Annotated in this window: 40 protein-coding genes, 1 tRNA gene and 1 pseudogene (1 of these 42 running past the window's edge); 20 read left to right on the top strand and 22 right to left on the bottom strand. The window is 60.8% G+C overall.

Going from position 1 to position 41,023, the window contains the following annotated elements; all coding sequences use genetic code 11:
* From ACN0SW_RS14465 to ybgC, 4 genes and pseudogenes are all read right to left on the bottom strand, one after another.
* A pseudogene (locus ACN0SW_RS14465) lies at positions 1–328 on the bottom strand (energy transducer TonB); the annotation flags it as partial.
* Positions 329–339: 11 nt separating this feature from the next.
* On the bottom strand, positions 340–813 hold the full coding sequence (gene tolR / locus ACN0SW_RS14460) for a protein TolR (RefSeq protein WP_417728628.1): 474 nt from the start codon (positions 811–813) through the stop codon (positions 340–342).
* 3 nt (positions 814–816) lie between these two features.
* Entirely contained in the window at positions 817–1,512 is a 696-nt protein-coding gene (tolQ, locus tag ACN0SW_RS14455; protein WP_417728627.1) for a protein TolQ, read from the bottom strand.
* A 151-nt stretch (positions 1,513–1,663) separates the two neighbouring features.
* On the bottom strand, positions 1,664–2,101 hold the full coding sequence (gene ybgC / locus ACN0SW_RS14450) for a tol-pal system-associated acyl-CoA thioesterase (protein WP_417728626.1): 438 nt from the start codon (positions 2,099–2,101) through the stop codon (positions 1,664–1,666).
* Between the two features lie 175 nt (positions 2,102–2,276).
* On the opposite strand from ybgC, the gene ACN0SW_RS14445 reads away from it, so the two are divergent.
* From ACN0SW_RS14445 to ACN0SW_RS14420, 6 genes are read left to right on the top strand one after another with little or no spacing between them, the layout of a single operon-like run.
* Positions 2,277–5,150 carry a monovalent cation/H+ antiporter subunit A gene (locus tag ACN0SW_RS14445; protein ID WP_417728636.1) on the top strand — a complete coding sequence of 958 codons (2,874 nt, stop codon included), beginning with the start codon at positions 2,277–2,279 and terminating at the stop codon, positions 5,148–5,150.
* Position 5,151: 1 nt separating this feature from the next.
* Positions 5,152–5,505 carry a Na+/H+ antiporter subunit C gene (locus ACN0SW_RS14440; protein WP_417728625.1) on the top strand — a complete coding sequence of 118 codons (354 nt, stop codon included), beginning with the start codon at positions 5,152–5,154 and terminating at the stop codon, positions 5,503–5,505.
* Positions 5,502–7,013 (top strand): monovalent cation/H+ antiporter subunit D, encoded by a 1,512-nt coding sequence (locus ACN0SW_RS14435; RefSeq protein ID WP_417728624.1) that lies wholly within the window; start codon positions 5,502–5,504, stop codon positions 7,011–7,013. Before ACN0SW_RS14440 ends, ACN0SW_RS14435 begins: the two co-directional genes overlap by 4 nt.
* A gap of 13 nt (positions 7,014–7,026) precedes the next feature.
* Complete coding sequence (locus ACN0SW_RS14430; protein ID WP_417728623.1) at positions 7,027–7,518, top strand: Na+/H+ antiporter subunit E; 492 nt, start codon at positions 7,027–7,029, stop codon at positions 7,516–7,518.
* On the top strand, positions 7,515–7,784 hold the full coding sequence (locus tag ACN0SW_RS14425) for a K+/H+ antiporter subunit F (RefSeq protein ID WP_417728622.1): 270 nt from the start codon (positions 7,515–7,517) through the stop codon (positions 7,782–7,784). Before ACN0SW_RS14430 ends, ACN0SW_RS14425 begins: the two co-directional genes overlap by 4 nt.
* Before the next feature lie 10 nt (positions 7,785–7,794).
* The gene (locus ACN0SW_RS14420; protein WP_417728621.1) at positions 7,795–8,193 is read left to right on the top strand and encodes a Na+/H+ antiporter subunit G; all 399 of its coding nucleotides are present in this window, start codon (positions 7,795–7,797) and stop codon (positions 8,191–8,193) included.
* 84 nt (positions 8,194–8,277) lie between these two features.
* Here the strand turns inward: ACN0SW_RS14420 and ACN0SW_RS14415 are convergent, their stop codons facing one another.
* The 8 genes from ACN0SW_RS14415 to bhcA form a co-directional block, all read right to left on the bottom strand.
* Positions 8,278–9,327 carry an ABC transporter ATP-binding protein gene (locus tag ACN0SW_RS14415; protein WP_417728620.1) on the bottom strand — a complete coding sequence of 350 codons (1,050 nt, stop codon included), beginning with the start codon at positions 9,325–9,327 and terminating at the stop codon, positions 8,278–8,280.
* Positions 9,328–9,332: 5 nt separating this feature from the next.
* Positions 9,333–10,169: a sn-glycerol-3-phosphate ABC transporter permease UgpE gene (gene ugpE / locus ACN0SW_RS14410; protein WP_417728635.1), complete on the bottom strand. Its 837-nt coding sequence runs from the start codon at positions 10,167–10,169 to the stop codon at positions 9,333–9,335.
* A 20-nt stretch (positions 10,170–10,189) separates the two neighbouring features.
* A complete protein-coding gene (gene ugpA / locus ACN0SW_RS14405) occupies positions 10,190–11,071 on the bottom strand; it encodes a sn-glycerol-3-phosphate ABC transporter permease UgpA (protein ID WP_417728619.1) in 882 nt (293 codons plus the stop codon).
* A gap of 39 nt (positions 11,072–11,110) precedes the next feature.
* Positions 11,111–12,424, bottom strand: a complete 1,314-nt coding sequence (gene ugpB, locus ACN0SW_RS14400; RefSeq protein WP_417728618.1) for a sn-glycerol-3-phosphate ABC transporter substrate-binding protein UgpB — start codon at positions 12,422–12,424, stop codon at positions 11,111–11,113.
* Positions 12,425–12,564: 140 nt separating this feature from the next.
* On the bottom strand, positions 12,565–13,569 hold the full coding sequence (gene bhcD, locus ACN0SW_RS14395; protein WP_417728617.1) for an iminosuccinate reductase BhcD: 1,005 nt from the start codon (positions 13,567–13,569) through the stop codon (positions 12,565–12,567).
* A gap of 8 nt (positions 13,570–13,577) precedes the next feature.
* Positions 13,578–14,741 (bottom strand): 3-hydroxy-D-aspartate aldolase BhcC, encoded by a 1,164-nt coding sequence (gene bhcC / locus ACN0SW_RS14390; protein ID WP_417728616.1) that lies wholly within the window; start codon positions 14,739–14,741, stop codon positions 13,578–13,580.
* Between the two features lie 68 nt (positions 14,742–14,809).
* Entirely contained in the window at positions 14,810–15,778 is a 969-nt protein-coding gene (gene bhcB / locus ACN0SW_RS14385; RefSeq protein WP_417728615.1) for a beta-hydroxyaspartate dehydratase BhcB, read from the bottom strand.
* 12 nt (positions 15,779–15,790) lie between these two features.
* The gene (bhcA, locus tag ACN0SW_RS14380) at positions 15,791–16,984 is read right to left on the bottom strand and encodes an L-aspartate--glyoxylate aminotransferase BhcA (protein WP_417728614.1); all 1,194 of its coding nucleotides are present in this window, start codon (positions 16,982–16,984) and stop codon (positions 15,791–15,793) included.
* Between the two features lie 214 nt (positions 16,985–17,198).
* On the opposite strand from bhcA, the gene bhcR reads away from it, so the two are divergent.
* Complete coding sequence (gene bhcR, locus ACN0SW_RS14375; protein ID WP_417728613.1) at positions 17,199–18,041, top strand: HTH-type transcriptional regulator BhcR; 843 nt, start codon at positions 17,199–17,201, stop codon at positions 18,039–18,041.
* Here the strand turns inward: bhcR and ACN0SW_RS14370 are convergent.
* Positions 18,013–18,879: a MurR/RpiR family transcriptional regulator gene (locus ACN0SW_RS14370; RefSeq protein ID WP_417728612.1), complete on the bottom strand. Its 867-nt coding sequence runs from the start codon at positions 18,877–18,879 to the stop codon at positions 18,013–18,015. The genes bhcR and ACN0SW_RS14370 overlap by 29 nt on opposite strands.
* Before the next feature lie 127 nt (positions 18,880–19,006).
* On the opposite strand from ACN0SW_RS14370, the gene ACN0SW_RS14365 reads away from it, so the two are divergent.
* The 7 genes from ACN0SW_RS14365 to ACN0SW_RS14335 all read left to right on the top strand — a co-directional run bounded on the left by ACN0SW_RS14365 (position 19,007) and on the right by ACN0SW_RS14335 (position 26,846).
* Positions 19,007–19,798, top strand: a complete 792-nt coding sequence (locus ACN0SW_RS14365; protein WP_417728611.1) for an N-formylglutamate amidohydrolase — start codon at positions 19,007–19,009, stop codon at positions 19,796–19,798.
* On the top strand, positions 19,791–20,387 hold the full coding sequence (locus tag ACN0SW_RS14360; protein WP_417728610.1) for a TRAP transporter small permease subunit: 597 nt from the start codon (positions 19,791–19,793) through the stop codon (positions 20,385–20,387). Before ACN0SW_RS14365 ends, ACN0SW_RS14360 begins: the two co-directional genes overlap by 8 nt.
* Positions 20,387–21,709, top strand: coding sequence for a TRAP transporter large permease (locus ACN0SW_RS14355; protein ID WP_417728634.1), 1,323 nt, complete (start codon positions 20,387–20,389; stop codon positions 21,707–21,709). The genes ACN0SW_RS14360 and ACN0SW_RS14355 overlap by 1 nt, the downstream gene beginning before the upstream one ends.
* Before the next feature lie 53 nt (positions 21,710–21,762).
* On the top strand, positions 21,763–22,797 hold the full coding sequence (locus ACN0SW_RS14350; protein WP_417728609.1) for a TRAP transporter substrate-binding protein: 1,035 nt from the start codon (positions 21,763–21,765) through the stop codon (positions 22,795–22,797).
* Between the two features lie 95 nt (positions 22,798–22,892).
* Entirely contained in the window at positions 22,893–24,248 is a 1,356-nt protein-coding gene (locus ACN0SW_RS14345) for a glutamine synthetase family protein (RefSeq protein WP_417728608.1), read from the top strand.
* Positions 24,249–24,324: 76 nt separating this feature from the next.
* The gene (locus ACN0SW_RS14340; RefSeq protein ID WP_417728633.1) at positions 24,325–25,704 is read left to right on the top strand and encodes an aldehyde dehydrogenase family protein; all 1,380 of its coding nucleotides are present in this window, start codon (positions 24,325–24,327) and stop codon (positions 25,702–25,704) included.
* On the top strand, positions 25,701–26,846 hold the full coding sequence (locus tag ACN0SW_RS14335; RefSeq protein WP_417728607.1) for an iron-containing alcohol dehydrogenase: 1,146 nt from the start codon (positions 25,701–25,703) through the stop codon (positions 26,844–26,846). The genes ACN0SW_RS14340 and ACN0SW_RS14335 overlap by 4 nt, the downstream gene beginning before the upstream one ends.
* Before the next feature lie 77 nt (positions 26,847–26,923).
* Here the strand turns inward: ACN0SW_RS14335 and ACN0SW_RS14330 are convergent, their stop codons facing one another.
* Positions 26,924–28,084 carry a geranylgeranyl reductase family protein gene (locus ACN0SW_RS14330; protein WP_417728606.1) on the bottom strand — a complete coding sequence of 387 codons (1,161 nt, stop codon included), beginning with the start codon at positions 28,082–28,084 and terminating at the stop codon, positions 26,924–26,926.
* 3 nt (positions 28,085–28,087) lie between these two features.
* Entirely contained in the window at positions 28,088–28,543 is a 456-nt protein-coding gene (locus ACN0SW_RS14325; RefSeq protein ID WP_417728605.1) for an Lrp/AsnC family transcriptional regulator, read from the bottom strand.
* A 119-nt stretch (positions 28,544–28,662) separates the two neighbouring features.
* On the opposite strand from ACN0SW_RS14325, the gene ACN0SW_RS14320 reads away from it, so the two are divergent.
* From ACN0SW_RS14320 to ACN0SW_RS14310, 3 genes are all read left to right on the top strand, one after another.
* Complete coding sequence (locus ACN0SW_RS14320) at positions 28,663–29,709, top strand: Glu/Leu/Phe/Val family dehydrogenase (protein WP_417728604.1); 1,047 nt, start codon at positions 28,663–28,665, stop codon at positions 29,707–29,709.
* Positions 29,710–29,777: 68 nt separating this feature from the next.
* On the top strand, positions 29,778–30,701 hold the full coding sequence (locus ACN0SW_RS14315) for an orotidine 5-phosphate decarboxylase (protein WP_417728603.1): 924 nt from the start codon (positions 29,778–29,780) through the stop codon (positions 30,699–30,701).
* 79 nt (positions 30,702–30,780) lie between these two features.
* A tRNA-Gly gene (locus ACN0SW_RS14310) sits at positions 30,781–30,854 on the top strand.
* A gap of 17 nt (positions 30,855–30,871) precedes the next feature.
* On the opposite strand, the gene pyrF is transcribed toward ACN0SW_RS14310, so the two are convergent.
* Together pyrF and ACN0SW_RS14300 are read right to left on the bottom strand one after the other, a co-directional pair.
* Positions 30,872–31,564 carry an orotidine-5'-phosphate decarboxylase gene (gene pyrF / locus ACN0SW_RS14305; protein WP_417728602.1) on the bottom strand — a complete coding sequence of 231 codons (693 nt, stop codon included), beginning with the start codon at positions 31,562–31,564 and terminating at the stop codon, positions 30,872–30,874.
* A gap of 56 nt (positions 31,565–31,620) precedes the next feature.
* Positions 31,621–31,875 (bottom strand): hypothetical protein, encoded by a 255-nt coding sequence (locus ACN0SW_RS14300; RefSeq protein WP_417728601.1) that lies wholly within the window; start codon positions 31,873–31,875, stop codon positions 31,621–31,623.
* 365 nt (positions 31,876–32,240) lie between these two features.
* On the opposite strand from ACN0SW_RS14300, the gene clpB reads away from it, so the two are divergent.
* On the top strand, positions 32,241–34,859 hold the full coding sequence (gene clpB, locus ACN0SW_RS14295) for an ATP-dependent chaperone ClpB (protein WP_417728600.1): 2,619 nt from the start codon (positions 32,241–32,243) through the stop codon (positions 34,857–34,859).
* A gap of 62 nt (positions 34,860–34,921) precedes the next feature.
* Here the strand turns inward: clpB and sthA are convergent, their stop codons facing one another.
* The 4 genes from sthA to mbfA form a co-directional block, all read right to left on the bottom strand.
* Complete coding sequence (gene sthA, locus ACN0SW_RS14290) at positions 34,922–36,358, bottom strand: Si-specific NAD(P)(+) transhydrogenase (RefSeq protein ID WP_417728599.1); 1,437 nt, start codon at positions 36,356–36,358, stop codon at positions 34,922–34,924.
* Positions 36,359–36,361: 3 nt separating this feature from the next.
* Positions 36,362–37,195 carry an S-formylglutathione hydrolase gene (gene fghA, locus ACN0SW_RS14285; RefSeq protein WP_417728598.1) on the bottom strand — a complete coding sequence of 278 codons (834 nt, stop codon included), beginning with the start codon at positions 37,193–37,195 and terminating at the stop codon, positions 36,362–36,364.
* Between the two features lie 30 nt (positions 37,196–37,225).
* Positions 37,226–38,158 (bottom strand): AEC family transporter, encoded by a 933-nt coding sequence (locus tag ACN0SW_RS14280; RefSeq protein WP_417728632.1) that lies wholly within the window; start codon positions 38,156–38,158, stop codon positions 37,226–37,228.
* Positions 38,159–38,793: 635 nt separating this feature from the next.
* Positions 38,794–39,771 carry an iron exporter MbfA gene (gene mbfA / locus ACN0SW_RS14275; protein ID WP_417728597.1) on the bottom strand — a complete coding sequence of 326 codons (978 nt, stop codon included), beginning with the start codon at positions 39,769–39,771 and terminating at the stop codon, positions 38,794–38,796.
* A 171-nt stretch (positions 39,772–39,942) separates the two neighbouring features.
* Here mbfA and ACN0SW_RS14270 point away from each other — a divergent pair, with 171 nt between their 5' ends.
* Complete coding sequence (locus ACN0SW_RS14270; protein WP_417728596.1) at positions 39,943–40,101, top strand: hypothetical protein; 159 nt, start codon at positions 39,943–39,945, stop codon at positions 40,099–40,101.
* 107 nt (positions 40,102–40,208) lie between these two features.
* Positions 40,209–40,826, top strand: coding sequence for a TetR/AcrR family transcriptional regulator (locus ACN0SW_RS14265; protein ID WP_417728595.1), 618 nt, complete (start codon positions 40,209–40,211; stop codon positions 40,824–40,826).
* Here the strand turns inward: ACN0SW_RS14265 and ACN0SW_RS14260 are convergent.
* Positions 40,814–41,023: the 3' end of a GMC family oxidoreductase gene (locus tag ACN0SW_RS14260; RefSeq protein WP_417728594.1), read on the bottom strand. 1,413 nt of this gene lie beyond the right edge of the window; 210 of the gene's 1,623 nt are visible here — the last part of the coding sequence; its start codon lies off the right edge, out of view; its stop codon occupies positions 40,814–40,816. The genes ACN0SW_RS14265 and ACN0SW_RS14260 overlap by 13 nt on opposite strands.

The raw sequence follows: 41,023 nt of genomic DNA, 5'->3' as shown, positions 1-41,023 counted from the left end.
CGGGCGGGGCGATTTCAGCCACGCCGGGCGCGGGATCGGGCGGCGCGGTTTCCTGCGCCTCGGGCGGCGTGCTCTCGGGGGGCGTGTCCGGCGTAGAGGCGAGCGGCGGCGCGGCATCGCCCGGCGCGGGCGGCTCTGGTGTGTCAACATTGGCCACCGCCTCGGGGGCGCTCTGGCGCGCGATCAGGGCGGCGTAATCCTCGGTGGAAATGGTTGTGGCCTCCACCACCTCGAAGGGCGGCGGATCAGAGCGGAAAGCGCCCCCGAACAGGGCCCAGCCGATCAATGCCAGATGGCCCGCGCCTGATATGATCTGTCCGGTATTCACCAGATACGCCCCTAGCCGCCCTGCCCGTCAAGCGCCGGGCCACCGGCATCCGTTACCAGCCCGATGTTGCCAAAGCCGCCGCGATTGAGCGCCCCCATGATCTGCATCACCTCAGAATAGGGCACCGCCCCATCGGCCCGCAGAAAAATCCGGGTGCTGTCGCGTTCGGTGGCGATGGCACGCAGGCGCGCCACCAGATCGGCACGCGGCACCTCTGTGGTCTGGATCGTCACGACACCGTCGGCGGTGACGGTGACGGTCAGCGGTTCTTCTTCCTCGCTCGGCAGAGAGTTGGCGGCGGTTTTCGGCAATTCCACCGGCACGCCCACGACCATAAGCGGGGCCGCGACCATGAAGATGATCAAAAGCACCAGCATCACGTCCACGAAGGGCGTGACGTTGATCTCGGCCATCGGGCGCGAGCGGCCACGCCCGCGCCTGCGACGCCCTGAATCGCCCGATTTCTGAACGACACCCGCGCCCATGATCTAGCTGTCCAACTGACGGCTGAGAATCGTGGCGAATTCGTCGGCAAAGGCCTCGTAGCCCGCAACGATGCGGTCGGAATCGGCGCTCAGCTTGTTGTAGAAAATCACCGCCGGGATGGCCGCGATCAGGCCAAGGCCAGTGGCCAGAAGTGCCTCGGCGATGCCGGGGGCGACGACGGCGAGGTTGGTATTCTGCTGTTCCGCGATCTGGATAAAGGCATGCATGATCCCCCAGACCGTGCCGAAGAGTCCGATGAACGGCGCGGTCGATCCGACCGTTGCCAGCACCTGAAGCCCGCTTTGCAGGTCTTCGGATTCCTTGGCGATGGCCACGTCCATGCTGCGGTCGATGCGGGCGGTGGCCCCGGCAATAAGGTTGCCGTCGTTGCGGTGACTGCGCCGCCATTCCATCATGCCCGCCGCGAAGATCCTCTCGGATTGGCCGGCTGGCTCTGGTCCGATCTCATCGAAGAGACCGTCGAGCGGCTCGCCGGACCAAAAGCGACGATCAAAGATTTCGGCCTCGCGCCGCGCTTTGCGATAGATGATGATCTTTTGAACGATGATCGACCAAGCCCAGAACGAGGCCACGATCAACATGAACATCACCAGTTTGACGATAAGGGTGGCGCGCGCAAAGAGCGCCCACATGGAGAAATCCATCTCCTGTGCCAATGCCAGGGTTTCTGCTTCCATTTGCCTGCTCTTTATATGTCTGGCCGTTTTCCGGCCTTATTGCGGGGCAAACTATCCTATTTAAAAGGGGAAAGCCAACACCATCCGTGGGCTCACGCAGGTTTGAGGCGCATTTTGCGCAAGGATCAGGCGGATAATTGCCGGGGGCGGCTCAGTCTTGCGCCGAACGCAGGCGCGCGGGCAGCTTTACAGGCTTGCCCGCGCGCGTGAGACAGGCAACCGTGACCTGAGCCGTAAAGATCACATCCGCCCCACGCAGGACCCTTTGTTCCATCACAAGCCTCGCCCCGGTTTGGGTGAGGGTGCGGGTTTCGACCTCAAGCACATCATCGAGGCGGGCGGGACCAAGGTAATCGGCCTCGATGCGGCGCACTGCAAAGATGAGACCGTCGCGGTCACGCATGGCGTTCTGGTCGATGCCAAGATCGCGGACCCATGCGCTGCGCGCGCGTTCGATGAATTTCAGGTAATTGGCGTGATAGACGATCCCGCCCATATCCGTATCCTCATAATAGACGGTCACGGGAAAGACATGGGGGGCGCTGGTCACGGGGGAAGTCCTATAGATGCTGCATATGCAGCAAATCATCGACGGCCACCGCATGCAAGACTTCGAATTTCACGAGGTGGAAAATCGTCACATGCTGGGTTGTGGCGCGCAGATGCCGCCGTATATTACGCTGGATCAACTGAACGGCCCAAAAATTGCACCCGCGACGTGGTGCCTGGCCGAGGCAGAACACAGGGAGAGGGGCAGAACACGGATGGACACCGCCGCAGGATTTTTGCCGATCATCGCGGCGCTGCCGTTTCTGGGTGCCTTGTTTCCGGGGCTGATGATTCAGGCCGGGCGCAACACCTGCGCCGCCTTTACAGCCGCCCCGACGATCCTTGCGCTCACGCTCTTGTTGATCTGCGCACCTGCGGTGCTGCGCGGCGAAGTGCTGACATTTGGTATAGAGTGGTTGCCCTCGCTGGGGCTCAACGTGAATTTCATGCTGGATGGGTTGGGGCTGTTGTTTGCCGGGCTGATTCTCGGGATTGGTCTGCTGATCATTCTTTATGCGCGGTTTTACCTGTCACGCGAAGATCCGATGGGGCAGTTTTACACCTATCTGCTGCTGTTTCAGGGCGCGATGGTGGGGATTGTCCTGAGCGACAATATCCTGCTGCTGCTGGTCTTTTGGGAACTGACCTCACTGTCGTCCTTTTTGCTGATCGGGTATTGGAAGCATCTGCCCGAAGGGCGGCAGGGTGCGCGGATGGCGCTGACGGTCACGGGTCTGGGCGGGCTTGCGATGATCGCGGGCATGTTGATCCTTGGCAATATCGTCGGAAGCTATGACCTGAGCGTGATCCTGACGCAAAAGGATGCCATTCAGGCCAGTCCGATGTATCTGCCCGCTCTCATCCTGATCCTGCTCGGGTGTTTCACCAAATCGGCGCAGTTTCCATTTCATTTCTGGCTGCCGCATGCGATGGCCGCGCCCACGCCGGTTTCGGCCTATCTGCATTCGGCCACGATGGTAAAGGCGGGGCTGTTTCTCATGGCGCGGATGTGGCCGGTTCTGGCCGGCACGCCGGAATGGTTCTGGATCGTGGCCTCTACCGGGCTAATCACCATGGTGATGGCGGCCAAGATTGCCCTGTTCAAAGATGATCTGAAGGCGCTCTTGGCGTTCTCAACGGTCAGCCACTTGGGGCTGATCACCCTGCTTCTGGGACTTGGCACCAAGGCGGCGGCGGTCGTCGCGGTGTTTCACATCATCAATCACGCCACCTTCAAGGCCGCGCTCTTTATGACTGCGGGGATCGTGGATCACGAGGCGCATACCCGCGATATCAAGCGCCTTGGCGGTCTGCGGCATCTGATGCCCATCACCTTTACCATTGCCACGATTGCGGCGCTGTCGATGGCGGGGATTCCGCCGCTCAACGGCTTTCTATCCAAGGAAATGATGCTGGAAGAGGTGGCGCATACCCAATGGATAGGTCCGCATTGGATGATGGGAGCGGTGGCGACATTGGGCGCGCTGTTTTCGGTGGCCTATTCGTTCCGCTATATCGTGCATGTGTTCCTCGGACCCAAGCGCAACGATTATCCCGCCAAACCGCATGATCCGGGTTTCGGCATGTGGGCCGCGCCTGCGTTCCTGACGGTGCTGGTGATCCTGATCGGGCTGATGCCGATGACCGTTGCCGGGGATCTGGTCAAGGCGGCGGCACAGGCGGTGACGCAATCTGATCCGCATGTGAAAATCGCCCACTGGCACGGGTTGGTACCGGCCCTCTGGATGTCGGTGATCGCGGTCATCGGCGGTGCGGTGCTGTTACGCCTGCATGCGCCGCTGATGGCGATGTGGAACGCCACGCCGCGCCCCGAAGCCAAGGTGATGTTCGATGCGGTGACACGGGCGGCAACAGCGCTGAGCACTGCGCTGACTGATGGCATTCACAATGGCGCGCTGACCCGCAACGGGGCGGTGTTTGCGGTGACGGTGATCGCTGCGGGTGTTCTGGCCTATGGTGGCGGCAGCATGGCCGCGCCCACGCGCGAGACGCTGCCGATTACGGTACTGCCTGCGATTGGCTGGCTCTTGCTGGTGCTGGCGACGATCTGTCTAGTGGCCTTTCATCGCAACCGGTTCCTTGCGCTGGTGCTGATGGGGATCGTGGGCCTGATCGTGTCGATGGGCTTTGTCTATCTCTCGGCGCCGGATCTTGCGCTCACGCAGATCTCGGTCGAGGTGGTGACGATCATTCTGCTGCTTCTGGCGCTGAATTTCCTGCCACGAGAGACACCAATCGAGAGCACCGTCGCACGGCGGATGCGTGATGCGGCAATTGCGGTGGTGGGCGGCGTTGCCGTTACCGGCCTGACCTACGCCATTCTGGTGCGCGATTTCGCCGCCGAGAGCATCTCGGTCTTTCATCTGGCCAATTCCTACAAAGGCGGCGGCGGCAACAATGTGGTCAACGTGATTCTCGTGGATTTCCGGGGCTTTGATACCTATGGCGAGATCATCGTTCTGGGGATCGCAGCGCTGGTAATCTTTGCGCTGACGGAGACGGTGCTCAAGGGGCCCGGCGGCCGATGGCTGTCGAGTTGGCAAGCGGAACGCTATGCCGAGGCGGGCGACCGTCACCCGCTGATGATGGTGGTCGCCACCCGCGTGATGATGCCCATCGCGCTGATGGTCGGGGCCTATATTTTCCTGCGGGGCCATAATGCGCCGGGTGGCGGGTTTATCGCCGGTCTCATCGTGGCGATTGCGTTTCTCATGCAATACATGGCCTCTGGCTTTGCTTGGGCGGAGGCGCGGCAGCGTGTAACCTATCACGCGACCATCGGCGTGGGTGTGCTGATCGCCTCGGTTACGGGGCTGGGCGCTTGGCTGGCGGGGCGGCCGTTCCTGACGTCGGATTACGGGTATCTGTATTTCCCGCCCATCGAGAAATTCGAATGGGCCACCGCCATGGCGTTTGATACGGGCGTGTTCCTGACTGTGGTGGGGGCGGTGATGCTCGCGCTCAACAGCCTGTCGAGCATGGCGCGGCGGTCGGGTGAGACGGTCAATGTCTTCCCGATGGACATCAACCCGGCACGCAACGACGCGCCCGACGAGAAGGAGTCCTGAGATGGAACTTCTGTTTGCAAGCGCGATCGGCCTCTTGACCGCTGGCGGGATCTATCTGGTGCTGCGACTGCGCAGTTTTCCGGTGATCATCGGGATTTCCCTGCTCAGCTATGCGGTCAACCTGTTTTTGTTCGGCACCGGGCGGTTGGTGGTGAACATGCCCCCCATCTTTGACAAGAACGTGGACACCTACACCGATCCTCTGCCACAGGCGCTGGTGCTGACGGCGATCGTGATTTCCTTTGGCATGACAGCGGTGGTGGTGATGATGGCCCTGGGATCGTTTCTTTCGTCGCGCGATGACACCGTGAATATCGGCCCCGAGACGCCGCCCGAGCAGGAGAGTGAGGCATGAGCCACTGGATTATTGCACCGATCGTGCTGCCGGCGGTGCTGGCCGCGATCCTGACGTTGACGATGCGCTATCATCCGGCCTTGCAGCGGGTGTTTTCCATCGGCGGGGTTGCGACGGTGCTGGCGGTGGCGATTGGCCTGACGGCTCAGGCAGCCACGGGTGCCATCGAGGTTTATGAGCTGGGCAATTGGCCCGCGCCTTTTGGCATCGTGCTGGTGCTGGACCGATTGTCGGCATTGATGGTGCTGGTGACGGCGGTGCTGGCGCTCATTGTGCTGCTCTATGCGGTGGGCGCCGGATGGGATCAGCGCGGCAATAATTTCCACGCGCTCTATCAGTTTCAGTTGATGGGGATCTTTGGCGCGTTTCTGACCGGCGATGCCTTTAACCTGTTCGTCTTTTTCGAAGTGCTGCTGATTGCCTCTTATGGCCTGATGATCCACGGCGGCGGGCGCCGCAGGCTCAAGGCCGGTGTGCAATATGTGATCTACAACCTGCTTGGCTCGACCCTGTTTCTCTTTGCGCTTGGCACGCTCTATGCGGTGACGGGCACGCTCAACATGGCCGATCTGGCGGTGCGGGCGGCGGAAATTCCGGTCGAGGATGGGGCGCTGTTGCGCGTGGGTGCCGTTTTGTTGCTCTTGGTCTTTGCGATCAAGGCCGCGCTTTTGCCGCTGCATTTCTGGCTGCCGGAAACCTATGCCGAGGCCCCGGCCCCGGTGGCGGCACTCTTTGCGATCATGACCAAAGTGGGTGCCTATGCGATCCTGCGGATGTATACGCTGGTCTTTGGTCCCGATCTGGGGGCGACCGCTGATCTGATTGATCAGCTGTTGATTTATGCGGCATTGATCACGCTGGTGGCAGGGATGGTTGGCATTCTGGGTGCCAAGCGTCTTGGGCGTCTGGCAGCCTTTGCCGCCATCGGGTCGATGGGCACGCTGCTGATTGCGCTGTCCGGGTTCCGGCCCGAGACGACGGCGGCGGCGCTTTATTACATGATCCATTCGACGCTGGCCGGGGCGCTGTTGTTCCTTGTGGTCGATCTGGTGCGCGAGCGGCGCGGACCGATGGGTGGCGCGATGCAGCCCGGACCGCGTCTGGCGCAGCATGGGATGATTGCCGCGCTCTTCTTTGGGTCGGCGATCGCCACGGCAGGGATGCCGCCGCTGTCGGGATTTGTCGGCAAGCTGCTTATTCTCGACGCGGTGCGCAGCATGGACGAGGTCTGGCTGATCTGGGCAGTCATCCTTGGCACCTCTTTGGTGGCAATTATAGGAATGGCACAGGCGGGCAGCGTCGTGTTCTGGAAACTCGCCCCCGAAACCGGCGAGGAACCGGCCCCCGCACCGCAGCCCGCGCTGCCACTGGTGGCCTGTTTCGCGATGCTGAGCGGGATCGTGGCGCTGTCGGTGCTGGCCGGTCCGATCATGGGCTATATTGACGCCACGGCCATGCAATTGCACGCGCCCGAGGGATATATCGCCGCCGTGCTGAACGGTGGTTGAGGGAGGAAAGACGATGCTGCGCAAGATCCTGCCCCATCCATACCTGACGCTGACCCTGATCGTGGTCTGGCAGATGCTGGTGAACAAGCTGACCTTTGGCAATCTGGTGCTGGGGGCGATCCTCGGGTTAATCATCCCGGTCATCACCTCGCCCTATTGGCCCAACCGTCCAAGGCTGTCGAGCCTGCCCCGGATCGTGGAATTCGTGCTGGTCGTGCTGTGGGATATTTGCGTGGCCAATGTGCAGGTGGCGATGATCATCCTGTTCAAGACCAATGCCAACACCAAGCCCGCGTGGATCACCATCCCGCTGGAGCTGCGGACGCCTGAGGCGATCACGGTGTTGGCGGGCACGATCACCATGACGCCGGGCACGATATCGAGCGATTTGTCGGCGGATGGTCGCAGCCTGCTTGTGCATTGTCTGGACGCGCCCGATCCCGATGCGGTACGCGACGACATCAAGGCACGCTATGAACGTCGGCTCATGGAGATTTTCGAATGATCGAATATGCGCTCTTTTTTGCCTTTGGCTGTTTCGGGCTGGGCCTGTTGCTGAACATCTTTCGGGTGATCAGTTCGCCCACCGTTGGCGACCGAATTCTGGCGCTCGATACGATGGTGGTGAACATGATCGCGCTTTTGGCGCTGTTTGGCATCTATAAGGGCACGACGGTCTATTTCGAGGCGTCGATGATCATCGCCATGACCGGCTTTATCTCGACTGTTTCATACACGCGCTTTTTGCTGCGCGGCGATATCATCGAATAAGGGGCGGATCATGGTTGTTGAGATTCTCATTTCGGTCTGCCTCGTGATCAGCGGTGTGTTTGGCTTGGTCGGCTCGTTCGGTATGATCAAACTACCGGACCCGATGATGCGGCTGCATGCGCCCACCAAGGCCACGACGCTGGGCGTGGGGGGGGCGTTGGCCGCCTCTATGCTCTATTTCTATTTTGTCGTGGGGCAATTTTCGTTTCACGAGCTGATGATCGTGCTCTTTCTGTTCCTGACCGCGCCGATCACCGGGCACTTTATCGCCAAGACGCATCTGCACCTGCAGCACAAGGCCAGCGATCTGCCGCCGACCGGGACGGAACGCCCTTGGGCCAGTTATGAGAGCGACGCCGAGCGGGCCGAGATTGAAGCGGCAGCGGCAGAGGAAACGCAGCAGGGGTAAGACCTTGATTGGCCTTGCGGCAGGCCGCGCGCCAAGCGGTGCGCAGCGCGGGGCAGAGCCGCGACACTCAGCCAAAGGCCAAGATCAGCCCAGCCGCGCACCCGTCGCCTTGTCAAAGAGGTGCATGTTGTCCGGTGCAATCGAGAGGCGCATCGCGGCCCCGCCCTGTCCCACCGTATGCACCCCCGGCAAGCTGGCAGTAAAATTCTGACCCGTGCCAAGTTTACCATGCAAAAGCGTGTTGGCGCCCAAGGGCTCTGCCAACAAGACCTGCAGCGCAATCGGGCCTTGGGGATCGGGCACGAGATGCTCGGGTCTGAGCCCGAGCATGACCGGGCCGATATGGTCTGTGGGGTTCGGCAGGCGCATGTCGCCAAGACAGAGCGCACCGTCGCGCCCTTCGACCTCCAGCACATTCATCGACGGGCTGCCGATGAACTGCGCGGCAAAGAGCGTGGCGGGGCGCTCGTAGACATCTAGCGGCGTGCCGATCTGTTCAGCGCGGCCTGCGTTCATCACGATCATCCGGTCGGCCATGGTCATCGCCTCGACCTGATCATGGGTGACATAGAGCGCGGTGATGCCCAGCTTGGCCTGTAATTCGCGGATTTCGAGCCGCATCTGCACCCGCAGTTTGGCATCGAGATTGGAGAGCGGTTCGTCAAAGAGGAACACCGAAGGCGCGCGCACAATGGCGCGGCCCATGGCGACACGCTGGCGTTGACCGCCCGAAAGCTGCCGGGGTTTGCGGTCCAGCAATTCGGTCAGTTGCAGGAGTTTGGCGGCGTCCTGAACCTTGGCGGCAATCTCTGCCTTGGGCAGGCCCGCGATCTTGAGTCCATAGCCCATATTCTGCGCCACGCTCATATGCGGGTAGAGCGCGTAATTCTGGAACACCATGGCAATGTCACGGTCCATCGGTTCGAGGTCATTGGCGCGGCGGTCGCCGATGCGCAATTCGCCCTCGGTTATCGTTTCGAGACCCGCGACCATGCGCAGAAGGGTGGATTTGCCGCAGCCCGACGGGCCAACAATGACGATGAATTCCCCATCCGCAACGTCGAGCGAAACGCCCTTGATCACCTCGGTCTGGCCAAAGCGTTTCTGGATATTATTGAGCGCTACGGTTGCCATATCGTCTATTTCTCACTGTCCACGAGGCCACGGATAAAGAGTTTCTGCATCGAGATGACCACCACCACCGGCGGGATCATCGCAAGGATCGAGGTGGCCATGATCACCGGCCATTCGGCCACGTCATCGCCGCTTGGGAACATCTGGCGAATGCCCATCACGATGGTGTTCATCGACGGATCGGTGGTGATCAGCAGCGGCCAGAGGTATTGATTCCACCCGTAGATGAACAGGATCACGAAGAGCGCCGCGATATTGGTGCGGCTCATCGGCAAGAGAATGTCCCAGAAGAACTGCATCGGGCTGGCCCCATCAACGCGCGCCGCCTCGGCCAATTCATCCGGCACGGTGAGAAAGAACTGACGAAAGAGAAAGGTCGCGGTGGCCGAAGCGATCAGTGGAAAGATTAGCCCCTGATAGCTGTTGAGCATGCCAAAACCTGCGATCACCTCGTAAGTGGGCACGATGCGCACCTCGACAGGCAACATCAGCGTCAAAAAGATCAGCCAAAAGAACAGGTTGCGCCCCGGAAAGCGAAAATAGACGATAGCAAAGGCCGAGGTGAGCGATATGATGATCTTGCCCACGGCAATGCCCACTGCCATGACCATGGAATTGCCCAGCATGGTCAGTACCGGCACGTTGACGCCCGAAAAGAGGGCTGCGGTGTAGTTCTTGATCAGTTGGTCGCCCGGCCAGAGCGGCATCGGCGGACGCACGATTTCGGGTTGCGTGACGGTCGATGCGACAAAGGCCAGCCAGATCGGAAAAAAGATCACCAAGACGCCGGCGATCATCGCGAGATGCGTGAGCCAGAGACCGAACCCGCGTTTTTCGACCATGCCTGTGATCTCGGTCGCCATCAGTAGTGCACCCGTTTTTCAATGAATTTGAACTGCAGCACGGTGAGCAAGCCCACGACCAACAGGAGGATCACCGATTGCGCTGCGGAGGAGCCGAGATCCTGGCCTACAAAGCCATCGGAGAACACCTTGTAGACAAGGATGGTGGTGGCTTGTTGCGGGCCACCGGCGGTGATGGTGTGGATCACGCCAAAGGTCTCGAAGAAGGCGTAGACGATGTTGACCACCAGCAGAAAGAACGTGGTCGGTGACAGGAGCGGCAGAACGATGCTGAAGAAGCGCCGCCAGAACCGTGCACCGTCGATGGCGGCGGCCTCGATGATCGAGCGCGGTACGGCCTGAAGGGCGGCAAAGAAGAAAAGGAAATTGTAACTGATGCGCCCCCAAGCAGAGGCAGCGACGACCAATCCCATCGCTTCGGCCTCGTTCAGGACATGGTTCCAGTCATAGCCCAATTGTCCCAGATACCACGCCACCACGCCCACCCGCGTGTTGAACATGAACATCCACAGCACCCCCGCGATCGCCGGAGCCACGGCATAGGGCCAGATCAGCAGCGTGCGATAGGCACCCGCCGATTTCACCAGCCGGTCGGCCATGACCGCCAGAAACAGGGCCGGGATCATTGACGCGAGTGTCACCAGTGTGGAGAAAACTGCGGTCGTGACGAAGGACGCCCGGTAATAACGATCCCCGAGCAAATATTCGAAATTCCCCAACCCCACAAATTGTGACGAGAGACCGAATGGATCGGCAACGAAGAGCGATTGCCACACCGCCTGCCCCGCGGGATAGAAGAAGAACACCGCAGAGATGAACACTTGCGGGGCAATCAGCAGGAGCGGCAGAAGCCAGCCTTTGAAGGTGACACGTTTTTCCATACGCGGTTGGGGGGCCGGTTGCCCGGCCCCCGCCCTATCTCAACGGCTGGCCTGCTCGAACCGGCGCAAGAGTTGGTTGCCACGTTCCACGGCGGTATCCAGCGCCGCCTGCGCATCCTTGTCGCCGGACCAGACGGCCTCCAGCTCTTCGTCGATAATCGCGCGAATCTGGTCGAAGGAGCCAAGGCGCAAGCCCTTGGAATTCTCGGTCGGCTCCTTGGCGGTCATCTGCTTGATAGCCACATCGGTGCCGGGATTGGCCTCGTAGAAGCCTTGGGCGCGGGTCAGCTCGGCTGCCGCCATCGTGATCGGCAGATAGCCGGTGTTCTGGTGCCATTTGGCCTGAATCTCGGGCGAGGAGAGGAAGTTCATGAAGGCCGCGACGGCCTTGTACTCTTCCGCGTCATGCCCCCCCATAACCCAGAGCGACGCGCCACCGATGATGGTGTTCTGCGGTGCGCCGTCCGCACCGTCCCAATAGGGCAGCGGGCGGATCTGGAAATCGAATTGCGCCTCGGCCTTTACCCCGGCATAGCCGGCCGAGCTTTCGGTGAAGAGGGCGCAGCTTCCGGCACGGAAATTGGCACCCGCCTCGTTGCGGCGTCCGGCATAGATGAATTTTCCGTCCTGTGCCCATTCGCCCAGCTTGGAAATATGCTGCACCTGAAGCGGGCCGTTGAAAACCAGTTCGGTATCCAGCCCGTCAAAGCCATTGGCCTGCGTGGCGAAGGGAACGTTGTGATAGGCGGAGAAACTCTCAAGATGCACCCAGCTCTGCCAAGAGGTGGTATAGGGGCAGGCGTGACCTGCATCCTTGAGTTTGCCAAGCACCGCATCAACGTTCTGCCATGTGCTGAGATCGGTATCGGGGTCGATCCCTGCGCCGTTCAGCGCGTCTCGGTTCACATAGAGAACCTGAGTCGAGGAGTTGTAAGGCAGTGACAGCATCTGACCTTCGGAGGTGGTGTAATAGCCGGTGACCGCGGCGAGATAGGCCTCTGGGTCGAAGGGCAGACCAGAGTCCGCCATGACCTCATAGACCGGTTTGATCGCGCCCTTGGCGGCCATCATGCTGGCGGTGCCGACCTCGAACACCTGAAGGATATGCGGCTGTTCACCGGCGCGAAAGGCGGCAATCCCGGCATTGAGCGCCTCGGAATAGTTGCCCTTTGGGGTGGCCGTAACCTTGTAATCGCTCTGACCTGCGTTGAAACCTGCGACCTGTTCATCCAGCAATTCGGCCAGACGCCCCGTAAAGGCGTGCCAGAATTGAATCTCGGTTTGAGCGGTGGCGGTGAGCGGCGCTAGCGCCGTGGTTGCGGCGAGCAAAGCGCCAAAAGCGAGTTTATACATGTGATCCTCTCCCTGTGAAGCGCGTGTCCGGATCATTCCGCCCGGTCGCGTCCTGCGCAGTCAAGCTACACGTAAAACGAGAACAGGCAACCGTGGTAACGGCTGCCTGTGCAAATTTCACCAAACTGTTATAATGTGCCTCAGCCCAGTGTAATGGGTGTCACCAGCCCTTGATCACGCGCGAGTTTGGCCGCGACAGAGGCAACGGCGAGGTCCTGAAGCCCAACGCCAGTGCCATCGAAGACGGTGATTTCCGTCTCGGATGCGCGGCCCGCATGGGTGCCGTTGATGACAGCGCCGATGGGGGTGATGTCGGTCTCGGCAATCAGGCCCTGTGCCACTGCATGCTGTGCTTCGCCAATGCTGATCGACTGAGCGATCTCGTCGGCAAAGACGGTGGCACGGGTAAAGAGCCCCGGATCGACCTCTTGCTTGCCCTTGGTGTCAGTGCCCATGCAGGCGATATGCGTGCCGGGTTTGACCCAGTCGGCCATCATCAGCGGCTCGAACGCAGAGGTGATCGTGATGATCACGTCGGCCTGCGCGCCCAGTTCTTCTTGGGTCACCGCCTCGAACGCCAGCCCCAATTCCTCGGCCACGGCGCCAAGACGCGGCAGCATGTCGGGGTGCGGGTTCCACGCCACGACCTTTTCAAAGGCGCGCTGTTCAACGGCGGCGCGCAACTGAAAGGTGGATTGGTGGCCCGCGCCGACCATGCCCAGCACCTTGGAGTCCTCACGCGCCAGATGCGCGATCGAGACAGAGCTAGAGGCCGCCGTGCGGATAGCGGTCAGGTAATTGCCCCCCACCAGTGCCGAAAGCCGCCCGGTATCGGGATCGAACAGGAACACGGTGGACTGGTGGTTGGTCAGCCCCTTGTCCATGTTGCCCGGCCAATAGCCCCCGGCCTTGAGCCCGAGCGACAGGCCGGAGCGGTCAAACCCGCCCTTGAAGCCATAGAGCGCATCAGCGTGGCCGATGGCCTCGCGGACCACCGGAAAGTTATAGGCATCGCCGCGCGCCATGGCGGCAAACACCGCCTCGACCGCGCCAAAGGCATCCGCCCGGCTGATGATTTTCTGGCAGATTTCCTCGCCGACGATCACGAAACCGTCGGCGGACACTTCGTTTTGGGTATTCATCATGCCAGCCCTTAGTAGGCCCGGCCGCGCGCCGAGACCGGCCACACAGTTTCGACCTTGCCGTTCCGCACGCCAACATACCAGTCATGCACGTTGCAGGTCGGATCGCAGTGACCGGGCACAAGGCGCAGCTTGTCGTTGACCTTGAGTGCGCCCTTGGGATCGGAGACGACGCCATGTTCGTCCGAGCATTTGACGTATTCCACATCATCGCGACCGAACACGACCGGAAGGCCGGAATCCACGGATTGCGCCTTGAGGCCGGCATCCACGATGGCCTTGTCCGCCTTGGCGTGGCTCATGACAGAGGTCAGGATGAAGAGCGCGTTTTCCCACTCGCCCTGATCAATCCGCTTGCCGTCCTTGTCGAGGATGCGGCCATAATCGGCATCCATGAAGGCGTAGGAGCCGCACTGAAGCTCGTTGTAGACGCCCGAATCGCCCTCGAAATAATAGCTGCCGGTACCGCCGCCGCCGACGATGTCGCACTCCAGCCCTTCGGCCTTGAGCGCATCAACGGCATCCTTGACCTGCGCCACGGCGAGGTCGATCTTGGCTTTGCGGTCCTCATATTTATCCATGTGCTGCATCGCGCCCTGATAGGCCTGAATGCCAGCGAACTTGAGGCCCGGTGCCGCATCAATCGCCTTGGCAATCTCAACCACGGCGGGGGTGGTGGTCACACCGCAGCGGCCCGCGCCACAGTCGATTTCCACGAGACATTCGATCTGGGTGCCATGCTTTTGCGCCGCGGCCGACAGATCCGCCACATTGGCCAGATCATCAACACAGCAGATGGTGCGCGCGCCCAGTTTCGGCATGCGCGCCAGACGGTCGATCTTGGCGGGGTCACGGACCTGATTGGAGACCAGAACATCCTTGATGCCGCCGCGGGCGAACACCTCGGCCTCACTGACCTTTTGACAGCAAACACCGCAGGAGCCGCCAAGGCTTTCCTGCAGGAGGGCGACATCGACGGATTTGTGCATCTTGCCGTGGACGCGGTGGCGCACGCCATGTGCCTTGGCCCAATCACCCATCTTCTTGATGTTGCGTTCCAGCGCGTCGAGATCGAGCACGAGGCACGGCGTCTGGATTTCGGATTCGTCCATGCCCGGCAGGGCGGGAATGTCATAGCCCACTTCGTAGGCGTCGAGATTGATCGTGTCTTTCATCGGAAGTCCTCCCAGAATTCGGGTTGTTTGGTTGCGGCGCGCGATGATCACACACCCTAGAGACGTGGTCACTTAATCCAAGGCAGCGTGTCGAGATCGACATTGCCACCCGTGACGATCACGCCGACGCGTTTACCGGCGAAAACTTCGCGGTTTTTGAGGATGGTGGCAAGGGGCACGGCGCTGCTGGCCTCCATCACGATCTTCATCCGCTTCCAGATGAGCTTCATCGCCTCAACGATTTCGTCTTCGCTGGCGGTCAGAATGTCTGTCACATTGTGGCTGACAAAATGCCAGGTGTTTTCCTTGAGCGGCACCTTGAGGCCATCGGCCACGGTCTCGGGCGCGTCATCGGCGATGATATGCCCCGCCTTGAAGCTGCGATAGGCATCGTCGGCCTGTTCCGGTTCAGCGGCGTAGATTTTGACATGCGGCGCCAGATTAGAGAGCGTCAGACAGGTGCCAGACACCATGCCGCCGCCGCCGATGGGGGCGACCACGCCGTCAAGCCCGTCAACCTGTTCGAGCAATTCCAGCGAACAGGTGGCCTGCCCGGTGATCACGCGCAGGTCGTTATAGGGGTGCACGAATTCCGCGCCCGTTTCGGCCTGCACTTTGGCGAAGACCTCTTCGCGGCTCGTCGTTGACGGCTCGCATTCGGTGATGATGCCGCCATAACCACGCACCGCATCCTTTTTCGCCTGCGGGGCGGTGCGGGGCATGACCACATGACAAGGAATACCCCGCCGACCAGCGGCATAGCTGAGCGACAGTGCGTGATTGCCAGAGCTATGCGTCGCCACACCCATCCTGGCCATCTCATCGGTCAGACCGAACACAGCGTTGGAGGCGCCGCGCACCTTAAAGGCGCCTGCCTTTTGAAAGTTCTCGCATTTGAAGAACAGTTCTGCCCCGGTAAGCTCGTTCAGAAAGGACGAGGTCAGCACCGGGGTACGGTGGATATACGGTTTGATCCGCTCGTGCGCGACGCGCACGTCGTCGATCGTCAGGTCGCTCGGGCTACGTTGATCCAACATTTATTCTTCCTTTCACGCGGCTTGTTCGGCCAAAACGGGCTTGGCGGTCGAGCGATAATATTCCTGCGCCGCGATCACGCCAGAGCCCAGTTTAACCGGGTAATTCAGATCCGCCATGGCCATTTCGAGCGTGGCCAACCCCGAGAGCATCATCGACTCGGTCAAGCTTCCAAGATGGCCGATGCGGAAGGCACGGCCGTTCATTTCGCCCAGACCCACGCCAAAGCTCATGCCGTAGGTGGAAAACACACGCTCTGTCAAACGGTTGCTGTCAAAGCCTTCGGGGACAAAGACCGCGCTGACGGTGTCCGAATAGAGATCTGGCGACTGTGCCACCAGTTTCAAGCCCCAAGCGGCAACCGCGCGGCGCACGCCCTCTGCGATCCGGGTATGGCGGGCATAGACATTATCCAGCCCCTCTTCGAAGAGCATGTTCAGGCTCTCGGCCATGCCGTAGATCAGTTGCAGCGGCGGGGTATACGGGAAGCCACCTTTGGCGTTGGCCCCCATCATATCACGGAAATCAAAGAAGGTGCGCGGCAATTGCGCGGTCTCCATCATCGCCAGCGCCTTGGGGCTGACGGCGAGGATCGCCATGCCGGTGTTGAGCATAAAGCCCTTTTGCGAGCCGGAGACCGCGATATCGACACCCCATTTGTCCATCTCAAAGGGCATCGAACCCAGCGAGCTGACGCAATCAACCATCAGGAGCGCGGGGTGTTTCGCAGATTTCATCGCGCCACGGACAGCGGCGATGTCAGAGCGCACACCGGTTGCGGTTTCATTATGGGTGACAAGCACAGCCTTGATTTCGTGGTTTTTGTCAGCGTTGAGCGCCTCTTGAAAGCGGTCAGCGGGCGCCCCGCCACCCCAAGGGCATTCGATGATCTGAACGTCCAGCCCATGACGCTGGCACATATCAATCCAGCGATGGCTGAACATGCCGTAGCGCGCCACCAAAACCTTGTCGCCAGCCGACAGGGTGTTGGTGATCGCCGCCTCCCAGCCGCCGGTGCCGGAGGCGGGAAAGGTGATGATCTCGCCGGTGGTGGTGCCGAACACGGTTTTGCAGCCCTTGAGGACCGGGGTCAACGTGTTGACGAAAGCGGGCGAGCGATGGTCTTGCGTCTGCACCTGCATCGCACGACGCAACCGGTCGGGAATATTCGTGGGGCCGGGAATGAAAACCGGGTTTTGATCAGACATTGCGCCATCCTCCATTGATCTGAGGGTAATATGGGGGAGAGTCTTGCGTTTTGCAATTTTCTTGAAATGTATTTCCATTTTAATATTAAAATATTCAACTAGTTGCTATTTAACGTTTTTTATTTTTCCATAACTATTTAAAATAAGAACATGAAAATATTTTTTATTCTGTATACAATTGCCCACTGAGAGCTACAGCGAGGGAATCACCGCCATGACCCAACTCAAACGCCCACGGGGACGCCCCAAATCGCAAGTTGCCGACAACAGCGCCGGCACCATGCAGGCCCTCGACCGCGCGTTGGCGGTGCTGACCGCCGTGGCGCGGCAAGAGGGGGTAAACCTGACCGATCTGTCGCTGAGCCTTGGGATTCCCACCGCCACGACGCATCGCATTCTGACCACCTTGCAAAAGCGTGACTTTGTGCGGTTCGATGAAGAGCGGCAGGATTGGACGATCGGGATTGAGGCCTATCGTACCGGGGTTGCCTATCTCAAGCGCACCAATCTGGCGGATGCGGGTCGCCCGGTGATGCGGCGCTTGATGGAGCAAACGGGCGAGACCGCCAATCTGGGGGTGCCCGACGGGGCCGAGGTGGTGTTTATCGGGCAGGTCGAGACACAAAATCCGATCCGGGCGTTCTTTCCGCCCGGTTCGCGCACCCCGATGCACGCCTCTGGCACCGGCAAGGCAATTTTGGCGGCGCTGCCGGAGGATCGGCTGATGGCCCTGCTCAAGAGCGCGGGCCTCAAGGGGTTTACCGAAGAGACCCTGATCACGCCGCGCGCGCTGTTTGATGATCTGGCAGAAACCCGCACACGCGGCTGGTCGTTTGACCGCAACGAGCGCTATGACGGCATGTCCTGCATCGGCGCCGCGATTTTCAACGATCGCGGGGAGCCTTGCGCGGGCGTGTCGATCTCTGGCCCCAGCAGCCGGTTTCGTGATGCGCAAATTGCAGAGTTCGGAGCCGCCGTGGCGCAGGCGGCGGCGCAGATCACCCATCTGATCGCGGGCAAGGGTAGTGCTATTTCTGAAACAACCGGGTCGCGTTGAACAAGGCATCCAACTCTTCATAACGCTCGCGGGTGGCAGGCCAGCGTTCCTCTTGCACCGCCGCGATCAGCGCCTCCAATAGCATCATGGTCGAGATGTTGGAATCCCACGCCGACGGGATTTCGACCCAGCAGTTGAAGGTATGGGTGGCCAGTTCCGAAATCGGGCTCATCCATTGGTCGGTGATGAGCACCACGCGGACGCCGCGCGCCGTGGCAATCTCGGCCAGCCGCATCAGGCTGGTTTCATAGCGGCGGATGTCGAACATCAAAAGGGTATCCCCCTTGACCATGTCGAGCACATAATGCGGCCAGGTGGCGGAAGAGGAGGTCATATGTGTGACCCGCCCGCGCACCGCCTGAAAATGTGTGAACGCGTAATCCGCAAGCGCCCGCGTGATCCGCCCGCCGACCAGATAGAGCCGCCCCTCTGTATCGGCCAGCAGGCGCGCAGCCGCGTCAAAGCGGGCGCTGTCGATATTGGCGAAGGTCTGTTCGATATTTTGCGTCACTGCCTGTGCAAATCGGTTGAGCGAATGCGTAGCGGGGGCCTCTGACGCCCAATTGGCGCGGCGTTGGGTGGGGCCGGAAACCTTGGCCTCCAGTTCTTTCAACAGCGCCTGATGGAATTGCGGATAGCCCTTGAAGCCCAGCTTCTGCACCATCCGCGCAATCGTCGGCGTCGAAACCCCGGCATTTGCCGCGACAATGGTGATCGAGGCCAGACCCGCCGCCGGGTAGCTGTCGAGCAGTGCTTGGGCAAATTTGCGCTCTGATTGGGTCAGCGCGCCATAATGCTCGCGGATCAGATCGCGCACGGTTGGCGGAGGTTTGGTCACATCGCTCATCCTCAACTGGTGCTGTCGAAACAGGCAGGCACGGCGACAATCACCGGAAAGCTGCTGGAAATATATTGACACAAATTTCTTCATGTGGAAACATTTTTACAGACGCATGGGGGAACGTATGGCAAGCGATCTGAACAGGGGTGATTCTGAGGTGGTCGAGGTGATCGGCGGGCAGGCTACCGGCCCAGCGCTGATCCTGTGCGAGCACGCCTCGAATCATATCCCCGCGCAGTATTGCGATCTTGGGCTAAGTGCCGACGCGCAAAGCAGCCATGCGGCGTGGGATCCGGGCGCACGGGCCGTGGCCTGTGCCTTGGCGCACGCGCTCGATTCTCCGATGGTGGCGGCCAAGGTGTCGCGCCTTGTCTATGACTGCAACCGCCCGCCTGAGGCAGAGAGCGCCATGCCGGAACGATCCGAGGTGATTGAGGTGCCGGGCAATCGCAACCTCAGCGCCGTGCAGCGCGCCGACCGGGTGGCGCATGTCTATGCGCCGTTTTGCAACACCGTCACGCAGATTATCACCGCGCGCAAGACGGCAGGGCAGGCGACGGCGCTCGTGACCATTCATAGTTTTACCCCGGTCTGGTTCGGGGCGCAGCGCGATTGCGAGATCGGCATCCTGCATGACAGTGACACTCGGCTGGCGGATGCGATGCTGGCTGAAGCGCACCGCCTGCCCCATCGCGTCATCCGCCGCAACGATCCCTATGGCCCCGAGGATGGGGTCACCCATTCGCTGAAGCTGCATGGGCTGGCGCAGAACCTGCCCAATGTGATGATCGAGATTCGCAATGATCTGTTGCGCGACGCGCAGGCAATCGCGCGGATGGCTGAGGAAGTGCTGACCCTGCTGCGACCGGCGCTGGCCCAGATGGCAGAGACCGCCAAGGGGACAACAGATGCCTAAATCCATTCTGGCCTATATCCGCGCCATCGACGCGATGAACCGCTTTATCGGGCGGATCGCGATGTATCTGATTTTCGTGCTGATTGGGGTTTTGCTCTGGTCGTCGGTGTCCAAGACCTTTTTCAACCCCTCACTCTGGACGCTGGAAACAGCGCAATTCGTGATGGTGGCCTATTATGTTCTGGGCGGGCCCTATTCGATCCAACTGGGAAGCAATGTGCGGATGGACCTGTTTTACGGGGCTTGGACAGATCTCACCAAGGCCTGGGTTGACGCGTTTACGGTGTTCTTCCTGCTGTTTTATCTGGGTGTGCTGCTCTATGGCGCAGTCGGGTCCACTGCCTATTCGCTGGGGTATTACGAGACAGAGCCGTTTTCGTGGTTCTGGCAGGTGTTCGTGACCTTGGTGACCGAAGGGCCAACGGCGGCGGGTGAAATGTTTGGCTTTCTTGAGCGCTCTTCGACCGCGTGGCGACCGTTTATCTGGCCGGTCAAAGCCATTCTCTGCCTCGGCGTGTTTCTGATGCTGTTGCAGGCTGTGGCAGAGCTTTGCCGCGATATTGGCCGGATCAAAGGCGAGGCGCTGTGATGCCCTATGAAATGATCGCAATCTTGATGTTTTCCTCGATGATGCTGATGCTGCTCACCGGGCAGCGGGTGTTTGGGGCCATCGGATTTGTCGGCGCCGCAGCGGCGATGCTGCTCTGGGGTGTGGGCGGGGTGGATGTGCCCTTTGCCAGCGCAATGAAGCTGATGAAATGGTATCCGCTGCTGACCCTGCCGATGTTTATTTTCATGGGCTATGTGCTGTCCGAAAGCAAAATCGCCGATGATCTCTACAAGATGTTCCATGTCTGGATGGGGCCGGTGCGCGGTGGTCTGGCGATTGGCACGATCGGGTTGATGGTGCTGATTTCCGCGATGAATGGTCTGTCGGTGGCAGGCATGGCCATTGGCGCGACCATCGCGCTGCCAGAGTTGTTGCGGCGTGGCTATGACAAGATCATGGTGACGGGGGTCATTCAGGCGGGCTCTAGCCTTGGTATCCTTGTGCCACCGTCTGTTGTGCTGGTGCTTTATGCGATGATCGCACGGCAACCTGTGGGGCAATTGTGGCTGGCAGGGGTGCTGCCGGGACTGATGATGGCCACGATGTTCGTGATCTACATTTATGTGCGCTGCCGGATTCAACCCGAGCTTGGCCCGGTGTTGCCTGAGGACGAACGCAATGTGCCACTGGCGGAAAAGCTGCGTCTGCTGCGCGCGGGGCTGCTTCCGCTGGTGATTTTTGCCACCATGATGTTTCCCTTTGTCAAAGGCTGGACCAGCCTTGTGGAAAGCTCGGCCATTGGCGCGATGGCGGCGTTTGTCGCGGCGGTCCTCAAGCGGCGGATGACGCGCGAGGTGTTCGAGACGAGCGTGCGCAACACGCTGGCGATTTCGTGCATGTTCATGTGGATCATTCTGGCCGCTCTGGGATTTGGCGCGGTGTTCGATGGATTGGGCGCGGTCAAGGCGATTGAGTATCTCTTCACCGAGCAGTTGCATCTCAGCCCGTGGATGATTCTGATCCTGATGCAGCTGTCGTTCATCCTGATGGGCACGTTTCTGGATGACACCGCGATGCTGGTGATCGTCGCACCGCTTTATGTGCCGCTGGTGGGTGCGCTTGGATTCGATCTGATCTGGTACGGTGTGCTTTATACGATCACCACGCAAATTGCCTATATGACGCCGCCCTTTGGCTATAACCTGTTTCTCATGCGGGCCATGGCCCCACCGGAAATCAGTCTGCGCGACATCTATCGCTCTATCGTGCCCTTCGTTGGCGTGATGGTTCTGGCGCTGGTTCTGGTAATGACATTCCCGCAGATCGCCCTCTGGCTGCCGGATTACGTTTACGGAAAATAACCCTGAGAAGAGCCCCGGGCGGGGGCCGGATTTCACAACAAGGAGAGAAGACGATGACCACAAGACGCAAGTTTCTGACCTCTGCCGGGGCGGGCGCGCTGGCCGCGCCACTGGCCACCCCGGCGCTGGCGCAATCGACGATCACTTGGCGGATGCAGACCTATGCCGGGGCGGCATTGGCCGAGCATGTGGTGAAACCAGCCATCGACATGTTCAACAAGATCGCCGGTGACCGGATGCAGATCGAGCTGTTCTTTGCCGATCAGCTTGTGCCGACGGGCGAGCTGTTTCGCGCGATGCAGCGCGGCACGATTGATGCGGTGCAGTCGGATGATGACAGCATGGCAAGCCCGACCGATGTAACGGTGTTCGGTGGCTATTTCCCCTTTGCCAGCCGCTACAGTCTGGATGTGCCGGTGCTGTTCAATCAGTATGGCCTCAATGAGATCTGGGACGAGGAATATTCCAAAGTTGGCGTCAAGCATATCAGCGCAGGCGCATGGGATCCCTGTCATTTCGCCACCAAGGACCCGATCAACAGTCTCAAGGATCTGGAAGGCAAGCGGGTCTTTACCTTTCCGACCGCAGGCCGGTTCCTGACACAGTTCGGCGTCGTCCCTGTGACCCTGCCGTGGGAGGATATCGAGGTCGCGGTACAGACCGGCGAACTGGATGGCATCGCATGGTCCGGGATCACCGAGGATTACACCGTTGGCTGGGCCGATGTGACAAACTATTTCCTGACCAACAACATCTCTGGCGCATGGGCCGGGTCGTTCTTTGCCAATATGGACCGCTGGAACGAGTTGCCCGAGGATCTGCAAACCCTGTTCCGGGTCTGCTGTGATCAATCGCATTACTATCGCCAGTGGTGGTATTGGGGCGGCGAGGCCAGCCTTCGTGTCGATGGCACCAAGATGAAGCTCACCACGATTCCCGATGCCGAATGGCAGCAGGTCGAAGATGCCGCGCTGGTGTTCTGGGATGAGATCGCCGCCGAAAGCCCGACCAAGGCCAAGGTTGTCGAGATCTTCAAGAAATACAATGCCGACATGGCCAAGGCCGGACGACCCTATCGGTACAGCTGATCCAGATGCCCCCCCGGTCAACGAGCCGGGGGGTATTTTTCACTGACACTGCGAAACCTGTAAAGACGATCAGATACAGAAAGACGGAGCACATCATGGGGCTGACATTCGAAACCCTCAAGGCAGAGGTCGCGGCAGGCAAGGTGGATACCGTGCTGGTCTGTCTTGTGGACATGCAGGGCCGCCTGATGGGCAAGCGCTTTCACGCCGCGCATTTCGTGAACAGCGCGTGGGAAGAAACCCATTGCTGCAATTACCTGCTGGCCACCGATCTGGAAATGACCACGCCCGAAGGCTTTGCCGCCACAAGCTGGGAGCGCGGCTATGGCGACTATGTGATGAAGCCGGACCTGAGCACGCTGCGGCCTGTTCCGTGGCTTGACGGCACGGTGATGGTCCTCTGCGATGTGCTGGATCATCACACCCACGCACCGGTGCCGCACAGCCCCCGCGCCATGCTCAAGGGGCAATTGGCGCGGTTTGACGCCATGGGCTATGACGCGATGATGGCGACAGAACTGGAATTTTTCCTGTTCGAGAAAAGCTATGACGATATCCGCAAATCCGGCTATCGCGATCTGGCACCAATCTCTGGTTATAATGAGGATTACAACATCTTTCAGACCACCAAGGAAGAGCATGTGATGCGTCCTATTCGCAATCACCTCTATGCCGCCGGTCTGCCCATCGAGAACACCAAGGGCGAGGCTGAAGCTGGTCAGGAAGAGCTCAACATCAAATATGCGCCCGCACTCGACACCGCCGATTACCACACCATCGCCAAACACGCCGTCAAGGAGATTGCGTGGCAACAGGGGCATGCCGCCAGCTTCTTGCCGAAATGGGACCACCGGCGGGTGGGTTCGTCCAGCCATGTGCATCAGTCCCTCTGGCGGGATGGCCAACCTGCGTTCTTTGATCCCAAAGACAGCCTCGGCATGAGCCAGCTGATGAAACATTACATGGCGGGCCTGCTGAAATACGCGCCCGATTACACCTATTTCCTCGCCCCCTATATCAACAGTTACAAGCGGTTCCAGAAGGGCACATTCGCCCCGACCCGGACAATCTGGTCGGTGGACAATCGCACCGCCGGTTTCCGTTTGTGCGGCGAAGGGTCCAAGGCGGTGCGGGTCGAATGCCGGGTGGGTGGCTCTGATCTCAACCCCTATCTGGCCATGGCAGCGATGCTCGCGGCCGGGCTTAAAGGGATCGAAGACAAGCTGGAATTGGCGCCGCCAACAGTGGGCGATGCCTATGGCGGCGAAACCGGCCGCATCCCGCAAACCCTGCGCGACGCCTATGAGACACTGAAAGGCTCGGCCTTCCTGCGCGAGGCGTTTGGTGACGTGGTGGTCGATCACTATGCCCGCGCTGCAGAGGTGGAGATCGAAGATTTCGACCGCGTGGTCACTGATTACGAGGTGGCGCGCGGTTTTGAGCGGGCCTGAGAGCGGCAGCGCCGGAATTGAGTATTTTTGGAACGATGAAAGGACGGGCGCAGTGCCCGCGATCAAGGATGCGATCATGCAGACATTGAAATGTATCTCTCCCATCGACGGTTCGGTCTATGCCGAACGCGAGGTTCTGAGTGTTGAGGCGGCACATGCCGCGGCAGGCCGTGCGCGCGCGGCGCAGGCCGCGTGGGCGGCGCGCCCCTTGCAGGAACGGACCCGTCTGGTGATGGCCGGTGTCGCCGCCGTGGGCGCCATGAATGACGAGATCGTGCCGGAACTGGCGCATATGATGGGCCGCCCGGTGCGCTATGGTGGCGAGTTTGGCGGGTTTAACGAGCGTGCGAGCCATATGGCAGCGATTGCCGAGGGCGCGTTGGCCGATATCGCGGTGGGTGAAGATGCCGGCTTTCTGCGCTATATCCGGCGCGTGCCGCATGGTGTGGTCTTTGTCGTGGCGCCGTGGAACTATCCCTATATGACCGCGATCAACACCGTGGCGCCCGCGTTGATTGCCGGCAATACCGTGGTGTTGAAACATGCCACGCAAACGCTCTTGGTCGGCGAGCGCATGGCGCAGGCGTTTCATGCGGCGGGCGTGCCGGAAGATGTGTTTCAAAACGTCTTTCTCGACCATGGCACGACCTCCGCGCTGATTGCCGCACGCGCGTTTGATGTCGTCAATTTCACTGGCTCGGTCGGCGGCGGGCGCGCGATGGAGCGTGCGGCGGCGGGCACCTTTACCGGGCTCGGGCTGGAACTGGGCGGCAAGGATCCGGGTTATGTGATGGAGGATGCCGATCTGGATGCAGCGGTTGCCACGCTGATCGACGGGGCGATGTTCAACTCGGGGCAATGCTGCTGTGGGATCGAGCGGATTTATGTGCATCAGAGCCTCTTTGACGCCTTTGTCGAGAAATCCGTTGCGCTGGTGAACAACTACAAGCTGGGCAATCCGCTGGACCCCGAAACCACCATTGGGCCGATGGCGAATGTGCGCTTTGCCGCAGAGGTGCGCGCGCAGGTGGCCGAGGCGCTGGACATGGGTGCGACCGCCCATATCCCGACCATGCCCGAGGACGACGGCGCCGCCTATCTCACGCCGCAAATCCTGACAAATGTCACCCATGACATGCGCGTCATGCGCGACGAAAGCTTTGGCCCCGTGGTGGGGATCATGCCGGTCTCCTCGGATGACGAAGCGATCGCGCTGATGAACGACAGCGAATTTGGCCTGACCGCGAGCCTGTGGACCGCCGATCTGGCCCGCGCACAGGCGGTGGGCGACCGCATCGAGACCGGTACGGTCTTTCTCAACCGCGCCGATTACCTTGATCCCGGCCTGTGTTGGACCGGCTGCAAGAACACCGGGCGTGGCGGCGGCCTCTCGGTGATCGGCTATCACAATCTCACACGCCCCAAATCCTACCATCTCAAGAAGGTGACGAAATGACCCTGACAGCCAACTGGTCTTATCCGACCGCAATCAAATTCGGCGCTGGCCGGATTGCCGAACTGCCCGCCGCCTGTGCACAGGCCGGGATCAAACGCCCGCTTCTCGTGACCGACAAGGGTCTGGCCGGACTGCCGGTGACGGCGGCAACGCTCAGTATTCTGGAGGCTGCCGGCCTTGGCCGCGCGATGTTCTCTGAGGTCGATCCCAATCCCAACGAGATCAACCTTGCCGCCGGTGTCGCAGCCTACAAGGCAGGGGACCATGACGGGGTCATCGCCTTTGGCGGTGGCTCGGGCCTCGATCTGGGCAAGATGGTGGCCTTTATGGCCGGACAGACACGGCCCATCTGGGACTTTGAGGATATCGGCGATTGGTGGACGCGCGCGGATGCCGATGCGATTGCACCCATCATCGCCGTGCCCACCACCGCCGGGACCGGATCAGAGGTCGGTCGCGCCTCGGTGATCACCAATTCCGTGACCCATGCCAAGAAGATCATCTTTCACCCCAAGGTTTTGCCGACGGTCGTGATCTGCGATCCCGAGCTGACTGTGGGGATGCCGAAATTCATCACCGCCGGCACCGGGCTTGACGCCTTTGCCCATTGCGTCGAGGCGTTTTCCTCGCCCCATTACCACCCGATGTCCCAAGGAATCGCGCTGGAGGGTATGCGCCTTGTGATTGACTACCTGCCGCGCGCCTATGCCGATGGCACCGATATCGAGGCGCGTGCGCAGATGATGAGCGCCGCCGCCATGGGCGCCACCGCGTTTCAAAAGGGGCTGGGCGCGATCCACGCCATGAGCCACCCGGTCGGCGCGCATTTCAACACGCATCACGGCACCACCAATGCGGTTTGCATGCCCGCCGTTCTCGATCTCAACGCCGATATGATCCGCGACCGGTTCGACCGGGCGGCGGGATACCTCGGAATCAAAGGCGGCTATGACGGCTTTCGCGCCTTTGTGCAGGAGTTCAACGATAGCCTCGGCATCCCGCGCGGCTTGCGGGATCTTGGTGTGACCGAGGCCGCGATTCCCGATCTCGTGCGTGACGCGCTGACCGATCCAAGCTGTGGCGGTAACCCGGTGACGTTGACCGGGGCCAATCTGACGGCGCTCTTCAAGGCGGCACTTTAAGGGCCCGTTTCATCTGGCTTGCAATACCTCAGGGGGTTTGGGGGACAGCGTCCCCCATCCCTCCGCCCGGCAATCGGTCAGAGGCGGGCGCGCAGCGCCATCAGCCCGAGGCGCGGCAGGCGCAGCACCAGACGCGCCAGAATTTGCCCATATTCCACCTCTCCTGCCATCAGGCGCAGGTAATCGCGCCGCAGGGTGGAGGAGCGTTGAAAGGCGCGGGCAAACCCCGGTTCGAGCGCAGGCGAGAATATCACCGGGCGAATGAGCCGCGCCATGTGCAGGGCGCGGTGAACAGGGCGGAGCGCACGACGATAGCGCATCACTGCGCTTTCAGGATGCCCCGCGCTCAGCGCAGCGATGGCCGCCTTGGCCGCCAATTGCCCGCTTTGCATCGCATAGCCGATACCTTCTCCGGTGATCGGGTCCACCAGCCCCGCCGCATCGCCCGCGAGCAACTCAGCCCCCTGCCCCGGCACGGTGCGAAAATCGCCAAACGGCAGGAATTGCCCCTTGAAGCTTGCCTCCGCCGCATCAATTCCCAGCCTGTCGCAATAGTCCGACATCGCGCGTTTCATATCGGGGTTTTCCGATAAAAGCCCCCCCACCCCCACAGTGGTCGAGCACCGCTTGGGAAAGACCCAGCCATAACCCCACTGCGCCGCCGCCAGATCAATGCGGATCGGGGCGGCGGGGTCGATATGAGCGCCGCGCGCCTCAATTTCTAGCCCAAAGCCGATGCGCGCCCGCTCAAACGGCTGGCCAAAGAGTACCCGCGCCACTTGGCTATTAACCCCGTCCGCCCCGATAAGCACACCGTAGCCCAGCACCGCGCCGCCTTTGAGCGTCACCGTTCTGATGTCACGGTCAATCTCGGCCACCGCCTGCCCGGTAAAATCCTGCGCGCCAGCGGCCAAGGCATGACCGCAGAGCATCGCATCCATATCCCAGCGCATCGTGGTGCAGAGCACGGGGGCATCCTCGATCAGCCCCAGGGACTGCCCGTGATAGCGGAAATCCACCGTGGTCTTGTAATCCTGCGGCTCAAACGGCATCGCATGGCCGAAAATCTCGGCGTAATGCCCGCGTGCCCGCCCGGTGATCAGCCCACCGCAGAGTTTCTCGCGGGGGAATGTCTTGCGGTCGATCAGCGCCACACGCAGCCCGGTGCGCGCCGCCACATGCGCTGCCGCCGCACCGGCGGGGCCCGCCCCGATCACGATCACATCGAAGCTTTGCACGGCTCAGACCTCGGGCAAGGCATCGCGGCGGATCATCGTGCGCAGCGCGAAACTTGACCGCATGGCGCGGATACCGGGGGTCTGCATCAATCCCTCTTCCAGAAAGCGGTCGAAATCCTTGAGGTCGGCGGCCACCACCCGCAAAAGCACATCGCGGGTGCCGGTCATCAGATAGCATTCCATCACCTCGTCGAACCGCCTGAGCCGGGTCTCGAAGGCGGTGATCGCGTCGCGGGTGTGATGCTCCAACTCGACAAAGATGAACGCGTTGAGCGGCAGACCGAGTTTCTCCTGGTTCACCCGCGCGGCATAGCCGGTGATGATCCCGTCGGTTTCCAGCCGGGCGATGCGTCGAGCCAAGGGGGTTGGCGAAAGGCCCACAGCCGCCGACAGATCGGCCAGCCTCTGGCGTCCGTCGCGTTGCAGGGCAGCGATGATCTGGCGGTCGATACGATCCATTTTCCCTACTTCCCCCCCCATTCTTGGGGATATCACCTAAATGTCACACGCAATTGACAAATGTTTGCTGTTTTTTCGCGCCTGACCGCTCTTACCTTGTGGGCAAGGAGGAGTCTAACATGCTCACACGTCTGGCGATATCCACCCATGAAGAAGTTTACCGTGTCGAGGATCGCGAGAGCGGCTTGCGCGGGTTTATTGCGCTGCATTCCACCCGGCTGGGTCCGGCTGCCGGGGGTCTGCGCATGCGCGCATATGAGGGCGACGATGCGGCGCTTGAGGATGTGCTCAATCTATCGCGCGGCATGAGCTATAAGAACACCGCCGCCGGTCTGCCTTTGGGCGGAGGCAAGGCGGTCATTATCGGCGATCCGGCGCACGACAAGACGCCCGCGCTGCTGCAGGCGATGGGCCGCGCGATCAACATGCTTCAGGGGCGCTACTGGACCGCCGAAGATATGGGCATGTCGCCCGAGGATATGGCCGAGATTGCGCGAGAGACGCGATTCGTCGCCGGGCTCTCCAAGGGCGCGCATGCCAGCGGCGACCCTTCGCCAGTCACCGCACGCGGTGTATTCGACGCCATGCAGGCAGGCGCTATGCAGCTTTGGGGCACGGCCGATCTGACCGGGCGCGCGGTGGCTGTGCAGGGTCTGGGGCATGTTGGCTGGCATTTATGTGTCTTGCTGCATCAGGCAGGGGCGCAGCTATGCGTCGCGGATATGGACCCGGCCCGTGTCGCTGGAACGGTCAAGGAATTTGGGGCGCTTGCCGTCGGTGCGCAAGACATTCACGCTGCGGATGCGGATATATTTGCCCCCTGTGCCATCGGCGGCGTGCTCAACATCCGCAGTATTCCCGAACTTCGGGCGCGCATGGTGTGCGGTGCTGCCAACAACCAATTGGCCACTCCAGAAGATGCCGAGCGCCTGTGCGCGCGCGACATCCTTTATCTTCCGGATTATGTCGCCAACGGCGGCGGCATCATCAACGTCGCTGCGGAAATCCTGCAGATTGCCGAGCGTGACAGCTGGGTTGCGGACCGGCTGGCGACGATGCAGGCCAATATCGCGCACATCCTCCTGCGCGCCGGGGCCGAGGACGTCAGCCCGGCGGTGATCGCGGATCGCATGGTCGAAGACCGGCTGTTACCTCAAGCGGTCTGACACCTGTCGTGATTTGAATCGGTGGGCAGGGCTTGATACGCTTAGCGGAACTGCATTGGAGACCTGTCATGCTGCGTTTGTCCCTGCCCCTTGCCCTCATCCTTGGTCTCGCCAGTGCGGCACAGGCGCAAACCATGCTCAGCGAGCGGGTGACGCTGGCACATGGCACCTTTAGCAGCGGTGGTGGCCTGACCATCGCGACCGAATTGCGCCGCACCGCAGACGGCGGCACCGCCCTCTGCGGGGTCTGGTCAGAAAGCGAGAGCCAATCCAGCTATACCATCGGCAAAGCGCGCGAGAGTGTGCGACTGGCGACGGTCTATGTGGACGGGCGCCGCATTGCGCAGAATTTGGGGGCATTGCCGCAGGTCGCCCCACGTCTGGATTATGCAGGCGCGCCCGCGCGCTGCATCGGCACCAATCTGGCTTGGCAGGCGGGGCGTGTGCCCGAGGTATTCATGCCGCGTCGACAGGTGAGCCGCAGCAACGGGGGCGGCAGCGATCCCGATATTGATTTTCGCCAAACCGGCAGCGGCGCGATGAGCGCGGCGCTGGAGGTGATCCCATTCCTCAGCCGCAACAGCCGTACCGTCCCTCTTTCAGAGGCGGTGCAGGTGGTGCAGGGGCGCTATAGCAGCGGCGGCGGTCTGCGCCTTGCGGCGGAATTGCGGTCCGTTGACGGGCGGGCGCATCTGTGCGGCGTCTGGTCCGATCTGCCGGGGCAGGATGCCCACACCGAAGATCTGGGGCGCGAGATGTTGCGCCGCAGCCGCGTCACACTGGGTGGACAGGAAATCGCCAGTGATCTGGCCAATCTGCGCCGGGTGTCGCCGCGCCGCGCCTATGGCGGCACGCAGGCCACTTGTCTTGACCTTAACCAGCCATGGCAAGCGGAGCGGGCGCGGGCCCCTCTCACCCTGCATCTGCCCGAAACCGTGGTTTATCGCAGCACAACGCCCAAGGGACAGCAATTGATCCGTTTTGGATCTTGAGCCCCAAAGCCTTTCTCGCGCCCTGTCAGCAGTTTTCGCTTGAAGCAGTCCAAGCGACGGTGCTATCCACAGCGCCGCGGCGGGTATGGTGAAAAGGTATCACGAAAGCTTCCCAAGCTTCAGTTACGGGTTCGATTCCCGTTACCCGCTCCAGACAGATTTCAGAAAATTCAGCGACGTAGTTCAGCGAGAATCGCCTCTGCCGCCGCACGCGGGTCTTGTGCCGCCCAGATGGGCCGCCCGACGACGATGTGATCGGCCCCGTCGGCAATGGCCTGTGCCGGTGTTGCCACCCGCTTTTGATCGCCCAAGGCGCTGCCCGCGGGCCGCACGCCCGGCGTGACGATCAGGCGCCCTGCGGCCTCGGGCAAGGCGCGGATCATCGCCGCCTCTTGCGGACTGGCAATCACCCCATCGGCCCCGGCGTCAAAGGCGCGGCCTGCACGCTCTGCCACCAGATCGGGCAGATCGCCCGGCTTGATCAACCCGGCATCAAGATCCGCGCGGTCGAGCGAGGTCAGGATCGTCACCGCGAGAATCTTGAGCGGCTTGCCCGAAGCGCCTTCCTTTGCGGCGCGCACCACATGCGGATCACCATGCACGGTCAAAAAATCTAGATCGAACTGGGCCAGCCCGCGCACCGCCGCCTCGATTGTGGCACCGATATCAAACAGCTTCATGTCCAGAAAAATCCGTTTGCCCTGTTCGGACTTCAGTTCATCGGCAAGCGCGAGGCCCCCGCCGGTCAACATACCCAAACCGATCTTGTAGAAGGTGACAGCGTCGCCCAGTTGCCCGGCCAGCTTGAGCCCTTCCAGCGCGTTGGGCACATCTAAGGCTACGATCAGGCGATCATCGGTCATGGGGCGCTCCTCTTGCGACAACTGTTGCGCCCTTGTCGCGGTGAGGATGGGCTGCGTCAAGCCTCTGCACACATCCCGTCCAGCGCGGAGGCGGTCCAAGTGATCTGACGCAGGTCTCGACGAAACTCGGGAAGGCGCTTTAATTGCCGCAACGCATCCGACCAGAGCCCGACACTGAGCGTTTCCGCCGCAGGCGTGCTGACGTTCAGGCAGACTTGGCCAGCTCCCGTTTCCAGCAAAAGCACGCCGCTTATGCATCCGTTACAGAGATCCCGGCGCAGATCGCGCGCCCGCACTTTGGTAATATGCATTCCCGCTAACCCGTTCGGCTATTACTCTGCAAACGGTCGACCGTGCCGATATTTTACCGGATTGAGTCTAATTATAGATGGTTTCCAGTCCCACATGGGGATCTGTCCGGGTTCTTGTCCTATGGGAGGGCGTACCGCCCTGCGGATAACTCGTGAAAAGATCCGCATTCCAAGGGCTTCAGCCCAGAGGCTGTCACGAAAATGTGGCCCCCCGGTAGTTGCCAGTGCCATTTCGCTGCAATTCCTGCGAGACGCGCCTTGAACCTCAGGGGGGTGCCACCCATTTATTGCTAGAGGTCCTCGACCGACGCATGCCTAATACTGGGTGCGCCACCGGGGGAATGCTTGTCAAAAGGAGAAAGCCCATGGACTTCAACAAGTTCACGGAACGGTCGCGTGGTTTCATTCAGGCCGCCCAGACCATCGCAATGCGCGAAAGCCACCAGAAACTAGCCCCCGAACATATCCTGAAGGCGCTGCTTGACGACCCTGAAGGTCTGGCCAGCAACCTGATCAAACGTGCCGGTGGCGCGCCTGAGCGCGTGAAGCAGGCCATTGATCTGGCCCTGACCAAAATTCCGCAAGTGTCGGGCGATGCCGGGCAGACCTATATGGATCAGCAGACCGGCAAGGTCTTGGCCGAGGCCGAAAAGCTGGCGCAAAAGGCGGGAGACAGCTTTGTTCCCGTCGAGCGCATTCTGACCGCGTTGGCCTTGGTGAAATCCCCCGCCAAAGAAGCGCTGGAGGCTGGGGCCGTGTCAGCACAGAAGCTCAACGAGGCGATCAACGATATCCGCAAGGGACGCACTGCGGATTCCGCATCGGCGGAAGATACCTATGAGGCGCTGGAGAAATATGCCCGCGACCTGACCAAGGCCGCAGCCGAGGGTAAGATTGACCCCATCATTGGCCGTGACGACGAAATCCGCCGCGCGATGCAGGTGCTGAGCCGCCGGACCAAGAACAACCCGGTTCTGATCGGTGAGCCGGGGGTGGGTAAAACCGCCATCGCCGAGGGTCTGGCCCTGCGCATCGTCAATGGCGATGTGCCGGAGTCCCTGCGCAACAAGCGTCTGTTGTCGCTCGACATGGGTGCGTTGATTGCAGGTGCGAAATATCGTGGCGAGTTCGAGGAGCGGCTCAAGGGCGTGCTGAACGAGGTGACGCAGGCCGCTGGCGAAATCATCCTTTTCATCGACGAGATGCATACGCTGGTGGGGGCAGGCAAGGCCGACGGGGCCATGGATGCCGCCAACCTGATCAAACCGGCGCTGGCACGCGGTGAATTGCACTGTATTGGTGCCACCACGCTGGATGAATACCGCAAGCATGTGGAAAAGGACGCGGCCCTAGCGCGCCGGTTCCAACCGCTGATGGTGGAGGAGCCGACGGTCGAGGATACGATCAGCATTCTGCGCGGTATCAAGGAGAAATACGAGTTGCACCACGGTGTGCGCATCTCTGACTCCGCACTGGTTGCCGCCGCGACGCTCTCGCACCGCTACATCACCGACCGGTTCCTGCCCGACAAGGCCATCGACCTGATGGACGAGGCGGCAAGCCGTCTGCGCATGGAAGTGGACAGCAAGCCCGAGGAGTTGGACGCGCTCGACCGCGAAATCCTGCAAAAGCAGATCGAGGCCGAAGCCCTCAAGAAAGAAGACGATGCCGCGTCGCGCGACCGGCTGGAAAAGCTGGAAAAGGAGTTGGGCGATCTGCAAGAGCGCTCGTCCGAGATGACCGCCAAGTGGCAGGCGGAACGTGACAAGCTGGCCGGTGCGCGCGACATCAAGGAACAGCTTGACCGCGCCCGCGCCGAGTTGGACATCGCCAAACGCGAAGGCAATCTCGCCCGTGCCGGTGAGCTGAGCTATGGCGTGGTTCCGGGATTGGAAAAGCAACTGGCCGAGGCCGAAACCCAAGGCGACGATGGCGTCATGGTCGAAGAGGCGGTGCGCCCCGAGCAGATTGCACAGGTGGTGGAACGCTGGACCGGCATTCCGACCGCCAAGATGCTGGAAGGCGAGCGCGACAAGCTCCTCGGGATGGAAGACAACCTGCACCGCCGCGTGATCGGTCAGAACACCGCCGTCAAGGCCGTGGCCAATGCCGTGCGCCGGGCACGGGCGGGGTTGAACGACGAGGGTCGCCCCCTGGGCAGCTTCCTCTTTCTCGGGCCGACCGGTGTGGGCAAGACCGAATTGACCAAGGCCGTGGCCGAGTTTCTGTTTGACGACGACAGCGCCATGGTGCGGATCGACATGTCGGAGTTCATGGAGAAACACTCGGTCTCGCGTCTGATCGGTGCGCCTCCGGGCTATGTCGGCTATGACGAAGGGGGCGTGCTAACCGAAGCAGTGCGCCGCAGACCCTATCAGGTGGTCCTGTTCGACGAGGTCGAAAAGGCACACCCGGAAGTGTTCAACGTCCTTTTGCAGGTGCTTGATGATGGCGTGCTGACCGATGGTCAGGGCCGCACCGTGGATTTCAAGCAGACGCTGATCATCCTCACGTCGAACCTTGGGAGCCAAGCGCTGAGCCAGTTGCCCGAGGGCGCAGACGCCGCCACCGCCAAGCGCGATGTGATGGACGCCGTTCGGTCGCATTTCCGGCCTGAGTTCCTCAACCGGCTGGATGAGATTGTGGTGTTTGACCGGCTCACGCGGCCGCAGATGGACGGTATCGTCGATATCCAGATGGCGCGCCTGCTCAAGCGGCTTGCCGCACGCAAGATCACGCTGGCGTTGGATGATGCCGCCCACAAATGGCTGGCGGATGAGGGCTATGATCCCGTCTACGGCGCACGTCCTCTCAAACGGGTGATCCAGCGTGCGTTGCAGGATCCCTTGGCCGAGGCGCTGTTGGCCGGGGATATCCTCGATGGGGCCGTGGTGCCAGTTACGGCAGGACCCGAAGGGCTGATCATCGGCGAGCGGGTGGGCAACACCACGCAGGAGCCACCAAGAGACGCCGTGGTCCACTAAACAGAAAACGCCCCTCTGATTGGTCAGGGGGGCGTTTTTTCTTGGGCGCACGGCGTGACCGCTCAGGGCGCGTCCGGTTTGGTTGCCTCGCGCTTGACCTTGTATTCCTCGGGGATCGGCATGCGGTTAAAGGCGTCAAGGCCTGCAATCTTGTAAGCCTCGGCCAGAGTTGGATAGTTGAACGTGTTTTGCACGAAATAATCCACCGTACCCTTGAGGTTGAGCACCGCCTGCGCGATGTGGATCAGTTCTGTCGCCCCCTCACCCACGATCTGCACCCCCAGAACCCGGCGTGTCTTGAGGGAAAACAGCATCTTGAGCATGCCATGTTCCAGCCCCATGATATGCCCGCGCGACGTTTCGCGGAACCGCGCGACGCCCACCTCATAGGGGATGCCGCGTGCCTGCATTTCCTCTTCTGACATGCCACAGGTGGAAATCTCGGGCACGGAATAGATGCCATAGGGAAACCACGGCGATTCTGGCAGGGTCGGTGTATCCAGCGCGTGACAAGCGGCCACGCGCCCCTGTTGCACCGAAGTCGAGGCAAGGCTGGGATGCCCGATCACGTCGCCTGCGGCATAGATATGCGGCACGACGGTCTGATAGGTCTTGCGGTCCACCTCGATCCGGCCACGATGATCGGTCTTGAGCCCCGCCGCCTTGAGATTAAGGCTGTCGGTTGCCCCCATGCGTCCGGCGGCAAAGAGCAGCAGTTCGGCGCGCACATGGCGGCCATTGGCAAGGCTCACCTCGATATGATCGCCCGCGTCCTCAACCCGCTCAATGGCAGAACCCAAGCGCAGATCAACGCCGTTCTCGCGGATCTGATGGGTGAAATCCTGAATCAGGGCCCGGTCGATGAAATCAAGGAATGTGTCGCGCGGTTCGATCAATGTCACCCGAACGTCAAGAGCGGAAAACATCGTGGCATATTCCACCCCGATCACGCCCGCGCCCACCACGATCAGGCTGCGCGGAATGCGTGCGAGTTCAAGAAACTCGTCGCTGTCCACCACCGTGCGACCGTTGAAGGGGACATTATCAGGGCGGTAGGTCTTGGTGCCGGTCGAAATCAGAAAACGGTCGGCGGTCAGGCGGCTGACATCGCCTGCCTCGGTCGCGACCTCGATCGTATGAGCATCGACAAACCGCGCCATGCCGTGCAGCGTGTCCACATGGTTGCGGTTGAACTGATGTTCCAGAACATCGACCTCGTGATCGAGCGTCATATGTAGCCGCGCCTTGAGATCCTCGGCCCCGATGTTGTCCTTGACCCGGTAGGCACGGCCATAAAAGCTGCGCTCGCGCCAGCCCGAGAGGTTGAGCACGGTTTCGCGCAGCGTCTTTGACGGGATTGTGCCAGTGTGAACCGACACCCCCCCCAGCCGGTCCTTGCGGTCGATCACCAGCACCCGGCGCTTTAGCTTGCCCGCCTGAATGGCGGCGGCCCGGCCTGCGGGGCCAGACCCTACGATGATCAGGTCATAATGGCTCATGTCTTATCCTGCATAGAGCGCCTCGGCATGGAAGGTCACATGATCCTCCATGAAGGTGGAGATGAAGAAATAGCTGTGATCATAGCCCTTTTGCATCCTGAACGTGCCCTCTTGGCGGCGGGCGGTCATGGCATGGGCCAACGTTTCGGGGCGCAGAAGGTCAAGAAACTGGTCATTGGTGCCGGTGTCCACCAGAACCGGCCCGTCAAAACCGCGCTCGGCCATCAAGAGGCTGGCATCATGCGCCGCCCAAGCGGATTCGTCCGCGCCCAGATAGGCCGTGAACTGCTTGCGACCCCAATCGCTGTTGGTCGGGTTGCAGATGGGAGAGAAGGCCGACACGGACCGGAACCGGCCCGGCAGAGACATCGCCAGCGTCAGCGCGCCATGCCCGCCCATGGAATGCCCGGTTATGGCCTGCCGGTCCATATCCGCGGCAAAATTCGCGCCGATCAGCGCGGGAAGTTCCGTGGCCACATAATCCCACATGCGGAAATGCGGTGCCCAAGGGGATTGGGTGGCGTTCACATAGAACCCGGCCCCCTGCCCCAGATCGTAGTTGTCATCATTGGCCACACCGTCGCCGCGCGGGCTGGTGTCAGGAAAGACCAGTGCGATGCCCTGTTCCGCCGCCCAGCCCTGCGCGCCGGCCTTGACCATCGCATTCTCATGGGTGCAGGTCAGGCCCGAGAGATACCACAACACCGGCACCGGCCCATCCTGCGCCTCGGCGGGCAGAAAGAGACCAAAGGTCATATCCACACCGCAGACTTCTGAAGCATGGGTATAGACGCCTTGCGTGCCGCCAAAGCAGGCGTTTTCCGAAACCGTTTTCATCGTGTTCTCCTCTCACGTCAGTATGACTGTTCAGTAAAGCCGGTTCACCCAACCGATCACAAGCGACACGGTCAGGATGGCAGCGCCAGTGGAAATCAGAATCGAGGACGAAACCCGCTTGGGCGCAACACCGTAATGCTGGGCGAGCATAAAGACATTGCCCGCCACAGGCAGGCTGGATGCCGCGATCATCACCGCACCGGCATAGGGATCAACCTCGAACAGAACGAGCACGGCAAAGGCCACAAAGACCGGGTGCAAAATCAGTTTGCAAAATGAGAGCCAGCCAGCGATATGCGGCCGCTCCGCCGATTTTGACGCCAATGAGGCACCGATGGCAAAGAGCGCGCCCGGCGTCGCCGCCCCGCCGAGGATGCGCACGAAATCATTGATCGGGTCAGGAATGGGCAGGCGCAGGCCGGACCATGTAAGGCCCAGCACGATCGAGACGATCATGGGGTTTTTCACGAGCCCCATGCCGACGGTGCGCAGGATGGCAAAGCTGAGCCGCCCATCGCGTGAGCCGGTGATCAGAATCACCACCAATGATCCGAACACGATGAGATCCACCGCCAGCACGATCATCACCCAGCCAATCGCCGCCTCGCCCATCAGCATGGCCAGCATCGGCACACCCAGAAATCCCACGTTGCCGATGACCGCGCATTGCGCCTCGATGGCCACCTCCTGCACGTTCACGCGGCGCAAGAGCGCCACCGCCGTGGCGATGCCATAAACAAAGGCGGTCGCCCAGAGATAGGCCAGAATGAAATTCCAATCCAACACCTCTGCCAGTGTGAGATTGGCCGAAAAGCGAAACAGCATCGCCGAAAGGGCAAAGTAGAACACGAACTTCGTGAGCCACGCAGTCGCCGCTTCGGGGAAAAACCCTGTGCGCCCGGCGCCGTAGCCAAGCCCGATGATCATGAAGAAAGGAAGCGTTTGGAGGAATACACTTAGCATGCAGGTTTGGTAGACAGAGCCGGTCGCGGGGTCAATCGCAACCATGTGCCCGCGCCACAAGATTGCGTTGCGCGCCGCGCTAATGCGCAGGGGGATTGCCTGCGCCCTATCTTTCTTTATTTCGCCTTTTCTGGTATTCTTGCAATCAGGTGGCGAGAAAACTGTCACCTGCGTGATCTGATCAAGGTATTTACATAACTCAAATAAGATCAATCTCCGCCCTGATCAGGTTGCTGTGCGCGTTGCGCGTAAGGCACGCGAAGATTTGGGGGATAGCAATGCCTGTACATACGAAACTTATCGCATTTTCAGCGGTGATTGCTCTTCTTGGCTGCACGCCGGAGACTCGCACTCACAAGATTAACGTTCGCGGAAAGCTCTACGATATAACTGAGACCTATTATCCGTCGTCCTTATCTGCGGGCTCTACGAGCTATACTCTTTTCGCCGAAGGAAGGTCGTTCACATGCTCGGGGTCCGAGGCATTCTGTGTGTGGGCGCTGGAGAAGTATCTGGATCAGCAGAGACCCGGTGCCCCCACAGACGCGCCTCCATCGACAAGTACCCCACCGAAGGTAACCACAAAGGTAACCACACCTGGACCAAGCGGGGGAACCGAAAATGGCGACTAGGCCCTAACCGCTGCCGATCAGGACACCTGCGGCAAAGACCAGCGCCCCGCCCAGAACAACCTGAAACGCCGCGCGAAAGAACGGGGTTTCCATGTATTTGTTCTGAATCCACGCAATTGCCCACAGTTCGACAAAGACCACGACAAAGGCAATGATGGTTGCGGTCCAGAAATCCGGGATGAGATAGGGCAGCGCGTGCCCCAAGCCGCCCACCGTCGTCATGATGCCAGAGGCAAATCCGCGCTTGATCGGGCTGCCGCGCCCCGACAATTCACCGTCGTCGCTGGCGGCCTCGGTGAAGCCCATGGAAATGCCCGCCCCCACGCTGGCCGCGAGTCCCACCAAAAAGGTGGTCCATGTATCCTGGGTGGCAAAGGCCGTGGCAAAGATCGGGGCGAGGGTTGAAACAGATCCATCCATCAACCCCGCAAGACCGGGCTGTATCCATGTCAGAAGGAATTGCCGTTTGGCGGTGCGATTTTCCGAGTCGCGGGCGTCATCATCAAGATGCTTTTCCGCCAGCTCTCCGGCGCGGGTCTGGTGCCCTGCCTCGGCCGCGGCCAGATCTCCCAAGAGTTTGCGCGTTGCGGCATCGCTGGTGCGTTGCGCGGCCTTGAGGTAGAATGCACCGGCGTCACGTTCCATTGCCTCGGCTTCATCTCGGATACGCTCGATTCCCAGGTTCTCGATCAACCAGACGGGACGGCGCGCATAAAATCCCGCCACATGTTCGCGGCGAATGAGTGGGATCACCTCGCCAAAGCGGGTGCGATGCAGCTCTATCAAACGCTGACGGTGACCGTCTTCTTCGGTCGCCATGCCATCGAATATGGCGGCGGTGTCCGGGTAATCTTGCCGGAGCATTTCCGCATAGGAGCGGTAGATGCGTGCGTCGTCCTCTTCCGACGAAATCGCCAGAGCGAGGATCTCTTGTTCGGACAGATCACGGAATCTGCGGCGCGTCGTCATACCGGGAATCATGGGCACCTCGCTTGGAATTTTCTAAACTATCGTGTCAGCCCGACGGATCAAGCGCAAAGCGGCGCGTTGGCCGGTAAAAAAAGTGAACCGATTGGTTTAGTTACTCTTGATTTCTAAACTGATCTGTTTAGATATCATTCTGAACAGTTTAGTTCATTTATGGAGTTGAACATGAAACACGCACTGACTGCACTCGCGCTCTCTTTCACCGCCATTACCGCCCCTACGCTGGCCTTCAGCTTTGACACAAGCAGCCTGACGCCGACGCTGACCTATCCCGAGCCAGCCCCTGCGCCGGTGACGCAAGCCAACAGCGGTATCAATCGCTAAGTCGGGGCTGCAAGACAGCGACTGCCCCCTCTGGCCGTCTGCGCGGATGTGCTTGCGGTCACGGGGCGGAGCCGACTAAACTGTCTCGATCTAAGGAGAGAGTTTGGATGTCGGCTTCAGCCGCGGAAATCAAGAAAGGTCGCAAGTTCGATCAGGTGCTCGAAGGGGCGCGCAGGATCTTTATGCGGGATGGTTTCGAAGGGGCCAGCGTCGATGAAATCGCACGCGAGGCGCAGGTATCCAAGGCGACGCTTTACAGCTATTTCCCTGATAAACGGCTGCTGTTCTCCGAGGTGGCGCGGGCCGAGTGTAACCGTCAGGCCGAAGAAGCGCTTGAGGTGATTGGCAAGGGGGCAACCATCGAGCATGTACTGCACGAGGCGGGCACCCGGATTTTGCGGTTTTTCCTGTCGGATTTTGGCCAGCAGGTGTATCGGATCTGCGTGTCGGAATCGCATCGATTTCCAGAACTGGGCCAACGTTTCTATGCCTCGGGGCCCGACTTGGTGCGCGAACGATTGGGCAAGGTTCTGCGCCCCTATGTCGAAGCCGGGATACTGAAGATCGACGACATGGATCTTGCTGCCAATCAGTTTGGTGAGCTGTGCAAGGGTGATCTGTTTATCCGCTGCTTGTGTGGCATGTGCGACGAGGTGGCAGACGCGGATATTGAGCGCGTGGTCAATGGCGCGGTCGAGATGTTTTTGGCCCGCTACCGCGCCTGAGCCTCGGGCAGTCGCCCCATCATCTCTGCGATGATTTTCTCGGCAATCATGATGGTCGGTGCATTGGTATTGCCGCCGATGAGCCGCGGCATGATCGAGGCATCGACCACGCGCAACCCCTCAACCCCGTGCACGCGCCCCGAGGGATCGACCACGGCCATATCCCCACGTCCCATCGCGCAGGTGCCGACCGGATG

This window comes from Roseovarius sp. (assembly GCF_048262375.1).
In the GTDB taxonomy this organism is placed as follows: domain Bacteria; phylum Pseudomonadota; class Alphaproteobacteria; order Rhodobacterales; family Rhodobacteraceae; genus Roseovarius.
The sequence above is the reverse complement of the archived record's forward strand: the minus strand, read 5'-3'. Positions and strand labels throughout refer to the sequence as shown.

What these genes read in the sequence shown, in the direction of transcription:
- bhcB (WP_417728615.1), bottom strand. Translation starts at nt 15,778, where the DNA reads ATGTTGGATCAACGTAGCCCGAGCGACCTGACGATCGACGACGTGCGC.
- bhcD (WP_417728617.1), bottom strand. Translation starts at nt 13,569, where the DNA reads ATGATGAATACCCAAAACGAAGTGTCCGCCGACGGTTTCGTGATCGTC.
- ugpB (WP_417728618.1), bottom strand. Translation starts at nt 12,424, where the DNA reads ATGTATAAACTCGCTTTTGGCGCTTTGCTCGCCGCAACCACGGCGCTA.
- ACN0SW_RS14355 (WP_417728634.1), top strand. Translation starts at nt 20,387, where the DNA reads ATGCCCTATGAAATGATCGCAATCTTGATGTTTTCCTCGATGATGCTG.
- ACN0SW_RS14445 (WP_417728636.1), top strand. Translation starts at nt 2,277, where the DNA reads ATGGACACCGCCGCAGGATTTTTGCCGATCATCGCGGCGCTGCCGTTT.
- ACN0SW_RS14280 (WP_417728632.1), bottom strand. Translation starts at nt 38,158, where the DNA reads ATGCTAAGTGTATTCCTCCAAACGCTTCCTTTCTTCATGATCATCGGG.
- ACN0SW_RS14345 (WP_417728608.1), top strand. Translation starts at nt 22,893, where the DNA reads ATGGGGCTGACATTCGAAACCCTCAAGGCAGAGGTCGCGGCAGGCAAG.
- sthA (WP_417728599.1), bottom strand. Translation starts at nt 36,358, where the DNA reads ATGAGCCATTATGACCTGATCATCGTAGGGTCTGGCCCCGCAGGCCGG.
- ACN0SW_RS14325 (WP_417728605.1), bottom strand. Translation starts at nt 28,543, where the DNA reads ATGGATCGTATCGACCGCCAGATCATCGCTGCCCTGCAACGCGACGGA.
- tolR (WP_417728628.1), bottom strand. Translation starts at nt 813, where the DNA reads ATGGGCGCGGGTGTCGTTCAGAAATCGGGCGATTCAGGGCGTCGCAGG.
- bhcA (WP_417728614.1), bottom strand. Translation starts at nt 16,984, where the DNA reads ATGTCTGATCAAAACCCGGTTTTCATTCCCGGCCCCACGAATATTCCC.
- ACN0SW_RS14315 (WP_417728603.1), top strand. Translation starts at nt 29,778, where the DNA reads ATGCTGCGTTTGTCCCTGCCCCTTGCCCTCATCCTTGGTCTCGCCAGT.
- pyrF (WP_417728602.1), bottom strand. Translation starts at nt 31,564, where the DNA reads ATGACCGATGATCGCCTGATCGTAGCCTTAGATGTGCCCAACGCGCTG.
- bhcC (WP_417728616.1), bottom strand. Translation starts at nt 14,741, where the DNA reads ATGAAAGACACGATCAATCTCGACGCCTACGAAGTGGGCTATGACATT.
- ACN0SW_RS14270 (WP_417728596.1), top strand. Translation starts at nt 39,943, where the DNA reads ATGAAACACGCACTGACTGCACTCGCGCTCTCTTTCACCGCCATTACC.
- clpB (WP_417728600.1), top strand. Translation starts at nt 32,241, where the DNA reads ATGGACTTCAACAAGTTCACGGAACGGTCGCGTGGTTTCATTCAGGCC.
- ACN0SW_RS14335 (WP_417728607.1), top strand. Translation starts at nt 25,701, where the DNA reads ATGACCCTGACAGCCAACTGGTCTTATCCGACCGCAATCAAATTCGGC.
- ACN0SW_RS14420 (WP_417728621.1), top strand. Translation starts at nt 7,795, where the DNA reads ATGGTTGTTGAGATTCTCATTTCGGTCTGCCTCGTGATCAGCGGTGTG.
- ACN0SW_RS14320 (WP_417728604.1), top strand. Translation starts at nt 28,663, where the DNA reads ATGCTCACACGTCTGGCGATATCCACCCATGAAGAAGTTTACCGTGTC.
- ACN0SW_RS14340 (WP_417728633.1), top strand. Translation starts at nt 24,325, where the DNA reads ATGCAGACATTGAAATGTATCTCTCCCATCGACGGTTCGGTCTATGCC.
- fghA (WP_417728598.1), bottom strand. Translation starts at nt 37,195, where the DNA reads ATGAAAACGGTTTCGGAAAACGCCTGCTTTGGCGGCACGCAAGGCGTC.
- ybgC (WP_417728626.1), bottom strand. Translation starts at nt 2,101, where the DNA reads ATGATTTGCTGCATATGCAGCATCTATAGGACTTCCCCCGTGACCAGC.
- ugpE (WP_417728635.1), bottom strand. Translation starts at nt 10,169, where the DNA reads ATGGTCGAAAAACGCGGGTTCGGTCTCTGGCTCACGCATCTCGCGATG.
- ACN0SW_RS14365 (WP_417728611.1), top strand. Translation starts at nt 19,007, where the DNA reads ATGGCAAGCGATCTGAACAGGGGTGATTCTGAGGTGGTCGAGGTGATC.
- mbfA (WP_417728597.1), bottom strand. Translation starts at nt 39,771, where the DNA reads ATGATTCCCGGTATGACGACGCGCCGCAGATTCCGTGATCTGTCCGAA.
- ACN0SW_RS14265 (WP_417728595.1), top strand. Translation starts at nt 40,209, where the DNA reads ATGTCGGCTTCAGCCGCGGAAATCAAGAAAGGTCGCAAGTTCGATCAG.
- bhcR (WP_417728613.1), top strand. Translation starts at nt 17,199, where the DNA reads ATGACCCAACTCAAACGCCCACGGGGACGCCCCAAATCGCAAGTTGCC.
- ACN0SW_RS14350 (WP_417728609.1), top strand. Translation starts at nt 21,763, where the DNA reads ATGACCACAAGACGCAAGTTTCTGACCTCTGCCGGGGCGGGCGCGCTG.
- ACN0SW_RS14440 (WP_417728625.1), top strand. Translation starts at nt 5,152, where the DNA reads ATGGAACTTCTGTTTGCAAGCGCGATCGGCCTCTTGACCGCTGGCGGG.
- ugpA (WP_417728619.1), bottom strand. Translation starts at nt 11,071, where the DNA reads ATGGAAAAACGTGTCACCTTCAAAGGCTGGCTTCTGCCGCTCCTGCTG.
- tolQ (WP_417728627.1), bottom strand. Translation starts at nt 1,512, where the DNA reads ATGGAAGCAGAAACCCTGGCATTGGCACAGGAGATGGATTTCTCCATG.
- ACN0SW_RS14360 (WP_417728610.1), top strand. Translation starts at nt 19,791, where the DNA reads ATGCCTAAATCCATTCTGGCCTATATCCGCGCCATCGACGCGATGAAC.
- ACN0SW_RS14300 (WP_417728601.1), bottom strand. Translation starts at nt 31,875, where the DNA reads ATGCATATTACCAAAGTGCGGGCGCGCGATCTGCGCCGGGATCTCTGT.
- ACN0SW_RS14425 (WP_417728622.1), top strand. Translation starts at nt 7,515, where the DNA reads ATGATCGAATATGCGCTCTTTTTTGCCTTTGGCTGTTTCGGGCTGGGC.
- ACN0SW_RS14435 (WP_417728624.1), top strand. Translation starts at nt 5,502, where the DNA reads ATGAGCCACTGGATTATTGCACCGATCGTGCTGCCGGCGGTGCTGGCC.
- ACN0SW_RS14430 (WP_417728623.1), top strand. Translation starts at nt 7,027, where the DNA reads ATGCTGCGCAAGATCCTGCCCCATCCATACCTGACGCTGACCCTGATC.
- ACN0SW_RS14415 (WP_417728620.1), bottom strand. Translation starts at nt 9,327, where the DNA reads ATGGCAACCGTAGCGCTCAATAATATCCAGAAACGCTTTGGCCAGACC.